General features: G+C 60.2%; 52 protein-coding genes and 1 riboswitch (2 of these 53 only partly in view). Of the genes, 31 read left to right on the top strand and 21 right to left on the bottom strand.

The window, feature by feature from the left end; all coding sequences use genetic code 11:
* Together IG168_RS01720 and IG168_RS01715 are read left to right on the top strand one after the other, a co-directional pair.
* Nucleotides 1-674 carry the 3' end of a TonB-dependent receptor plug domain-containing protein gene (locus IG168_RS01720; protein WP_193161404.1) on the top strand. 1,930 nt of this gene lie to the left of the window's left edge, so the window shows 674 of its 2,604 coding nt (coding positions 1,931-2,604); its start codon lies beyond the left edge, outside the window; it ends in the stop codon at nucleotides 672-674.
* Nucleotides 675-935: 261 nt separating this feature from the next.
* Nucleotides 936-1,451: a hypothetical protein gene (locus IG168_RS01715; protein WP_193161403.1), complete on the top strand. Its 516-nt coding sequence runs from the start codon at nucleotides 936-938 to the stop codon at nucleotides 1,449-1,451.
* Between the two features lie 70 nt (nucleotides 1,452-1,521).
* Here the strand turns inward: IG168_RS01715 and IG168_RS01710 are convergent, their stop codons facing one another.
* The 4 genes from IG168_RS01710 to can all read right to left on the bottom strand — a co-directional run bounded on the left by IG168_RS01710 (nucleotide 1,522) and on the right by can (nucleotide 5,527).
* On the bottom strand, nucleotides 1,522-2,298 hold the full coding sequence (locus IG168_RS01710; RefSeq protein ID WP_193161402.1) for a glycerophosphodiester phosphodiesterase: 777 nt from the start codon (nucleotides 2,296-2,298) through the stop codon (nucleotides 1,522-1,524).
* Nucleotides 2,299-2,468: 170 nt separating this feature from the next.
* Entirely contained in the window at nucleotides 2,469-2,981 is a 513-nt protein-coding gene (locus tag IG168_RS01705) for a flavin reductase family protein (protein ID WP_193161401.1), read from the bottom strand.
* 100 nt (nucleotides 2,982-3,081) lie between these two features.
* A complete protein-coding gene (locus IG168_RS01700) occupies nucleotides 3,082-4,758 on the bottom strand; it encodes an FAD-dependent oxidoreductase (protein WP_193161400.1) in 1,677 nt (558 codons plus the stop codon).
* 112 nt (nucleotides 4,759-4,870) lie between these two features.
* A complete protein-coding gene (gene can / locus IG168_RS01695) occupies nucleotides 4,871-5,527 on the bottom strand; it encodes a carbonate dehydratase (RefSeq protein ID WP_193161399.1) in 657 nt (218 codons plus the stop codon).
* A gap of 237 nt (nucleotides 5,528-5,764) precedes the next feature.
* Between can and IG168_RS01690 the strand changes: the two genes are divergently transcribed.
* The 7 genes from IG168_RS01690 (at nucleotide 5,765) to IG168_RS01660 (ending at nucleotide 12,477) form a co-directional block, all read left to right on the top strand.
* The gene (locus tag IG168_RS01690; RefSeq protein WP_193161398.1) at nucleotides 5,765-5,962 is read left to right on the top strand and encodes a hypothetical protein; all 198 of its coding nucleotides are present in this window, start codon (nucleotides 5,765-5,767) and stop codon (nucleotides 5,960-5,962) included.
* Nucleotides 5,963-6,063: 101 nt separating this feature from the next.
* The gene (locus IG168_RS01685) at nucleotides 6,064-6,561 is read left to right on the top strand and encodes a GNAT family N-acetyltransferase (RefSeq protein WP_193161397.1); all 498 of its coding nucleotides are present in this window, start codon (nucleotides 6,064-6,066) and stop codon (nucleotides 6,559-6,561) included.
* A 198-nt stretch (nucleotides 6,562-6,759) separates the two neighbouring features.
* A complete protein-coding gene (locus IG168_RS01680) occupies nucleotides 6,760-7,482 on the top strand; it encodes a hypothetical protein (RefSeq protein ID WP_193161396.1) in 723 nt (240 codons plus the stop codon).
* A 120-nt stretch (nucleotides 7,483-7,602) separates the two neighbouring features.
* The gene (locus tag IG168_RS01675) at nucleotides 7,603-8,754 is read left to right on the top strand and encodes a phospholipase A (RefSeq protein WP_226876406.1); all 1,152 of its coding nucleotides are present in this window, start codon (nucleotides 7,603-7,605) and stop codon (nucleotides 8,752-8,754) included.
* Nucleotides 8,755-9,005: 251 nt separating this feature from the next.
* Nucleotides 9,006-9,410, top strand: a complete 405-nt coding sequence (locus IG168_RS01670) for an NUDIX hydrolase (protein ID WP_193161395.1) — start codon at nucleotides 9,006-9,008, stop codon at nucleotides 9,408-9,410.
* A 292-nt stretch (nucleotides 9,411-9,702) separates the two neighbouring features.
* A complete protein-coding gene (locus tag IG168_RS01665) occupies nucleotides 9,703-11,697 on the top strand; it encodes an aminotransferase class I/II-fold pyridoxal phosphate-dependent enzyme (RefSeq protein WP_226876405.1) in 1,995 nt (664 codons plus the stop codon).
* A 36-nt stretch (nucleotides 11,698-11,733) separates the two neighbouring features.
* The gene (locus IG168_RS01660; protein WP_193161393.1) at nucleotides 11,734-12,477 is read left to right on the top strand and encodes an SDR family NAD(P)-dependent oxidoreductase; all 744 of its coding nucleotides are present in this window, start codon (nucleotides 11,734-11,736) and stop codon (nucleotides 12,475-12,477) included.
* 71 nt (nucleotides 12,478-12,548) lie between these two features.
* On the opposite strand, the gene IG168_RS01655 is transcribed toward IG168_RS01660, so the two are convergent.
* Nucleotides 12,549-13,973, bottom strand: coding sequence for a M23/M56 family metallopeptidase (locus IG168_RS01655; RefSeq protein WP_193161392.1), 1,425 nt, complete (start codon nucleotides 13,971-13,973; stop codon nucleotides 12,549-12,551).
* Entirely contained in the window at nucleotides 13,966-14,379 is a 414-nt protein-coding gene (locus tag IG168_RS01650; protein WP_193161391.1) for a BlaI/MecI/CopY family transcriptional regulator, read from the bottom strand. Before IG168_RS01650 ends, IG168_RS01655 begins: the two co-directional genes overlap by 8 nt.
* Before the next feature lie 234 nt (nucleotides 14,380-14,613).
* Here IG168_RS01650 and IG168_RS01645 point away from each other — a divergent pair, with 234 nt between their 5' ends.
* From IG168_RS01645 to IG168_RS01635, 3 genes are all read left to right on the top strand, one after another.
* Nucleotides 14,614-15,390 carry an ATP-binding protein gene (locus IG168_RS01645; RefSeq protein WP_193161390.1) on the top strand — a complete coding sequence of 259 codons (777 nt, stop codon included), beginning with the start codon at nucleotides 14,614-14,616 and terminating at the stop codon, nucleotides 15,388-15,390.
* Nucleotides 15,391-15,613: 223 nt separating this feature from the next.
* Nucleotides 15,614-15,759: riboswitch (FMN riboswitch) on the top strand.
* 126 nt (nucleotides 15,760-15,885) lie between these two features.
* Nucleotides 15,886-16,539, top strand: coding sequence for a 3,4-dihydroxy-2-butanone-4-phosphate synthase (gene ribB, locus IG168_RS01640; RefSeq protein WP_193161389.1), 654 nt, complete (start codon nucleotides 15,886-15,888; stop codon nucleotides 16,537-16,539).
* Nucleotides 16,540-16,679: 140 nt separating this feature from the next.
* Nucleotides 16,680-17,045, top strand: a complete 366-nt coding sequence (locus IG168_RS01635; protein WP_193161388.1) for a SirB2 family protein — start codon at nucleotides 16,680-16,682, stop codon at nucleotides 17,043-17,045.
* A gap of 67 nt (nucleotides 17,046-17,112) precedes the next feature.
* On the opposite strand, the gene IG168_RS01630 is transcribed toward IG168_RS01635, so the two are convergent.
* A complete protein-coding gene (locus IG168_RS01630) occupies nucleotides 17,113-18,771 on the bottom strand; it encodes an acyl-CoA dehydrogenase family protein (protein ID WP_193161387.1) in 1,659 nt (552 codons plus the stop codon).
* Nucleotides 18,772-19,037: 266 nt separating this feature from the next.
* Between IG168_RS01630 and IG168_RS01625 the strand changes: the two genes are divergently transcribed.
* Entirely contained in the window at nucleotides 19,038-20,156 is a 1,119-nt protein-coding gene (locus tag IG168_RS01625) for a glycoside hydrolase family 18 protein (protein WP_193161386.1), read from the top strand.
* A 40-nt stretch (nucleotides 20,157-20,196) separates the two neighbouring features.
* Here IG168_RS01625 and holA read toward each other — a convergent pair whose 3' ends face one another.
* From holA to leuS, 4 genes are read right to left on the bottom strand one after another with little or no spacing between them, the layout of a single operon-like run.
* A complete protein-coding gene (holA, locus tag IG168_RS01620; RefSeq protein ID WP_193161385.1) occupies nucleotides 20,197-21,198 on the bottom strand; it encodes a DNA polymerase III subunit delta in 1,002 nt (333 codons plus the stop codon).
* A 12-nt stretch (nucleotides 21,199-21,210) separates the two neighbouring features.
* Nucleotides 21,211-21,738 carry an LPS-assembly lipoprotein LptE gene (locus IG168_RS01615; RefSeq protein ID WP_193161384.1) on the bottom strand — a complete coding sequence of 176 codons (528 nt, stop codon included), beginning with the start codon at nucleotides 21,736-21,738 and terminating at the stop codon, nucleotides 21,211-21,213.
* Entirely contained in the window at nucleotides 21,735-22,214 is a 480-nt protein-coding gene (locus IG168_RS01610; protein ID WP_193161383.1) for a hypothetical protein, read from the bottom strand. Before IG168_RS01610 ends, IG168_RS01615 begins: the two co-directional genes overlap by 4 nt.
* A gap of 52 nt (nucleotides 22,215-22,266) precedes the next feature.
* Nucleotides 22,267-24,864 carry a leucine--tRNA ligase gene (gene leuS, locus IG168_RS01605; RefSeq protein ID WP_193161382.1) on the bottom strand — a complete coding sequence of 866 codons (2,598 nt, stop codon included), beginning with the start codon at nucleotides 24,862-24,864 and terminating at the stop codon, nucleotides 22,267-22,269.
* 172 nt (nucleotides 24,865-25,036) lie between these two features.
* Here leuS and IG168_RS01600 point away from each other — a divergent pair, with 172 nt between their 5' ends.
* From IG168_RS01600 to IG168_RS20560, 3 genes are all read left to right on the top strand, one after another.
* Complete coding sequence (locus tag IG168_RS01600; RefSeq protein ID WP_193161381.1) at nucleotides 25,037-25,486, top strand: zinc ribbon-containing protein; 450 nt, start codon at nucleotides 25,037-25,039, stop codon at nucleotides 25,484-25,486.
* Nucleotides 25,486-26,286, top strand: coding sequence for a YdcF family protein (locus IG168_RS01595; protein ID WP_226876404.1), 801 nt, complete (start codon nucleotides 25,486-25,488; stop codon nucleotides 26,284-26,286). Before IG168_RS01600 ends, IG168_RS01595 begins: the two co-directional genes overlap by 1 nt.
* A 305-nt stretch (nucleotides 26,287-26,591) precedes the next feature.
* A complete protein-coding gene (locus IG168_RS20560; RefSeq protein WP_226876403.1) occupies nucleotides 26,592-26,825 on the top strand; it encodes a hypothetical protein in 234 nt (77 codons plus the stop codon).
* Between the two features lie 22 nt (nucleotides 26,826-26,847).
* On the opposite strand, the gene IG168_RS01585 is transcribed toward IG168_RS20560, so the two are convergent.
* From IG168_RS01585 to miaB, 6 genes are all read right to left on the bottom strand, one after another.
* Complete coding sequence (locus IG168_RS01585; RefSeq protein ID WP_193161379.1) at nucleotides 26,848-27,765, bottom strand: TIGR01777 family oxidoreductase; 918 nt, start codon at nucleotides 27,763-27,765, stop codon at nucleotides 26,848-26,850.
* Between the two features lie 158 nt (nucleotides 27,766-27,923).
* Nucleotides 27,924-29,495, bottom strand: coding sequence for an apolipoprotein N-acyltransferase (gene lnt, locus IG168_RS01580; protein WP_193161378.1), 1,572 nt, complete (start codon nucleotides 29,493-29,495; stop codon nucleotides 27,924-27,926).
* A gap of 55 nt (nucleotides 29,496-29,550) precedes the next feature.
* Nucleotides 29,551-30,447 (bottom strand): HlyC/CorC family transporter, encoded by an 897-nt coding sequence (locus tag IG168_RS01575; protein ID WP_193161377.1) that lies wholly within the window; start codon nucleotides 30,445-30,447, stop codon nucleotides 29,551-29,553.
* Nucleotides 30,448-30,508: 61 nt separating this feature from the next.
* The gene (gene ybeY, locus IG168_RS01570) at nucleotides 30,509-30,979 is read right to left on the bottom strand and encodes an rRNA maturation RNase YbeY (protein ID WP_193161376.1); all 471 of its coding nucleotides are present in this window, start codon (nucleotides 30,977-30,979) and stop codon (nucleotides 30,509-30,511) included.
* A gap of 27 nt (nucleotides 30,980-31,006) precedes the next feature.
* Nucleotides 31,007-32,032, bottom strand: coding sequence for a PhoH family protein (locus IG168_RS01565; RefSeq protein ID WP_193161375.1), 1,026 nt, complete (start codon nucleotides 32,030-32,032; stop codon nucleotides 31,007-31,009).
* Between the two features lie 207 nt (nucleotides 32,033-32,239).
* Nucleotides 32,240-33,631, bottom strand: a complete 1,392-nt coding sequence (gene miaB, locus IG168_RS01560; protein WP_193161374.1) for a tRNA (N6-isopentenyl adenosine(37)-C2)-methylthiotransferase MiaB — start codon at nucleotides 33,629-33,631, stop codon at nucleotides 32,240-32,242.
* Nucleotides 33,632-33,879: 248 nt separating this feature from the next.
* On the opposite strand from miaB, the gene IG168_RS01555 reads away from it, so the two are divergent.
* The 5 genes from IG168_RS01555 to IG168_RS01535 all read left to right on the top strand — a co-directional run bounded on the left by IG168_RS01555 (nucleotide 33,880) and on the right by IG168_RS01535 (nucleotide 39,331).
* Nucleotides 33,880-34,212 (top strand): DUF1820 family protein, encoded by a 333-nt coding sequence (locus tag IG168_RS01555; protein WP_193161373.1) that lies wholly within the window; start codon nucleotides 33,880-33,882, stop codon nucleotides 34,210-34,212.
* Between the two features lie 332 nt (nucleotides 34,213-34,544).
* Complete coding sequence (locus IG168_RS01550; RefSeq protein ID WP_193161372.1) at nucleotides 34,545-35,918, top strand: hypothetical protein; 1,374 nt, start codon at nucleotides 34,545-34,547, stop codon at nucleotides 35,916-35,918.
* Entirely contained in the window at nucleotides 35,918-36,703 is a 786-nt protein-coding gene (locus IG168_RS01545) for a hypothetical protein (protein ID WP_193161371.1), read from the top strand. Before IG168_RS01550 ends, IG168_RS01545 begins: the two co-directional genes overlap by 1 nt.
* Nucleotides 36,704-36,869: 166 nt before the next feature.
* On the top strand, nucleotides 36,870-37,661 hold the full coding sequence (locus tag IG168_RS01540; RefSeq protein ID WP_193161370.1) for a UDP-2,3-diacylglucosamine diphosphatase: 792 nt from the start codon (nucleotides 36,870-36,872) through the stop codon (nucleotides 37,659-37,661).
* Nucleotides 37,658-39,331, top strand: coding sequence for a lysophospholipid acyltransferase family protein (locus IG168_RS01535; protein WP_193161369.1), 1,674 nt, complete (start codon nucleotides 37,658-37,660; stop codon nucleotides 39,329-39,331). Before IG168_RS01540 ends, IG168_RS01535 begins: the two co-directional genes overlap by 4 nt.
* A gap of 90 nt (nucleotides 39,332-39,421) precedes the next feature.
* On the opposite strand, the gene IG168_RS01530 is transcribed toward IG168_RS01535, so the two are convergent.
* From IG168_RS01530 to IG168_RS01520, 3 genes are all read right to left on the bottom strand, one after another.
* Entirely contained in the window at nucleotides 39,422-40,696 is a 1,275-nt protein-coding gene (locus tag IG168_RS01530) for an aminotransferase class I/II-fold pyridoxal phosphate-dependent enzyme (RefSeq protein ID WP_193161368.1), read from the bottom strand.
* A gap of 110 nt (nucleotides 40,697-40,806) precedes the next feature.
* Nucleotides 40,807-41,739 carry a DUF6279 family lipoprotein gene (locus tag IG168_RS01525; RefSeq protein WP_193161367.1) on the bottom strand — a complete coding sequence of 311 codons (933 nt, stop codon included), beginning with the start codon at nucleotides 41,737-41,739 and terminating at the stop codon, nucleotides 40,807-40,809.
* Between the two features lie 54 nt (nucleotides 41,740-41,793).
* On the bottom strand, nucleotides 41,794-43,116 hold the full coding sequence (locus IG168_RS01520) for a substrate-binding domain-containing protein (RefSeq protein WP_193161366.1): 1,323 nt from the start codon (nucleotides 43,114-43,116) through the stop codon (nucleotides 41,794-41,796).
* Between the two features lie 571 nt (nucleotides 43,117-43,687).
* Between IG168_RS01520 and nagK the strand changes: the two genes are divergently transcribed.
* Genes nagK through IG168_RS01500 form a run of 4 tightly spaced genes read left to right on the top strand, consistent with a single transcriptional unit; the run spans nucleotide 43,688 to nucleotide 48,231 of the window.
* Nucleotides 43,688-44,632, top strand: a complete 945-nt coding sequence (gene nagK / locus IG168_RS01515) for an N-acetylglucosamine kinase (RefSeq protein WP_193161365.1) — start codon at nucleotides 43,688-43,690, stop codon at nucleotides 44,630-44,632.
* A 33-nt stretch (nucleotides 44,633-44,665) separates the two neighbouring features.
* The gene (nagB-II, locus tag IG168_RS01510; protein WP_226876402.1) at nucleotides 44,666-45,709 is read left to right on the top strand and encodes a glucosamine-6-phosphate deaminase NagB-II; all 1,044 of its coding nucleotides are present in this window, start codon (nucleotides 44,666-44,668) and stop codon (nucleotides 45,707-45,709) included.
* A 21-nt stretch (nucleotides 45,710-45,730) separates the two neighbouring features.
* Nucleotides 45,731-46,858 carry an N-acetylglucosamine-6-phosphate deacetylase gene (gene nagA, locus IG168_RS01505; RefSeq protein WP_193161364.1) on the top strand — a complete coding sequence of 376 codons (1,128 nt, stop codon included), beginning with the start codon at nucleotides 45,731-45,733 and terminating at the stop codon, nucleotides 46,856-46,858.
* A 38-nt stretch (nucleotides 46,859-46,896) separates the two neighbouring features.
* Nucleotides 46,897-48,231, top strand: coding sequence for a sugar MFS transporter (locus IG168_RS01500; protein WP_193161363.1), 1,335 nt, complete (start codon nucleotides 46,897-46,899; stop codon nucleotides 48,229-48,231).
* A gap of 158 nt (nucleotides 48,232-48,389) precedes the next feature.
* On the opposite strand, the gene IG168_RS01495 is transcribed toward IG168_RS01500, so the two are convergent.
* Nucleotides 48,390-49,454 carry a LacI family DNA-binding transcriptional regulator gene (locus tag IG168_RS01495; protein ID WP_193161362.1) on the bottom strand — a complete coding sequence of 355 codons (1,065 nt, stop codon included), beginning with the start codon at nucleotides 49,452-49,454 and terminating at the stop codon, nucleotides 48,390-48,392.
* Nucleotides 49,455-49,788: 334 nt separating this feature from the next.
* Here IG168_RS01495 and pgi point away from each other — a divergent pair, with 334 nt between their 5' ends.
* From pgi to gap, 6 genes are all read left to right on the top strand, one after another.
* Nucleotides 49,789-51,453, top strand: a complete 1,665-nt coding sequence (gene pgi / locus IG168_RS01490) for a glucose-6-phosphate isomerase (protein WP_193161361.1) — start codon at nucleotides 49,789-49,791, stop codon at nucleotides 51,451-51,453.
* Between the two features lie 19 nt (nucleotides 51,454-51,472).
* On the top strand, nucleotides 51,473-53,290 hold the full coding sequence (gene edd, locus IG168_RS01485; protein WP_226876401.1) for a phosphogluconate dehydratase: 1,818 nt from the start codon (nucleotides 51,473-51,475) through the stop codon (nucleotides 53,288-53,290).
* A gap of 49 nt (nucleotides 53,291-53,339) precedes the next feature.
* On the top strand, nucleotides 53,340-54,800 hold the full coding sequence (zwf, locus tag IG168_RS01480; RefSeq protein WP_193161360.1) for a glucose-6-phosphate dehydrogenase: 1,461 nt from the start codon (nucleotides 53,340-53,342) through the stop codon (nucleotides 54,798-54,800).
* Between the two features lie 45 nt (nucleotides 54,801-54,845).
* Nucleotides 54,846-55,559 (top strand): 6-phosphogluconolactonase, encoded by a 714-nt coding sequence (gene pgl / locus IG168_RS01475; RefSeq protein WP_319024637.1) that lies wholly within the window; start codon nucleotides 54,846-54,848, stop codon nucleotides 55,557-55,559.
* 41 nt (nucleotides 55,560-55,600) lie between these two features.
* The gene (locus IG168_RS01470) at nucleotides 55,601-56,233 is read left to right on the top strand and encodes a bifunctional 4-hydroxy-2-oxoglutarate aldolase/2-dehydro-3-deoxy-phosphogluconate aldolase (RefSeq protein WP_193161359.1); all 633 of its coding nucleotides are present in this window, start codon (nucleotides 55,601-55,603) and stop codon (nucleotides 56,231-56,233) included.
* 90 nt (nucleotides 56,234-56,323) lie between these two features.
* On the top strand, nucleotides 56,324-57,131 hold the 5' portion of the coding sequence (gap, locus tag IG168_RS01465) for a type I glyceraldehyde-3-phosphate dehydrogenase (RefSeq protein WP_193161358.1). 227 nt of this gene lie beyond the right edge of the window; the window shows 808 of its 1,035 coding nt (coding positions 1-808); its start codon is at nucleotides 56,324-56,326; its stop codon lies beyond the right edge, outside the window.

Here is a 57,131-nt window from a genome sequence, read left to right as displayed (position 1 = left end):
TGACCATCGACTACTACAACATCAATATCGAGAACCGTCTGGCGCTGCGCAACAACACCATCGGTGCAGACGAAGTGGCACTATTGACTGGTGCCGGCGTGGCGAATGCCGATCTGTTGATGGACAGCAGCGTCAACTACTTCACCAATGCGTTCGATTCCGAAGTCAGCGGTATTGATCTCGCTGTCACCAGCGATTTCGAGCTGGCCGGAGGGCTGTTGACGGTAGACCTGCGCCACAATTACAACCAGCAGGACGTGACCAAGGTGGCGCCGAATACCATCAACGCCACGCGCGTATTCGATTTCGAAAACCAGGTGCCCAACCAGCGCAGCACCCTGACTTTCGATTACGATACTGGCGGCATACTGGCCGGCTACCTGCGCTTCAATCGCTACGGTGATTGGCAGTCCACCGGCGGCCAGTTGGAGCTGGATGGCAACGATACGTCCAATGCCACCAGCTATAGCGGCAAGGTGCTGACCGATCTGGAAGCGCGCTTCACCTTCTCGGAAAATTACACCGTTGCCCTGGGTGGTGAGAATATTTTCGATGTGGAGGCGGATGAAGAGGGGAATGGCATCCTGCAGTTCCTGGGTGTGCGCCAGTCCCTGACGTCGCCGTTCGGATTTAATGGCGGTTTCTGGTATCTGCGGGCGAGCGCGCAATTCTGATTGCCGATTGTCCCTGAGTTGTAAAAAAAACCGGCGCCACAGGCGCCGTTTTTTTTGTGCGCAGAATCGGAAAATGCGCCGCAAATCGCTTTTCGCCGAGTGCTCATCGATGAAATTCCGCTATCGATACCGCAGTGTTTGCCGGTATCAGCAGCGATTGACGCAATCGCTGGAAATTGCCTATAAAGGCCTTCCAATAAATTGGAAAAGTAACGGTTGCCATGGTGGTCCGCGGCGTAAAAAAGTCTAAGGAGAGACGCAATGCTGAGTGAAGATCAGGCCGAATTTTGCATTCGGTCATTTCGCAATGCTCTGAATGCCCATATCGGTGCAGGGAAGAATCCAAATGGGCGCAATGCCTGTGTACTGAATATCACCCGTCACGACGGTACAGAGCTGTTTCTCTACGCCTATTCCAGTGCGCGTTCGCTGTCGGCTGGAGAGCATGCGAACCTGGCGGCGGCAGGCTTTCCGCTCGTGCCCGATGTGAGTCCCGCGCTGCGGGTCTACGCCTGCGGTGGCATGGGCCAGTATCACACGGAGCCGCGGCTGATCAATTTCCTCTATGCATCGCCGGGCTATATCGAGAACGTTAAAACAGCGCTAATCATTTCTGAGATTGATTGCTGTACGACCTGTATGCGTTACACCATCGACCTGTTCGTACGCGCGAATCCGAACGTGAATGTGTTTACCGATGAATACGGAAAGGTACCGGGCCGCAATCAGCGCCCGCGCTTTGTCTATCAGGGCCCGGCGCCGCTAACCTGGAGTTGACGGGAGCACTTAGAGTGCTAAAAAAACCGGCGCAATTTGCGCCGGTTTTTTTGGGCTTGTTGAAAGACGCTCAGGGGGCTTGCGGCAGGTCTGAATCGCTCTCCTGCACATGCTGATGCAGCAGCACACTGGCAGTCTTGGCGGCGTTGTAGTCCATCACCAGTTGTGGTTCGTCGGTAAAAACGCCATCGGCACCCATGGCCGCGACAAGGTGCAGGTCGTCAGAGTGGTTGACGGTGAACACATAGTTCCTGAGTCCGCGGCGCTTGCCGTCGGCGATCAGGTCCGCATCCACAAAATCCAGGCTCAGGTGCAACGAGTAGGCCTTTAGCGGTTCGGCGCAGGCCGCCAGGTCGAGCGGAATGCCTGCGAGCAAGGCGCCGCGACGTACTTCCGGTACCAGCTGCAGGCACTCGTAGATCTGTCGGTGATCGAACGAGGAGACCAGGTACTGCTCGAACCCGGAGCCGCTGTCGCGCACATAGGATTCCAGTTCCCGCGCTACCAGAGCAGCGCAGTTGGGACCCTTAAGTTCGATATTGAGCTGCACATTGTTGCCCACCAGTTCCAGCACTTCGCGCAGCGTCGGTACGTGTCCGCCGCAGGGCAGCAGTCTGGCGCGCAGCGCCTCGGGACACATGTCGGTGAGGAGTTCGCTGCCGGCTATCAGGCGGCCGAGGCGGCGGTCGTGCTGGACCAGTAATTGCCCGCCGACATTCCAGATATCGATCTCGATACCGTCCACATCGAATTCGAGCGCATGCTCGATGGCCTGAAGGGTGTTTTCGGAGGCTCGCTGACGGTAGCCGCGATGGGCGAAACAGAAGAGGGAGCCGGGTGTTTGCATCTTGACCGACCTTGCGGGAGTGCCGTGGCGCGCCCGTCTGCTTGAGTTGGGACTGGTTTCCAGCTTCAGTTACCGGAACGGTTAGTCGACAGTATCTAGACGAAGTATGACGCGGGTATGACAGTGCGACCAGTGATTTTGTCGCATGGGTTCCGGCCCTGCCCAGGGGATCAATCCCCCGCCAGGGCCCGGTAGCGACCGCGGTGAAACAGCAGCGGCTCGCCGCCGTTGGCGGTGAATTCCAGGACTTCGCCCAGCAGGATGGTGTGGTCACCGCCATCGATACACTGCGCCAGACGGCAGTGGAAATACGCGGCGCAGTCATCCAGTTGGGGAATGTCGTTGGAGCCGGCTTGCCAGTGCACCTGGCCGAACTTGTCTGCACCGCGGCCGGCAAACAGGTTGGAAATGTGTTGCTGGTCCGCTTTCAGCACGTGTACGGCGAAGTGCTCCTGAGCGGTAAAGGCTGTGTAGCCGAGGGACTGCTTGTCGATACTCCACAGCACCAGTGCCGGATCCAGCGAGACGGAATTAAAGCTGTTGACAGTCATACCCACGGGCTGGCCGGCGGCATCGCGGGTGGTGACCACGGTGACGCCGGTGGCGAACTGGCCCAGGGTGTCGCGCAGGGCGCGGCTCTGCTGGGCGGCGGGGGAAAGTGCCTGGGTGCTGTCTGTACTCATACCGTCGTTTAATTTTTGTGCAAATTTCAAGCTGGCGGCCATTCTACGGTAAAAGCGCCGACATTGCGCGTTTTACCGCAGTTCTCCCGGCAGTGGGGGCTCAGTCGCTGGTGGCAGCGCTATCCATCAGTGGCGCGCACTCGGCGGCCAGGGTATCCCGGGCGGCGATGGCGGCGCCGGTCAGGGCAAAGCCCAGCAACTGACCGCTGGCACCGCGAAACTCTGCCCGCACACCGTCGGTGGCGGATTCGATATGCCACTCGCCCTCGGCGCCGGCCCTCGGCGGGCACACGGTGGTCGGGCGCAGGGTGGTTTTGACGGCGACCGGGATGGCGCCATAGTTGACCGACGTCGGCTCGCCGGTCAGGGTTTTGGCCAGGACGCGGGCGCAGGCTATCAGTGGTGCCACGAAATAGAGTTGGTGGCCATCCACCTCGGCGCAGTCGCCGAGTGCATAGATGTTGGCGTCGCTGCTCTGCAGCTGCCGGTTCACGGCGATGCCCCGGTTGATCTGCAGTCCGGCGGCCTCGGCCAGGCCGGTATTCGCCTGCAGTCCCAGGGCGGCGAGCGCGATGTCCGCCTCGAGGCTTTCACCGCTGGACAGTTCGGCGCTAACCCCCTGACCTTTGCGGGTGAGTCGGGTAACCCGACTGTTGCCGTGGAAGCGCACCCCGGCGCTCTCCAGTGTGCGCTGCAGGTCGCGTCCGGCCGCTTCCGGCAGCAGGCTGGCCAGCGGCCAGTCGAGCGGATCAACCACATCGACCGTAAAGCCGGCCTGGATCAGATCATTGGCGAATTCGCAGCCGATCAGTCCGCCCCCCATCAGGAGTACCCGGCGGCGGCCGACCAACGCGGTGCGGAAGCGGTGGTAGTCGTTGAGGCTGTTGACCCGGTACAGGCGCGCGTGACCGTCGCCGTCGATGTTGGGGAGGGGCTGGCAGCCGGCACCGGTGGCGAGTACCAGCTTGCCATAATGCAGTGTGGCACTGTGGCTGCCGTTGTCCGGGATCAGTGTCAGGGCTCTGGTGGGGGCATCGATACCGGTGACCCGGGTATGCACCAGTATTTCCGCATTCAGCTCCTTCGCCATCTCCTCGGCAGTGGCACCAGAAAGCTGTTGCGGGGTTTTGCCGTGGGCAAGCGAGGCGGACAGTAGTGGCTTGGAATAGTAGGTGCCGTCGTCGCCAGTGATCATGACCAGCGGTGTGGTTTTGTCGAGCTTGCGGAATTCGCGGGCCAGGTTGTAACCGGCGAGGCCGGTACCGATGATCACCAGCGGCTCCACTTCGGTATTTACAGTGCTCGACGGCGCGGTTTCACCGGCCGCCGGTTCCGGTGCTTTGACCAACACCATATCGAACTCGTCCTTGCCGACGCCGCACTGTGGGCAACACCAGTCCTCGGGAATATCCTCCCATCGGGTGCCCGGTGCGATGCCGTCCTCCGGCCAGCCCTTGGATTCGTCGTAGACCCAGCCGCACACCATGCACTCCCAGATGCGGTTACCGGTGGCAGTTTCGATCGGCTGTGCTGAGGTCGCCGGGGTGCTGCCGGCGGCGACCGGGGCGCGAACCGTCGGTGATTCAGCGGTAGCTGCGGCGGGGGCCACCGCGAGCATATCGAAATCTTCTTTGGCGGCGCCGCACTCGGGGCAGCTCCAGTCGTCGGGGATATCTTCCCAGCGGGTACCGGGCGCTATACCGTCTTCCGGCCAGCCTTTTGCCTCATCGTATATCCAGCCACAGATCTGGCATTCCCAAACGCGGTATTCCGCCATGTGCTCCCCCGAAAATCTATAGAAAACCCGGCCGCAGCCGGGTCATTATTCACTGGATGGGGAGTGTAAAAAAAATAGCGGTGGAAGTCTGCTAGAAGCTGTCGCTGGGGCGCTATTCGGCATCGCGCTGGGCGATGTTGGTGAGCGCGCTGTGATAGATCTCGGCGATTTCCTGCGGGCCGGTAATGGAAATGCCCAGATCGTGCACCAGCCCGTCCTTGAGGCCGTAGACCCAGCCGTTGACAGAGAGCTGCTGTCCCGAGCGCCAGGCGTCGCGCACGATGGTGGTCTGGCACACGTGAATGACCTGCTCGAGGACATTGAGCTCGCACAGCAAATCGATACGCTCTTTTTGCTGGAACAGGTCGATCAGGGTGTGGTGTTTGTCACGCACATCCTGGATATGGCGCAGCCAGTTGTCGATCAGACCCAGCTGCTGGTTTTCCAGTGCCGCCTGCACACCACCGCAACCGTAATGGCCGCAGACGATGATGTGCCGGACCTTGAGAATTTCCACCGCGTATTGCAATACCGACAGACAGTTGAGATCCGTGTGTACCACCACATTGGCCACATTGCGGTGGACGAACAGCTCACCGGGCAACAGGCCGACGATCTCATTGGCCGGTACGCGGCTGTCGGCGCAGCCAATCCACAAATAAGCCGGAGATTGCTGTTCCGACAGCTGGAGGAAGAAATTCGGCTGTTCCTTGCGGGTCGCAAGGGACCACTGCCGGTTGTTCTTTAATAAATGATCTAGCGGGCGCAATGGCATTCCCAAAATGACTGACTGTCCATGGTGGAGCATAGCGGCTTTACCCGGTCCGGCCAAGCTTCAGGCACTGGTGATGAAGACGGACCTACTCGCGGTCTAGAACCATCGGCGCTGAAGCCGGGGTAGCCCCGCGCGATCACTGAAAGCGTCACCGCGATCTGGTAACCTGCGGCGCACAATTCCGATGCCGGACGCGGGGTGGTCGGCATCCTCAAATGATGAGTGGAATCCATGGCTAGAAGAACCCGCCGGCCTTCGCGCCGCCGCCGCACCTATCGCAGCAGCCCGCTTCATCGCCACCGGGCGCGCGTGGCCTGGCTGCGGGCCCAGCGCACGCGTGTGCGCAATTACTTGCGGCGCTTCGGCACCATCGGCAACGGCGGCAAGGGTGATATTGGTAACAATGGGGAGATCGGTGGCGAAAACTGATTGCGTGCTTGCCGCCCGACAATTTCCCGACGATGCCCCTTTCCCGCATACACGCAATTCGAGATAGTTACTTGTCGATATAGTTATTTTCTGGAGTCGAGATGAACGAAATCACAGCCGCACTGACAACGGTGATTGCCGATTATCGCGATGCCCGCCACGGACGGGATATTGTCGCGCTGATGGAGGAATATTCGCGCGATCCTTTTGGCGGCGGTGAGCCCCTGTCGGAAACCTGTCGCGCTCAGCTGGTGAGTAAGCTGGCAGAGTTTCCCGGTGCCTTCAGCGTGCTGGCCTACCGCGGCGAGGAGGCCCTGGGGCTGGTGAACTGCTTTATGGGGTTTTCCACTTTCGTCTGCCAGCCGCTGGTCAATATTCACGATGTGGTTGTCAGTGCGAAGGCCCGCGGCGCCGGTGTCTGCGGTGCCATGCTCGACCTGGTCGCACGCGAAGCGAAGAGCCGCGGATGTTGCAAGCTGACAATGGAAGTATTGGAAAAAAACCTGCCCGCACAGGTCGCCTATCGCAAGTCCGGTTTCAAGCCCTACACCCTCGATGAGGAAATGGGCCAGGCCCATTTCTGGCAGCGTTACCTGTAAGTGAAAATCAGCGGGGGTGCCGGAATATTCCCGCTGTTTTTTCTGCGAAAATCCTTTCTGTTCCACGGTTTATCCTGGCGTCATTGCGAGCGCAGGTAAGCCTTCCCTGTGCAATACTTTCTGCAGCGTTGGATTTGATGTTTAGCGTCAAGTCGTGCATCAAAATTGTGCGTGGGCGAGACAGGGAGGAATTTGGCCATGCGATTGAGCTCCACTTTGGCGCAGGGGCGTTACTACTACTGCTGTGATGGTCGAGAAATGCCGGTACAGGATCACTGGCAGCTCGGTAACGACGATGATGGCCGCCGTATCCTTTTGAGTCAGCGTCTGGTCGGCGAGCGCGGATTTGGCATGGAGGTGGGCGCACTACTCAGTGATGGATTGGTCAGTGAGTGTCGCGTCTGCTGGCGCGATGAAGTGGATGAAGTCCACGCGCATTACCGCCTGCTGGCCGCAGAAAACCGTGCACCGCAGATCGGCGACAGTATTGAGGCTCACTGGAGCGGTCCCAATGGGCCGCAGGAGTCCAATATCGAAGGTCGCGGGCGCCTGTTGTTTCCGCTGATGCGGATTTTCATGGGGCCGTTGCTGCTCAAACTACAACAGTATCCGGGTGGGCTCGAAGTCATCTCGCCGGATATCGTCGACCCTTCCCAGCGTGGCAAACTGCTTGCCCCGCGCATCAGCTACCGCAGCGCGCGTCTGATGGCCGGCGACTCCGCCACCCAGGGGGCACACGACCTGGGCGCAGAGGTGACCGGATTCATTTACCAGGGCGATGAAGCCGAGCGGGACGCCCACTGTTATGTGGATGGCCGCGGGCTGTTGGTCGGATACGACTGGCCTTCCAGTACTGGTCGCCTCTGGCAAGTCAGATTGCGCGATCTGGAATGGTCCCCACAGCTTTCGGGACTCGTCTAGGTTCGACGGGCCCCCGCACTGCCTCATCCCCTGTCAGCTGGTGAACTCTCCCTGAGCAATTCAGCGCCTTCCGGTGTAAGCTTGCGACGCGTTTGATGTATCCAGTCAGGGGGAAGACCTTTGTTGCGCCGCAATTCCTTTCGTTACTCCGGTTTTGTACTCAATTTGCTGCTTGCTGCGGCACCGTGCCTCGCGGAAGAGGTGGCCCCGGAATCCCCCGAGCAAGTAGAGACGGTTCAGGAGGAGTCCGACGGGGACGGCACCATTCCTGGCGTCAATCCGGAGCTCACGCTGGAGCAGCAGGAGGAAATCTGTCTCCGGGAGCAGCTGCTGGTGGCCCCAGCCAGTATCACCCTCGAGGAAATGCGCCGCTTCTGTGTCGACCAGGTCCGCGTGCCCCCTTCGGAGCGGGAGCCGCGACCAGTATTCGGCACAGTGTCCCAGCCGCCAGAAGAACCGCTCGCAGCGGACGAGCCGCAGATCAGTGAGCGAGCGCAGGCAATCCGCGATGCGGCCAACAATCCCTTTACTCTCGCTTCCCACAAGACCAATTACCTGCTGCCGGTGGTCTACAACCCGTCGCCGAACAAGGCTGGACTGGAGGATTTTAACGCCGTCGGGGAGCCCGTTGCCCTGGATCCCGTCGAAGTTCAGTTCCAGTTATCGGTGCAGGTGCCCGTATGGCGCGGGTTTCTCGGCAAGGCATCCTTCATGAGCGTGGCCTACACCAACCGCAGCTTCTGGCAGGCGTATAACTCCGATGACTCGTCGCCGTTCCGCGAGACCAATCACGAGCCGGAACTGATCATGACCTGGCTCAACGACTGGACCCTGTTCGGCTTTAACAATGTGGCCAACCAGCTGGCGATCAACCACCAGTCCAATGGCCGCAGCGAACCCCTGTCCCGCAGCTGGAATCGCATCTATAGCAACTTCATTTTCGAGCGCGACAACTACTTTTTCTCCTTCAAGCCCTGGTATCGTATCCCCGAGAGCGAGGAGGAAGACGACAACCCGGATATCGAGGACTACCTCGGTCACTTCGAGTTCACCGGCGGATACCGCGGAGCGGGCCACAAACTCTCGATAATGCTGCGCAACAACCTGCAGTCAAAGAATCGCGGTGCGGTAGAGTTGCGCTGGGGCTTCCCCATCGGCAACCGGGTGCGCGGCTACGTGAAATACTTCAACGGCTACGGCGAGAGCCTGATTGACTACGATGAATCGGTGCAGACATTGGGAATCGGATTTGAGCTGGCGCAGGGATTTTAGGGAAACTCTGAATAAGTCCGTGATGCCTCTGGCTTTCAGGGCGGCTCACATTCAAGGCGCGCCTTCGCAGGAATGTCGAGACCTTTCAAGAAGTCGCAACGCGGGCAAGCCCCTACGGGCGGCCCCTGAAGGCCGCAGCTGCCGCGTTGCAGCTCTTGCAAAGGGCTGCTGCCATTCGCGGCGAACTGCGCCTGACATCTGCAGCCTTCAGGGGCCGCAGAGACATAACGGACTTAAGCAGAGGTTCCCCCGTGGGATTTGAAGACACCTACCGCCTCAGTGCCCACGCGGTGATCACTAACGAGGTCGGTGAGGTATTGCAACTGCGCGCCACCTACGCGGATCGGAACTGGGGATTGCCTGGTGGCGCACTCGACGCCGGCGAGACGGTGCACGAGGCGCTGCTGCGGGAGTGTCGCGAGGAGCTCGGCCGGGACGTGCGCATCGAGTATCTGAGCGGTATCTATTATCACCGGGTCTACAATTCCCACGTTTTCATCTTTCGTGCCCACTTCACCGATTCGCGGGAAATCACGCTCTCCGACGAACACTCCGAGCTGGCCTATTTCCCACCTTCCGAGCTGTCGCCGGTGCAGCGACAGCGCGTCAACGACTGCCTGCATTTCGATGGCCGAGTGCGGAGCGCAAAGTTCTGATTTGGCCCCTCTAAACGGCAGCAGATTTCGCCAAGCTGTCGCCTTTTGGCAATTATCGCTAAATCCCGACTGTTCGCGGAAATCCCCGCGCGCCTCCTTTAGTATCTGCCGCAACCTCTGGATGAGTAACGGGGTTCGGCGGCCATTACTCCGGCGTATCTGTCCGCGCCGTCGCACCTCTTCGTTATTCCAAAATTGTAAATAAAATCAAAAAGTTAACTGGACGAGACAGCAGCCGCCGGCGCGGGCCGGGCTATGCTGATGGATAAGAACTATGGGTTTGGATTTGAAGATGCCTGATCTGGGCAACCTGAGCGAGAGAGTGCAATCGCTGACGTGTCGCGTGGCCCTGATCAGCGATGATCGCGAACTGGCCGACAACTGGGTCGGCGCCCTCAATACCACTGCCGCACAGCACGAAAACCCGTTTGGGTTAAGTTTCGAGACGGTGACCACCGATACGGTCGAACGTCTGGCGCTGGACGAGGATGAGCTGCAGGCGCTGATCGTGGATGCGGGCAGCGACGCCGGTGGATTGGCGGCGGCCGAGGCGCTGGTAGACCGGCTGCACGCCTTGCGCGGGCAGTTGAATGTGTTCCTGGTAGCCCAGGGCTGTGATATTTCGGTATCGGTGCGTCAGCGTTTCGACGAGCTGTTCGACCGCCGCGAGTGCAACTTCAACCAGATGTTCCGCCTGGTGCAGGCGTTTATCGCACGCCGCGCTTCCACTCCCTTTGCCGACACCCTGAAAGAATATGTTTTCTCTGCCCGTGACGCCTGGCACACCCCGGGTCATTCCGGTGGCGACAGCCTGCGCAACAGCCCCTGGGTGGGGGATTTCTATCGCTTCATGGGCGAGCATGTCTTCAATACCGACCTGTCCGTTTCGGTGCAGGTGCTCGACAGCCTGCTGGAACCGCACTCGGTAATTCAGGAGGCCCAGGATCTGGCCGCGCAGACATTCGGCGCTGAGCACACCTTCTTCCTGACCAACGGAACCTCCACTGCCAACAAGGTGGTGATCCAGCAGATTCTCGGTGGCGGTGGCAAGATCATCGTCGACCAGGCTTGCCATAAGTCAGTGCATCACGCCATCGTTTTGAACCGCTGTGAGCCGGTTTACCTGAAGTCGGTACTGCATCCGGAATTCGGCATCTACGGCCCGGTAAAGCGCGCGGATATCGAGCAGGCCCTGGATGAGCACGGCGATGCGCGCCTGCTGGTGATCACCTCCTGCACCTACGACGGCCTGCGCTACGACCTGAAACCGATCATCGACTACGCCCACGAACGCGGCGTCAAGGTACTGGTGGACGAGGCCTGGTATGCCCACGGCTATTTCCACCCGCAACTGCGTCCCACGGCGCTGGAATGCGGCGCCGACTATGTCACCCAGAGTACCCACAAGATGCTGTCGGCCTTTTCCCAGGCCAGCATGATCCATGTGCAGGACCCGGATTTCGACGACCATCGCTTCCGCGAAAACCTGAACATGCACGCCTCCACCAGCCCGCAGTACGCGATGATTGCCAGCCTCGATGTAGCCCGCAAACAGGTGGCAATGGAGGGCTACGCACGGCTCAATCAGTGCCTCAAGATGGTGGAGACTCTACGCAAGGCTGTGGACGATACCGGCGTCTTCCGTGCGCTGACTCGCGATGACCTGATTGCCGAGCCCCTTGCCGACGACAATATCCGCCTGGACCCGACCAAGGTCACCATCGATATCTCCGCCAGCGGTTACTCCGGCGGCGAGATGCAGATCAAGTTGTTCGAGCAGTACGGCATCCAGGTGGAGAAGACCACCTACAACACTGTCAGTGTGCTGGTGACCCTCGGTAGCACCGAGAGCAAATTGCTGCGCCTGATCCACGCTTTCAAGCAGCTGGCTCGCAGTGCGCGCAAGCGCCTGCATGTACCTTCGCCGCGGCGCCTGCCGGAATTCACCCGGCTGACCTGCCTGCCGGCGGATGCCTACTTCGCCGAAACCGAAGAGCTGCCGCTGATGGACAATGGCACGCTGGCGGAGAAGAACCTGATCGGCCGCATCAGCGCCGACGAGATCGTCCCCTATCCGCCGGGCATTCCGGTGCTGGTGCCGGGGCAGGAAATCTCGGCGCAGATTGTCCAGTATTTACAGCAGTTGTTGCAGGGGCAGAATGCCACCGAAATCCACGGACTGATTTTCCGCTCCGATGAGCCGCTGTTGCGTGTCGTGCGCGAAAACGGCCCGTCGTCCAGTGCGCCAAAGAAGTCGCCAAAGGCATCGCGTAAAAACGGCTCCTGACTTCAGCGCGCCGACGCAATCCGGCAGGGAGGCTGGATGAGTTTTGCCAATCCCGAAAGTGTCCTTGTCGCCGGCGCCAGTGGCGGCCTCGCCCGCGCCCTTGGCGCGGAGCTGGTCCGCCGCAATCCGCAAGTGCAATTGCTGACCGTCAGCCGCGGCGCAAAGGAAGGCTTTGTCGGGCACTCGGGAAGTCATGAGCACCTGACCACGGCATTGGACGAAACCGCTTCGGTCGACGCAGCGCGAGAATTTATCGCCGCTCAGGAACGGCTGCCGGACTGGGTCATCAACTGTTGCGGCCTGCTGCATACCGACACTCACGGCCCGGAAAAATCCCTCGAACAGTGCGACGACGACTGGCTGCTGCAGTCGATGCAAATCAATGTCCTCACACATCTGCATCTGGCCCGGGCGCTCTCACCGCTGTTGCAGCGGCGCAGCCCAATGCTGTGGGTATCGCTGTCGGCCAAGGTCGGCAGCATCGAGGACAATCGCCTCGGCGGCTGGTACAGCTACCGCATGAGCAAGGCGGCGCTGAATATGCTGGTCAAAAACCTGTCGATCGAGTGGGGCAGGCGGGTCCCCGGGAGCTGTGTCGTGGCGATTCATCCCGGCACGACAGACACAGAACTGTCGAAGCCCTTTCAGGCCAATATTCCCGCGGACAAACTCTATACGCCGGCGCAAAGTGCCGGGCGCATTGTCGATGTGTTGGAGAAACTGGACGCGGAGGACAGCGGCCAGCTGCTGTTCTGGGATGGCAGTGTGTTGCCCTGGTAAAGCGATAGGGGATGAACCGCCTTTGGGGTTCGGTTCGATCGGAAAAGGCGCCCTGGGGGCGCCTTGTTTTTCTATGGTTTAGCCAGTACCGGCACCTGGCTGGCCGGGTCGACGACCTTGCCGTCCCGATGGATCTCCCAGTGCAGGTGGGGGCCGGTGGCCTTGCCGGTGGCGCCGACCAGGCCGAGGATCTGGCCCTGTTCGACTTTGTCGCCTTTGTGCACCAGGCGTTTGTCCAGATGGGCATAAAGCGTTTCCACACCGTGCCCGTGGTCGATGACCACCACTTCGCCGCTGGCTCCTTCGGTGCCGGAGAAAGTGACTACCCCATCCTTGGGTACCTGCACTTGGGTACCTCGCGGCGCCGCCAGGTCGATGCCCTTGTGCAGGCGCTTCTCCTTATAGCCCGCGTCCTTGATGGGCCAGGGTCTGGTGCCGAATTTGGAGGTGACCCTGGCCTCGGGCAGCGGGTTGATAAAGGCGTCCGCGACCTTGTCGGCCAGGGCCAGCTGGGGCTGCAGGCCCAGCATCAGGACGCCGCCGGCCAGGCTCAGCGACCACAGCGCTCTATTGGAACCCTTGCGGGCGCTCAGTTTGCCGTTCAAAATATGACGGATTCTCAAGGTAAATCTCCTTTTGCTTTGCGTTGAGAATGCCGCGACAGGATCATTGCCGTGAGCTGTCGCGGTTTGGCGAAGGGTCTTCAGCATTGCGTCTGCATAGGCCCTTCGCCGTTTCGGGTTTTCTTTTCTGAGTACCTGCTCATCACAGCCCTGCTCGAGGGCATCCACCGCCTTTTTCGCCAGCGCTTTCAATGGCCAGTTGAACCACAGCAGCGCCGCCATCCATTGCAGGCCCTGCATCGCCAGGGGATCGCGCCGCGCCAGGTGCTCCAGTTCGTGGCGCACCACCAGGCGAATCTGTTCCAGGGACAGGTTATCGAGGGTCCACTGGCTGAGCGCCAGGGTAGGCGTCGGCAGGGCTGTGGCAAAGGGAGAGATTCGCGCTTCCACCAGCACCAGCTTCATTCTTTTTGGGGCGTCCAGTACGCCCAGATGTCGGGCCAGCTCGCCGTTTACCGGCAGGGACTTGCCCCGTCTCACCAGGCGGGTCAGCCGCAACTGACCCAGTAACAGGCGGGCCACACCGATAACCGCGCCCAGCGCCCAGATCGAACCCCAGATCACCAGTCCCCATTGCCAGGGGAAGGCAGTGCCGTCCGTAGGCGCTGTGAGTTCAACGACGTCGGAACCAGCCTGGGGCGGCGCCATCAACGCCGGCAAGCTCAGCGCGATCGCCGGAGCCTTGTCTGCGGCGGGAAGGAAACCGAGGCAGAAACTGGTGAAGGTCAACACGACCGCTGCCAACCAGGGCTCGCGCCAACCGTTCAACCAGTCCAGGCGACCGGCCAGTAGCACCAGCATGCCCAGCAATGTGGCTCCGGCAGCGAGGGAGATCAGGCTGGACAGGGCCAGCTGGGCAAGCCATTCAATCATCTTCGCCTCCGTTTTTATCTTCCTTTTCGCCTTCCTTTGTTTTTCCGCTCTGGGCCAGCAGTGCTTCCAAGTCCTTCAGTTCGGCTTCGCTGAGCAGTTCGCTGCCGGCAAAAAAGGACGCTGGCACCGGCCCCTTGATCTCAAGTACCCGCTCGGCGAAATCCCGTGCATAGGCGGCCAGAGTCTCAACCTTGTCTGCCCCGGCTTCGAATACCTTGAGCCCATGTACTTCGAAGGCCTGCAGCAGGCCTTTGTCCTGCATGCGGTCCAGTGTCTTGCGAGTGGAGGAATAGGACCAACCCAGTTGGTCTTCAATCCGCTGATGGATCTCGCGGGCGCTGAGGGGCGATTGCTGCCAGAGGGCCTTGAGGATGGCGAGCTCCGACGCCGAGGGTTGCGGTTTCATGATGAACTGCCTTGTGACGTATGGGATTAATGTACGACACATGTCGCAACCGTGCAACTATTGTCGCCTCCGGGCTTTAACTCCCATATTCCGGGCCGATGAACCGCTGCTGTGGGGCAGGAGGCGGAGGTCTGGTGCCAGCCCTCTGGGGGGGGCAGCCAGGGGCTGCACTTGGCGGCGCAGCGATGTTGAAATAACCTGCGTTGTTCAATTGGCGCAGGGAAAAACGAGCTGATGCAAACGCCCGACTGGAAAATCTTTCACGCCGCACTCTGGCGCGCCCGTCGTGCGCAGTTAAAGCCGGTCACGCGGCTGGATCCGGTCAGCCTGGAGCAGCTTGTCGGCATCGACCACCAGAAGCAGCAGCTGATGGATAATACTCGCCGCTTCTTGCGCGGCGAGCCGGCCAATCACGCGCTGCTGTGGGGCGCGCGCGGCACCGGTAAGTCCAGCCTGATCAAGGCGCTGTTAAATGAATTCGCCGAGGACGGATTGCGTTGCGTCGAGGTTAACTTGCAAGACCTCGACGACCTGCCGGAAGTCGTGGATCTCCTCGACAATGAATCCGCGCGCCACTACCGCTTTATCCTGTTTTGCGACGATCTCTCTTTTGAACAGGGTGATCCGCGCTATAAGAATCTCAAGACGGTACTGGCCGGCTCGCTCGAGCTGCCGCCGGACAACGTGTTGCTCTACGCGACATCCAACCGGCGCCACCTGTTGCCGGAAGACGCGCGCGACAATGCGCAGACCCGGGTGGTGGGCAATGAACTGCACCATGGTGATTCCGTCGAGGAAACCCTGTCCCTGGCCGACCGCTTTGGCCTGTGGCTGAGTTTCTATCCCGCCGACTGGAACACCTATCTGCAGATAGTGGATAGCTATTTCGCGGATTTCCGCGGTGATCGCTCCGAGTTGCACGCGGCTGCGAAACAGTTTGCGATGTTGCGCGCAAACCATAGCGGCCGCACCGCGGAGCAGTTTTTTCTGAGTTTCAGCACAGCGAAGTGATACACGTTTCCGCTTGATGATCTGGAAGCGCAGCGGAAGTCGGGGGGTTGATCGCCGCCACTAACTAAATGGATAGTCGAGTGACTGCTTGGTTCCCGCGTATGCCAAGTGACCGCCGGGGCAGTTGATCACCGAGTTCGTGCCTTTTGCTTCCGCCCGGTTTTTGCGTCATATGCGTCTCGGGAGTAGACTGCCGGCGCGGACTATCCGCGATTAACTTTAAATTTATTCTCAGGGCGGGGTGGAATTCCCCACCGGCGGTATTTTCAGATTTCTGAGAGAGCCCGCGAGCGCCTGCCGATGGCAGGGTCAGCAGATCTGGTGAGAAGCCAGAGCCGACGGTTAGAGTCCGGATGGGAGAGAATAAACCGGCAAGTGATCTTTCTTTTTCACTGTCGTACAGGTGACGGCTTCCTTTTGCTCGCGCGGAGCAAAGGTGTCGGTGCGCCTGCGCTCCTGCATGCCCTGATTCAGGTAACTTGAAAGGTATTTACCATGAATCAGTCATTACTATCCCAATTTGGCGATGCCAATTCCCGTGTCGAAAAAGCCCTGGCTGCACTGCGCAGTGGCGGCGGCGTACTGTTGGTGGACGACGAAGATCGCGAGAACGAAGGCGACCTGATCTTCTCCACCGACTTCCTTACCGAGCAGCAGATGGCCCTGCTGATTCGCGAGTGCAGTGGCATTGTTTGCCTGTGCCTGCCCGATGAAAAAATCCGTGCACTGGAATTGGCGCCGATGGTAGCGGACAACTCCAGCCGCTACGGTACGGCATTTACCGTTTCCATCGAGGCGGCACAGGGCGTTTCGACGGGCGTTTCCGCCGCCGATCGGGTAGCAACCGTCAAGGCTGCGGCGGCATCTGGGGCACGCCCGGAAGATTTGCACCGTCCCGGACATATCTTCCCCCTGCGCGCCCAGGCGGACGGCGTGCTTGCCCGCCGCGGCCATACCGAAGGCACCGTCGACCTGATGAAACTGGCCGAACTTTCGCCTTCCGGCGTGCTATGCGAACTGACCAACCCCGATGGCACCATGGCGCGATTGCCGGAAATAGTCGCGTTTGCCCGGCAACACGATATGACGGTGCTCTCCATCGAAGATATCGTTTGCTATCGCGAGGCGATGACCAGAATAGCGGTGTGATAGTTTCGCTGCCTACGCTTATATGATTGTCTGCAATTGGCGTTGGCGGCGATGCTTTTTCCTGTTTTTGCCAATTGCAGTTGTCGGCGATTGTAGTAGAAGCAGTTTCTGAAATTAGCGGCGGATAGGAACACTGTTGGATGGCGAATATTCTGTTACTCAAATACCTGCATATCACTCTGGCGCTGACCTCTATCAGTTTTTTTGTGCTGCGTTTTCTCGGCCGGCAGGCGGAGGCGCAGTTCGCACGGATTAGCTGGGTCAGGGTTGCGCCGCACTTGATCGATTCACTGCTATTGCTGTCGGGTATCAGCCTCGCGGTGCTCTATCGCATATCGCCGCTGCAGACTCACTGGCTGCTGTTCAAGCTGATACTGATTCTCGGCTATATCGTCGCCGGTAGCCGGGCCATGAAGGCGGAAGACGCGCGTAGCAGAGTGTTTTTTGGCGTGTTGGCACTGGGCCTGGTGGGCGGCGTGGTATTGATGGCCGTGGCCAAGTACTGAATCTGAAGGAGCGGGGAAGTCGCCTGGCTTTGCCAGGCGACTGACTAGAGTAGCCGACCACTATATATCACATGGAGAGTGGGTTACCGCGCTCGATCAGGGTTTTGATATCCAGTCCAGTGGGCAAGGTGCCGGTATTGTGGGCGCCGCTGCTGCCGAGGCGCGAAGCGATAAAGGCCTCGGCCACGGCACTGTTGCCGGACTGCATCAACAAATGGGCCTGCATCGCCAGCGCCATCTGGTCGACCAGGTGACGCGCCCGGTATTCGACCTGGTCCAGCTCAGCGAGCTGATCTTTCAGGACCTTCACTGCGCGATCGTAGCGCAGGTCGGCACCGGTGCTTTTTTCCAGTTCGCTGTACCAGGCCAGCAATACTTCCGGGGTCTTGGCAATCGCGCGCAGTACGTCGAGTGCCTGGATATTGCCGGAACCTTCCCAGATTGCATTGATCGGCGCGTCGCGGTAGAGGCGTGCGGTAATGAAATTTTCGATCACGCCGTTGCCACCCAGGCATTCCATGGCCTCGTAGGCGTGGTGGGGGGTACGCTTGCAGATCCAGTATTTGCCCACGGCAGTGCCGAGACGCATCAGTAGCTGCTGATGTTTGTCGTCCAGATGGTCGAAGGCCTGTGCCATGCGCATGGTCATGGCCACCGAGCCCTCCACTTCGAGCTGCAGGTCGGCGAGCACGTTCTGCATCAGCGGCTGTTCGATCAGGATTTTGCCGAAAGCGCTGCGCTGACTGGCATTGTAAATCGCCTGTACCACGGCCTGGCGCTGGCCGCCGGACGAGCCGATCATGCAATCGAAACGGGTCACCGCTACCATCTCGATGATCGCGTTGACGCCGCGGCCCTCCTCACCCACCAGCCAACCCAGCGCGCCGCGCAGTTCAATCTCTGACGATGCATTGGACACATTGCCGGCCTTGTTTTTCAGGCGCTGAACCTGGATCGGGTTTTTGCTGCCGTCCGGGCGCCAGCGCGGTACCAGGAAACAGGAAAGCCCGCCCGGCGCCTGGGCCAGTACCAGGAAGGCATCGCACATTGGGGCCGAGGTAAACCATTTGTGTCCCACCAGTTCATAGGTGTCGTCGCCGGTCGGCGTCGCAGAGGTGGTATTGGCACGCACATCGGAACCGCCCTGTTTCTCGGTCATGCCCATGCCGATGGTGACGGTACTTTTTTCCGTGTGTGGGCGGTTGCTGGGGTCGTAGGCGCGATCGGTGATTTTCGGCAGCCACTCTTCGGCCAGTTGCGGATTCAGGCGAATGGATGGCACTGAGGCGAAGGTCATGGTGATCGGGCAGCCGTGGCCGGCTTCCACCTGGGAATGCAGATAGTACTTGGCAGCTCGTACCACATGGGCGCCGGGCTTCGGATTGGTCCAGGGCGAACTGTGCAGGCCTTCACTCAGTGCCAGCTGCATCAGCTGGTGGTAGGACGGGTGGTAGCGGACCAGGTCCACGCGGTTGCCGATGCGGTCGTGACTATCGAAGGTCGGTTTGAACTCGTTGGCGTCATAGCCGCGTTCGATCCATTCCCGGCGGCCGCAGACTTCACCGTAGCGTTGCAGGTCATCCTCGCCCCAGTGGCCGCCGTTGTGCTGCACGGCATCGCGCAGCGCGGCGTCGCCGGCGTAGAGGTTGTGGCCGGTCAGCGCCTTGGCCTGGTTGAACACTGCGTGGGTGTGGGCGAGTTCAGACGGGGTATTGTTATCGGGCATGGCGGTTCTCTCTCACGACTTGGTAGGCGCTGTCTCTGGAGCAAAGGGTAGTCCCAATCGCGGGGCTGGCGAACATGCTACTGGCTTCACGGCCGCCGGTCTTGATCATAAGTGACGGCGATCATTGCGGCGTCGCCCAAATACACGCTATTGGCAATTGGCATTAATTTGCCTCCTATTTTCTTTGCTGACAGCGTTGTCATTTTGTTTCCGGTGCCGGTAATATCTGCCGCAGATAAGAAGAGACTGCGATAGCGGAGGCAGCAATGACATTGGGGAAATACTGGCTGGCGGGTGCGCTGGCGTGGCTGATGGCCGCTAGCGGATCGGTCGCGGCGTTGACACGGGAAGATCAACAGGCACCGCAACTGGCGGTGCTCGGTTACTACACCGGCGACGGCCGTGACCTGGGCCGGTACGATTTCGACAAGCTCACCCACGTGATCTTCAGCTTCGTGCACCTGGACGGCAATCGCATGGCTTTCGACAGCGACGAGGCCGTCGCCGCCTATCGCCGCCTGGTAGCGCTGAAGAATCGGCATCCGCAGCTGAAAGTCATGTTCGCGCTCGGCGGCTGGGGCGGCTGTGAGACTTGCTCACCGGTGTTTGCCAGCGCTGAGAACCGTCGGGAATTCGCACGTTCTGTGCTGGCAACCCTGAAACAGTACGGCGGTGACGGCATCGATCTGGACTGGGAGTACCCGACGATCGCCGGCCATCCCGGTCACCCTTACAGCGCGGCGGACCGCGACCATTTCACCGCGCTGGTGGAAGCGTTGCGCGAGAGGCTCGGCCAGGACTACCTGTTGACGTTTGCTGCCGGGGGATTTGAGGAGTATCTGCACAAGGCCGTGGACTGGCGCGCGCTGGCGCCGCTGGTGGACCACATCAACCTGATGTCCTACGACCTGGTCAACGGCTTCAGCACCGTGACCGGACACCACAGCTCGCTGTACTCGACGGCCGAGCAGAGGGACTCCACCGATAACGCCGTGCGCTACCTGCTGGGGCAGGGCGTACCTGCGCGCAAGATAGTCATCGGTGCAGCGTTTTATTCGCGGGTGTGGAAAGACGTGGCAGCGGCCGATGGCGGCCGGTACCAGGCCGGTGTCCATGTGGCGGGGCTGCCGTACCGGGAGATACCAGAGCAATATGACGCTGCGCACGGTTACCAGCTGCAGTGGGATGCAGAGGCGCAGGCGCCATTCGCCTATAACGCGGCGCAACACCGCTACGCCACTTTTGACAACCGCCGTTCGGTAACGCTGAAAACCCGCTATGCCAAAGAGCACGGACTCGGCGGCATCATGTTCTGGCAGCTGCCGGGAGACGGCGACGATAATGGTTTGGTGGACGCGATTTATGCGGAGAAAGTCGCCCGGTAAAGAGGCTGGCCGGCGCGGCCACGCCGCACCGGAAACCGGGTCAGATACTGCGCTTGCCGGACAGGTTCAGTGTCAGCTCGAGCAGGCCGGTCCAGGGATCCTGGTCCTTGCCGCCCTTGATGGCGCTGTCCACGGCGCGGGCGCGTAATAACAGGCTTTCCAGCTGGCGCGGGCGCAGGCGCGACAGTGCCGCCTGCACCAGTGGCTGGCGTTTCTGGATGCGCACCAGGCGCGCGAGCTGCTGCCCCTGATCGAGCTTTTCACCGATTTCGAGCAGGCTGCGGATTTCCCGCGCCAGGGCCCAGAGCACCACCGGCGCCTCCACACCTTCGGCGCGCAGGCCGTGCAGGGTTTTGACCGCCGCATCGGCATCGGCGGCGAGTGCCCTGTCGATCAGCCCGAAGACATCGTAGCGGGCGGAACTGGCCACTGCATCGCTCATGGTGGCGGCGGTAATCAGGTTGTCGGTACTGAGCAGTTTGAGTTTTTCGATTTCCTGGCTGGCGGCGAGCAGGTTGCCTTCCACCCGCGAGGCCAGGATCTGGATCGCTTCCGGTTCCGCGTCGAGCCCGGCGGCGCGCAGGCGCTGGTGAATCCAGCGCGGCATTTCCTGGGCGTCCACCGGCCACACCTGGATCAGCGCGCCTTTCTGGTCCAGTGCTTTTACCCACTTGCTGTTGAGCTGCGAGCGATCGAGTTTGGGCAGCACCAGTAGTAGCACCAGATCGTCACCGGCCAGCGCCGCGAACTCCTGCAGCGCCTTGCTGCCCTTGTCGCCGGGCTTGCCACCGGGCAGGCGCACTTCGATGACTTTCTTTTCCGCGAACAGCGACATGCTGCCGGCGGAGGCGATCAACTGGCCCCAATCAAAATTGTTTTCCGCGTGCAGGAGTTCGCGTTCGCTGAAGCCAGCGTTGCGCGCGGCGGCGCGGATACTGTCGCAGCACTCCTGCACCAGCAGGGGCTCGTCGCCGGAAACGATATAGATCGGCAGCAGCCCCTTGTTCAGGCTCTGGGGCAATTGCCTCGGATTAATTCGCATGCGCTCGGCGCCCTAGTAGCTTTTATCTTCTGCCGGTGCATTGACGTCGATGCGGCGCAGGCGGTCGATGATGCGGCCGATCAGCTCGCGGCGCATTTCCTCGCGCAGCAGCCGCTCTTCCTCGCCTTTACTGACGACTTCGTTGTCATTCCATTCCAGCGTGCGGTAGACGTCTGCTTCGGCATTGTTCAACAGCACGTTGCCAGCGCGGTCTTCCACGCTGTAGGTGGCGCTGGTGATCAGTTCGTATTCCGATGCGCGCCCCTTGGCATCGACAGAGACGATGCGCTTGCGCTCCACCTCTTTATGAATAGTCAGCGCGTAGTCCGCCTCCAACGGCGATTCCGCCATGGGGATACCGCCGTTCTGCAGTAGCCGGGTCATTTCGGCGGCGACGTCGCTGCGCGGATCCTCGGTGGCGATATACAGTTTGCTGCCTGGCGGGAAGTTTTTCGGTGCACCGCGCAGGTGCCAGCCACAACCGCCGAGGATTGTAGTGATGAGAATACCGATAAGGGCTTGGCTGAATATTTTTTTCATTGTTTTCGCGAATAGAATTGGTAATTGAGTTTTTGCGGCCGAGTGCCGCCGGTAACTGCCTGCAGCCCCGGCGCATCGCCAAAGATCAGTTTGTCGTCAGCGATGGTGACGATCTGGGCGATCTGCTGGCCCTTGCCGGGCAGCTGTATGCCGCCACTTTCCAGGATGCGGACGTCGATATCCATTTCCCGCGCGGATGCGCCACGCGCGGTGGAAACGGAGTTGCCGAGGCGGTATTTCCCGCGGGACACGACTTCGACGCCCGTGGACTGTTTACAGGCAGCATCGGCGTAGAAAACCGACTTTGCCGCGTAGGCGCCATCGGCGGAGAAGTTACTGGTAATCTGCAGGTAATTACCCGAGGCTTTTTTACACAGGCTCAGCCACTGGCCGGGCAACGCCTTTTCCAGCGTTGCGGCCTCGGTCTGGCTGGCGGACAGTAGGCCCGCCGCCAGGATTGTCATCAGGTATTTCACTGCCAGATTCCCCCCGAAAGTTGCACTTCTCCGGCGACGGCACCGGGGCACATCACTTGGCAACAATGTTGACCAGCTTGCCCGGAACCACAATCACTTTGCGCACTGTGGCGTCGCCGATAAATTTTTGGACGTTGTCGTTGGACAACGCCATCTTCTCCAGGGTTTCCTTGTCGGCCTCTGCCGGGGCTTCCAGCTTCGCGCGCACCTTGCCATTGACCTGCACCACCAGGGTGATGCTGGAGCGCACCAGGGCGTTTTCATCCACCAGCGGCCACTGGGCATCCACCAGCGATGTGTCGTTACCCAGTGCTTGCCACAGCTGGTGGCAGATATGCGGGGTGACCGGAGCCAGCAGCAGTATCGCGGCCTGCAGGGCCTCTCGCTCCACCGCCAGGCCCTGTTCACTGTCGCGCTCGGCCAGCTTGCCCACTTCGTTCAGCAGCTCCATCACCGCGGCGATGGCGGTATTGAAAGTCTGGCGGCGGCCGTAGTCGTCGCCGACTTTCTGGATGGTCTCGTGGGTTTTGCGGCGCAGTTGCTGCTGCTTGTCGGTCAGCGCCTTTTCGTCGAACTGCGGGCCGCCGTCGCCGGCGGCATTGTGGGCGTGCACGGTTTTCCACAGCTTGCGCAGGAAGCGGCTGGCGCCCTCGACGCCGGCATCGTGCCACTCGAGGGTCTGCTCGGGCGGCGCGGCGAACATGGTGAACAGGCGCACGGTATCGGCACCGTACTGTTCTACCGCGGCGTGCGGGTCGATACCGTTGTTCTTGGACTTGGACATCTTCACCACTCCGCCGGCGATGACTTCTTCGCCGCTGGCGCGCTCGACCGCTTTGATCGGCTTGCCCTTGTCATCGCGTTCGACGTCGACATCGGACGGGTTGATCCAGGTCTTGTGGCCTTTCTCTTCCTTGTAGAAAGATTCCGCCAGCACCATGCCCTGGCACAGCAGCTGCTTGAACGGCTCGTCACTATCGACCAGGCCCTCGTCGCGCATCAGCTTGTGGAAGAAGCGCGCGTACAGCAGGTGCAGGATGGCGTGTTCGATACCGCCAACATACTGGTCCACCGGCAGCCAGTAGTTGGCGCGCTCCGGATCCAGCATGCCCTGTTCGAAATCGGGGCAGGTGTAGCGGGCGTAGTACCAGCTGGACTCCATGAAGGTGTCGAAAGTATCGGTTTCGCGCTCCACCGGCTCGCCGTTCAGCGTGTCTTTGCGCCACTCGGGATCGGCTTTGATCGGCGACTGCACGCCGTCCAGCTCCACATTTTCCGGCAGCAGGATCGGCAGCTTGTCCGCGGGCACCGGGATCTCGCCGCCGTCGGGCAGGTTGAACATCGGAATCGGTGCGCCCCAGTAGCGCTGGCGGGATACACCCCAGTCGCGCAGGCGGTAGTTGGTAGTCACGCGGCCCTTGCCGGCGGACTCCAGTGCGGCGGCGATGGCGTCGAAGGCGGCCTGGAAGTCGAGACCGTCGAAACCGCCGGAATTCACCAGTACACCTTTCTCGGTAAAGGCTTCCTTGTCCAGGTCGATCGCTTCGCCATTGGCCGGGGCTACCACCTGCTCGATCGGCAGGTTGTACTTGCGCGCGAATTCCCAGTCGCGCTGGTCGTGGGCGGGCACCGCCATCACCGCGCCGGAACCGTAATCCATCAGCACGTAGTTGGCGACCCATACCGGCACTTCTTCGCCGGTGATCGGGTGGATGGCCACCAGGCCGGTGTCCATGCCTTTCTTGTCCATGGTGGCCATATCGGCCTCGGACAGGGACTGCTTCTTGCACTCGGCGATGAACGCCTTCAGTTCCGGGTTGCTCTCGGCCAGTTCCAGAGCGATCGGGTGCTCGGCGGCCAGGGACACGTAGGTCACACCCATCAGGGTGTCCGGACGGGTGGTGTAGACGTCAAAGTGGTCTACGCCGGCGATGGTTTTCGGCAGGGCGAAAGAGAGTTCCACACCCTTGCTCTTGCCGATCCAGTTGCGCTGCATGGTGCGCACCTGCTCCGGCCAGTGGGGCAGCTTGTCCAGGTCGGACAGCAGCTCTTCCGCGTAATCGGTAATCTTGATGAACCACTGCGCCAGTTCGCGGCGCTCCACGGTGGTGCCGCAACGCCAGCAGCAGCCGTCCTCGACCTGCTCGTTGGCCAGCACGGTGGCGTCGTGGGGGCACCAGTTCACGGCGGAGTTCTTCTTGTATACCAGGCCCTTTTCGTACAGGCGGGTGAAGAACCACTGTTCCCAGCGGTAGTAGGAGGGCTGGCAAGTGGCCAGCTCGCGCGACCAGTCGAAACCGAAGCCCAGGGCTTTCAGCTGACCCTTCATGTAGTCGATATTGGCGTAGGTCCACTTGGCCGGTGCCGTTTTGTTCTGGATCGCGGCGTTTTCCGCTGGCAGGCCGAAGGCATCCCAGCCCATCGGATGCAGCACATTCTTGCCCTGCATACGCTGGTAGCGGGTGATCACATCGGTGATGGTGTAGTTGCGCACATGACCCATATGCAGCTTGCCGCTGGGGTAGGGGAACATGGACAGGCAGTAGAATTTTTCCTTGCTGGCGTCCTCGGTCACTTCAAAGCTCTTCTGTTCTTCCCAGAACTGCTGGGCTGAGGCTTCGACTGCGGAGGGGTTGTACTGCTCTTCCATCGGTTGGGAACCTATACTCTGTGATCTGAATTAGCGGGGAAAACCGTGTAATTACCCTGTAGATGCGGCCCGCGGCTGCGATCCTGCGCACTCGGCGAAGTTGATCTGCATCAGGGATCTATAAACAAGCATCGGTTAGGATGCGTAAACGCGGAATTATATGAGGGATGCCATGACGAAGGAACCGAAGTTGCCACCGGAAGAGGATCTGGCGGAAGAGTTGCGCAAAGATCTGGAGGATCTGGTCGAGGGGGAGTTGGCGGTGGAAGACCTGACGGCCAATAAAGTGGCCTTTCTTCGCGCCTGGCTAAAGGATGACCTGCACCGCGCCGCAGACTACCTGCGCGGACTCGGCGGCGAAGTGCAGACCCTGGAGGAGCGGACTGGCGACTGGTTGCTGGACGCGGCCGATCCCACCGAGACCGCCTGGCCCAACCTGATGCGCTGTATCAAGACCGGGCAGCCCTGGGCGCTGGCGGGAGAGAAGGTCAAGGCCGGTGAGGAACTGCAGTGCCTAGGCTGCGGCTACCGGGCGCTGCCGCCGGCGGATACCCAGATCACTCCCTGCCACCGATGCGGCTACGGCTGTTTCCGGCAGATCGAGGGCGGCCTGGAAGACTGATGGAGTGGCACACGACCCTGACGGCGCTGGTCATGCCACCGCTATTGCCGCTACTGGGCCTCTCGCTGGCGTTTGCGCTGTGGTGTTTCCCCGCTTCATCCCTGTTCGCCAAACTGTCACTCCCGGTGGCTATCCTCTCTTTCGCCGTCCTGTGGGTCAGCGCGACGCCGGTGTTTTCCGCCTGGATGGGGCAGCGGCTTGCCGGCGCCAATGTGCGGGATGCGGATGTGGTACCGCAGGCGGTGGTTATACTGGGTGGCGGTCGTTACCGGAATGAGAAGAGCGGTAACGAAAGGTTGTCCGCGACCAGCCTCGAGCGGATTGTCTGGGCGGCGCAGAAGGCGCCGGGCCATCTGCCATTGCTGGTTGCCGGCGGGCGGGTGTATGCCGAGGAGCGGGCCCCGGAGGCGGCGCTGATGGCCGACCTGCTGCAGGAAAGTTTCGGCAGGTCAGTGACTTGGCGCGAGAATTGCAGCCGTACCACGGCGGAGAACGCCGTCAATGCGTCCGCGCTGCTGCACGACTCCGGTGTCGAGAGTGTGGTGCTGGTCACCCACTGGTGGCACATGCCCCGGGCGGCAGAACTGTTCGCCCGCGCCGGCTTGCAGGTTCGGCCACTGCCGGTGGGCAGTGTCGATGAATTGCTGCCGCGGGCCCAGAGTGGCCTGCTGCGCTGGTTGCCCAGCGCAGCGGCGATGTTGCGCACTCAGGTGTACTGGCGCGAGCTGCTGGCGCGGGCCTGGTACTACTGGCGGCCTTTGCCGCCAGCGCGGAACCATTGCCCGATTGACGGCTCATAAAAACTGTTGGCCGCAACCCGCTTTATAATCCGGGTCACAATGCGACCTTGTCCCGCTCCATTGCGGAGCATAAGATGGCGGCCGCCACGGCGGTGTCCTGCTGCAGATTGTCGATTTGGAGTAGCGGCTGTGGACAAAATAAGAAAAAACGAGGTACTAACGAGATGACGGGTATCCCTGCATCCTTTTCCCCTATTCAATTGCACAACCGTCTGAACCGCCCTGTGTGGATCGGTTTCCGGCGCGCGGTACAGAGCGGCCGAGAGATGGTCTTCCTGTGTGCGGGAACAGAGGGAACCGCTCAAGTGAGCAAGAATTTCGAGACGTTTGCCGGACAGATAGTGCGTGAATTCCGTATCAATCCGGCGGATGTGGATTTTGTCGAACTGCGTTTCGAGGGCGACGAGCGCCACTGGTACCGCTGGCATGCCCAGTGGGTGGGGTCGGCGCCGATGGAGTGCCGGGTCGAGCCGGTGACGGGCGAGTCCGGTCGTCGTTATCTCGCCGAGGTTCTGGAGCGCACCGTACAGGCGGCGTAATCCGGAGGGTGGGAAGGCTGAATCAGGCGCGCGCCTTGCGCGCTTGACCATTCTTCTGCAGCAGGTCGGCCAGGGCGGCTTCCAGGGTTGGAAACTGGAAGCTGTAGCCACTGTCCAGGGCGGTGCGTGGTTCCATTTTCTGACTCGCCAGCAGCAGCTCTTCCGCCATTTCCCCAAACATTATCTTCAGCACCCACGCCGGTGTCCGCATCAGGCTCGGGCGGTGTAGCTGTTTGCCCAATAGCCGGGCAAAGCTGTTGTTGGTGACGGCTTCCGGGGCACAGGCATTGAACGGTACGCACAGGTGCCGGTCGATGGCGTGCAGCATCAGCCCCACGATATCCTGCTCGTGAATCCAGCTCATCCACTGCTCGCCGGATCCCATAGGGCCGCCGACGCCCAGCCGGAAGGCCGGGAGCATCTGCGTCAGGGCGCCGCCCCGGGTTGAGAGGACAATGGCTGTGCGCATGATGCCGACACAGATGCCGGCTTGCTGAAGGGGTAGGGTGGCCGCTTCCCAGTCGCGGCAGAGCTGCGCGGCAAAGCCGCCGCCGGGCGCACTGTTTTCGCGCAGCAGGTCGCCACCGCGATCGCCGTAATAGCCCACGGCGGAGCCGGACAGGAAGTAGCGCGGGCGCTGCGCCTGGGACAGCGACCAGCGCACCAGCTTTTCCGTGGTTTCCAGGCGGGAGCTGCGGATCTCTTCGCGGCGTTTGTCTGACCAGCGGTGGCTAATCGGTTCGCCGGCCAGGTTGACCACGACATCCACAGGCGCTTTGACATCTGTCAGGTTGCGGCAGCCCTGCGCCGCTTCACCGCACAGCTTGTGCACCTTGTCCGGCCGCCGGCTGAGGACTGTCAGGGTGTCGCCCCGCGCCAGCCACTGCAGGCAAAACAGTCGGCCGATAAGACCTGTGCCGCCGCTGATTAAACAATGCATAGATGAAGGCATCCTTGCCGTCGATTCATTATCCCTCGAGCATAGCAGTCAAACCCAGATATGACGGGCCCTAGCGGCGGTTGACGCTTTTTTAGTGCTGTTTGGGTGGGAGCCCGCAAGCTGCAGCCGGCTGTGGCGCCGGCTTTGCCTTTGTGGGGTCAATCAGTGATTTCGCCGGCGAGTCTGGTCTCGGGGTTTACTCGCCGCTGTCGCTGTAACAGCAGTGCGATCGCCAGCATCGGCAGGGCCAGGGCAAAGACCAGTGAAATACCTGCCAGCATGAACGGCGTGCTGCCGCGCATGGCGGTCACCTTGCCGGTGAGCGTGGCGCGCTCGAACTGGGGGAGTTGTTCCACAATGTGGCCGTGCGGGTCGACGATGGCGGTCACGCCGGTGTTGGTGCCGCGCACCAGGTAGCGGCCGGTCTCCAGCGCGCGCATCTGGGCCATCTGCATGTGCTGGAGCGGGCCGATGGAGTCGCCGAACCAGGCGTCGTTGCTGATGGTCAGCAATACCTGCGCATTGAGGGCGCTGTCGGCGACCAGGCGCGGGTAGACGATTTCATAGCAGATCAGCGGTGCCCAGCTGACGCCCCCGGCGTGCAGTGGTTGCTGGTCTTCCGGCCCGGAGCGGATGAACGAGGTGGGCAGGTCGAAGAATTCGATGGTTCCGCGTATCCAGTCTTCCAGCGGCACGTATTCGCCGAAGGGCACCAGGTGGCGCTTGTGGTAGACCTGGGGGCTGCGCCCGAACACGGCGGCGGAATTGTGGATCACCGTGCGGGGAGGCTCGCCGGCGGCGGGTTTGCTGTCGTAGAGCACGCCGCTGATGAGGTCAATCTGAGTTTGCTCCGCGTTGCGCTGCAGGGCCTGCATCAGGTTGTTGGCGCGATGGTACAGCAGGGGCAGCGCTGCCTCCGGCCAGATAATCACGTCCACGCCCTGTTTGCTCAGCGCGCGGGTGGCAGTCTGGTAGCGATTGATGGTCTCGCCGCGAAACTCCGGCAGCCATTTTTTCTCCTGCGGGATATTCGCCTGTACCAGCCCGACGGTGATTGCATTGCCGTCAGGATGGGTCCAGGAAACCTGCTGTAGCAGGGCGCCCGCGGGCCACAGCAGCAGCGCGGTCAGCACCAGTGAGAAATTGGCCGGGTGTTGCAGCGGGGTCAGCTGCCGCTTCGCCAGCAGCGCAATCACGGCGCCGCTGAAAGCGAGAATCAGGCCGATACCGTAGACGCTGAGTACCGGCGCCCAGCCCGCCAGCCAGGTATTCAGGTGGGCGTAACCGGCGAACAACCAGGGAAATCCGGTGAAAATCCAGCTGCGCAGCCATTCGTTCAGGAACCAGAGTGCGGCAAAAGCGAGGGCAAAACTGAAAGGCTGGGGAGTAAAGCGGCCGAGGAAGTAAAACGGCAGGGCCAGCAATAGCGCCAGGATGCCGACAAAGGCACCGGTCAGCAGCAGGCCGAGGGCTACCGAGGAGCCGCCGAAGTGGGTGATGGACACGTACACCCAGGAACCGCCGGTGGCAAAAAGGCCGATACCATAGCAGAACGCCAGCCACAGGCTGCTGCGGCCGGGTAGTGTCTGGCCCTGAGCCGCGTGCAGAAACAGCCCGGCGAACAGGGACAGCGACAGCAGGCCGCAGCCCCAGAGATCGTACGGGGCGAAAGACAGTGTGAGCAGTCCGCCGGCGGCCGCGCTGGCGAGTGAGAAAAGTAACTTGCGCATAGAGGTTGGTATTCCGCGGTGCGCCGGGGCGCACCCTACTGTCTCTCGAGTTCCGTCAGCCGTCTTCCTGCGCTGATCTTTCCAGGCGGCTGACGCGCAACAGGTGAATCTGCCGGTTGTCTGCGTAAAGGACGCGGAACATGAAGTTCGCCAGGCGGGTCACTTCGTCGCGTCCCGGCAAATGGCCGAAGGACTGCATGATCAACCCGCCAACGGTGTCGAATTCTTCTTCGCTGAGCTCGCATTCGAAGTATTCGTTGAAATCTTCGATGGGGGTGAGCGCTTTGACGATAAAGTCATTGTCACCCACTTTGCGGATAAAGCTGTCCGCCTCTTCCTCGTCCGTCTCGTCTTCGATTTCGCCGACGATTTCCTCGAGGATGTCTTCAATGGTGACTACGCCGGATACACCGCCATATTCATCTATGACCACGGCCATGTGGTAGCGGTTCTCGCGGAACTCGCGCAACAGGATATTCAGGCGTTTGCTTTCCGGGATGATATTGGCCGGCCGGATGGTCTCTTCGAGGCTGAAATCCTCGATGCCTTTGAGCACCAGCGGCAGCAGGTCCTTGGCCAGTAGTACACCGCGGATATCATCGATACTTTCGCCGATGACCGGAAAGCGGGAGTGGCCGGATTCGATAATCTTCGGAAGGAATTCTTCGGGCTTGTCCTGCAGGCTAACGACGACCATCTGCGAGCGCGGAATCATGATTTCGCGCACCTGCTGACTGGAGACGTCCAGTGCGCCCTCGATGATGGACAGGGCCTCCGCGTCTACCAGCTGGTTTTCTGCGGCGTCCTTGATGATATCCAGCAGCTCATCGCGGGATTTCGGTTCGGTTGAAAAAGCGCCGAGGAGCTTTTCCAGCCAGTTCTTTTCTCCCGATCGGGGCTTGCCGGACGAGTGGCTACTTGGGGGTTCGTCTGTGGTCATGGATGTGGCCATGCTCCGGATTTCTCTCTTCTCTACTCTAGTTAATGACTGGTAGTGCCCTGTGGACGCCCAGTCAGTCCTGTTTCTCTGCGGGCTGATAGGGGTCGGCAATGCCCAGCCCGGCGAGCAATTCCGTTTCCAGGCTCTCCATCACCTCCGCATCGCTGTCGTCGATGTGGTCGTAACCCAGAAGGTGCAGTGTGCCATGGACCACCATATGTGCCCAGTGCGCGGCCGCCGGTTTGTGTTGTTGTTGCGCTTCCGAGGCGACAACCGGTGCGCAGATCACAAGATCACCCAAAAGTGGGAGATCCAGGTCCTCGGGGATTTCGGCGGGGAAGGACAGAACATTGGTTGGCTTGTCTTTGCCGCGATACTGGTGGTTCAGCTGCTGGCTTTCTTCTTCGTCGACAATCCGCACGGTCAGTTCCACGGTGTCGAGACGGTCGCGCACAGCGGCGAGCACCCAATGCCGGATCTGGTCATCGGTGGGCAAATCGGTGCAGCGGCTGGCCCGCTGCACATCGAGCAGTAGTTCTGTCATGGTGGCAGTCACACGAAGCGGCGGCGGTCAGGCCGCGTCTTCGCCCCGGCTGCGCGCCAGGGCTTCGCGCTCCGCTTCGTGGGCGTCGTAGGCCTCGACGATCCGCTGTACCAGCGGATGGCGGACCACGTCTTTGGCGCCGAAGTGGGTAAAGCTGATGCCGTTGACCTTGTCGAGAACCTCGATGGCGTGACGCAGCCCGGAAGCCTGCCCGCGGGGCAGGTCGATCTGGCTGGGGTCACCGGTGATCACCGCCGTGGAGCCGAACCCGATACGGGTCAGGAACATTTTCATTTGCTCGCGGGTGGTGTTCTGGCTTTCATCCAGGATCACGAAGGCGTTGTTCAGGGTGCGGCCACGCATGTACGCCAGCGGGGCAACCTCGATCACATTGCGCTCGATCAGCTTGCCGACAGTCTCGAACCCGAGCATCTCGAAGAGGGCGTCGTACAGTGGGCGCAGGTAGGGGTCAACCTTCTGGCTGAGGTCGCCGGGCAGGAAACCGAGTTTTTCGCCGGCTTCCACCGCGGGGCGCACCAGCAGGATACGTTCAACTTCGTCTTTCAGCAGCGCTTCCACGGCGCAGGCTACTGCCAGGTAGGTCTTGCCGGTACCGGCCGGCCCGATGCCGAAATTGATATCGTTGGTCTGAACTGCACGCACATACTTACGCTGATTCACGCCGCGCGGGCGCACCGAGCACTTTTTGGTGCGGATCAGGACTACCTGTTCCGTCTCTCCCTCACCGTTGTCGGCGTCTTTTGCCAGCAACTCCTCGACACCCGACTGCTGCAGGGCCAGGTGAATTTCATCCGGCGTCAGGTGGTCCTCGCTGCCGGTTTCCTTGTACAGGGAACTCAATATTTCACCAGCTGCGCGGGCAGACTTGGGCTCGCCGTAGAAGGCAAACTCATTGCCGCGATTGCGGATCTCGATATCCAATCGCTGTTCAATCTGGCGCAGGTGTTGATCGAATTGGCCACAGAGGTTGGCCAGGCGGCGGGCGTCGTTGGGCTCAAGGGTGATACTGTGAGCGAGAGTATGTGTTTCCAAATTGGTTTCCGTGCACCTTTATCAGGAAGTTTCACTGCTAGGGTATACCCATTCTCCCAGTAGGGGAAAGAGCGGTTTGTGACGAATAGGTTCTAAAGCAGGAAATATTTTATAACAGGTAGGTATTACAGGACGAGGAGTCATCTCTTCCCTCCCGAGCGCCGCAGCGGGGTTTAGCCCGCTGCGGCGGAGAGATCACGATGCCCGTCAATCCAGCGGGCCATCCAGTTCGGAGGCTACCAGGGTGCCGCGCAGGGAGTTTGGCAGCGCTTCCTCGATGACCACGTCGGCGAAGTTACCGATCAATGCCAGGTCGTCTGCGCGGAAGTTGACCACACGGTTGTTTTCGGTCCGCCCCTGCAGCTGGCCGGGATCCTTCTTCGATACGCCGGTTACCAGGACGCGCTCGGTGTTGCCTACCATGCGCCGGGCGATGGCCGCGGCCTGCTGGTTGATGCGGTTTTGCAGCAGTTGCAGGCGCTGCTTTTTCACGTCTTCCGGTGTGTCGTCCGGCAGGTCGGCGGCCGGGGTGCCCGGGCGCGGAGAGTAGATGAAGCTGAAGGAAATATCGAAACCCACTTCCTGAATCAGGTTCATGGTGGCTTCGAAGTCCCGCTCGGTCTCGCCGGGGAAGCCGACAATAAAGTCGGATGACAGGCAGATATCCGGGCGGATCTTCTTCAGGCGGCGGATTTTGGATTTGTACTCCAGGGCTGTGTGGCCGCGTTTCATCGCCATCAGGATGCGGTCGGAGCCGCTCTGAACCGGCAGGTGCAGATGGTTCACCAGTTCCGGCACTTCGGCGTAGACGTCGATCAGGGCATCGGAAAATTCCACCGGGTGGGAGGTGGTGTAGCGGATGCGGTCGATACCGTCGACGGCGGCCACATAGGTGATCAGCTCGGCGAAGTCGACGATCTGGCCGTCCTCCCCGGGAGCGCGGTAGGCGTTTACGTTCTGGCCCAGCAGGTTGACCTCGCGCACACCCTGGTCGGCCAGGTGGGCGACTTCTTCCAGCACATCGGCCACCGGGCGGCTGACCTCTTCGCCGCGGGTATAGGGCACAACGCAGAAAGTACAGTACTTGGAGCAGCCCTCCATAATGGACACGAACGCGCTGGCGCCTTCGGCCTCAGGTTGCGGCAGGCGGTCGAATTTCTCGATTTCCGGAAAGGTCACATCCACGACCACGGCACCGTTCTTCTGCTCGCGGGTCTCCATCATCTCAGGCAGGCGATGCAGGGTCTGCGGGCCGAAAATCAGATCCACGTAGGGCGCTCGCTTGGAGATCGCCTCGCCTTCCTGGCTGGCGACGCAGCCGCCGACGCCGATGACGAGATCGGGGTTTTTTTCCTTCAGGTGCTTCCAGCGGCCCAGTTGGTGGAACAATTTTTCCTGAGCTTTCTCACGGATAGAACAGGTGTTGACCAGCAGCACATCCGCGTCTTCCGGATCGTCGGTGGGCACCATAGCGTGGGACTCGCCGAGCAGGTCGCGCATGCGCGCGGAGTCATACTCGTTCATCTGGCAGCCGTGGGTCTTGATATAGAGCTTTTTCACCCGTGTCTGAGACGTGGTTTCGGACGGATCGGAAGACATAGCGAACCTGGTTAAAAACTGGTCAGTTAAAAAGGTGGGGCATTATAGCGACCCCGCTCCGGACTGCATAGACGGGCCTCTATTAGAGTGCTAACCTTCCGCGCTTTTTCGGGCCGACCCCGCCCGCTGTTAAGGCGGCACTTCGTGTGCGAGCCAGCGACCAGCCGGACACGACTGGTACTAAACTGCGGGGCAGCTCCGTACCGAGTCTAGAATCCACAGGGGAGTCCCCCTTTTCTGAGAGTCCTATGGCCAACCCTATTTACAAAGTCATCTTCCACAACCAGAACCAGGTGTACGAACTCTACGCCCGGGCCATCTATCAGAGCGATATGTATGGCTTCATCGAAGTGGAGGAATTTGTCTTTGGCGAGAAGTCACAGCTGGTGGTGGATCCCAGTGAAGAGAAACTGAAGACCGAGTTTGCGTCGGTGACCCGCTCTTATATTCCGATGCACAGTATCGTGCGCATCGATGAAGTAGAGAAAGAGGGCACGGGCAAGATTGTCGAGGTCAAGGGCGACAAGGTCGCCAAATTTCCCTTCCCCGCACCGATGCAACCGCCGGTCGATACCGAGTAAGTTTCCGCGGCGGCACGGTCCTGTGCCGCCCGACCACCCCGGTTGCCGGGGCTTCCACTGCTCTCCATCCCGCACCCGATCCGGGCAATTTGGCGCTCGGTTGTTTCTGTTCCTTTCCTCGTCATTCCCCGTGTGGCGCGAAATTGCACTGTCATAGACGCCAAATTCCTCGTTTAGGTAACGCTTTATCGCATCACCGTCACACTGCTGGCAGGACAGCTATTCTCAAAGTTAAGGGAAATTTTTGTTTTCCCGGAAATGCCGTGGGCAGTCCGGAGAAAGCGAAACAGAACCGATGCCTAAAATGTAGTGGATGTCTTTTAGGTGATGTCATGACGTCAATACCGGCAACCAGAGCGGCGATTTCCGCTCTGAAACTCGAAGAGCGCGTCGAGCGCGACGTAAAAGCAGGCATACCCGAGATCGATCGCGACAGTCATACCGAAAGTGAAGAGAGCCTTCGGTCTTATGTTGTCCGGGAGATAATCGGCAAGGTGCACGAAAACCGGCAAACGGAACTCGATGAACAGGTCGAAGCGAGGAACGAGGTCGGTATCCGCCAGATTTACCAGGATATAAGAAACACCGAAACGGTCATTGGTAAAAGAGTCGCGAGCCGCTTCTCGGTACTGGCGCAGGATCTCAAGAGGACCGCCAGGGAGTTGTCCTCAACGCGGGCTGATCTCGAGATATTCAAGCACAGGAATGGCCTCACCAGGGATGCCGTGTTCAGAAGCTCCAAGGTTCTCCACTATTCCGTAATATTTTTAATCGTCATTTTTGAAACGGCCCTGAATTCCTTCTTCCTATCGAAGGGCAGCGAACTCGGTCTCGTGGGGGGATTCTTTCAGGCATTCATCCTCTCGCTGGTCAATCTCGGTCTCGCGGCCTTTGCCGCCATCGCGCTGCGGAATTGCTTCCACCGCAATGTGCTGCGCAAGCTGGCCTCGTTCTCCGTACTGGCGGGCATCGGTGCGCTCGCCGTTGCATTCGTCCTCGGCGTCGGCCACTACCGGGAAGCGCTGGAACTGAACCCGTTTATTGCCTCCAAGCTGGCGATGATGAACCTGTGGGGCGATCCGCTGGGAATCCACGATTTCAACTCCTGGACCATGGTCATCGTCAGTGCCATCGCACTGATACTGCTGACGGCCAAGTTTTTTGTCGTCGACGACCGCTATCCGGGATATACGGAAATTACCCGCAGAGCCAAAGACCTGCAGTCGCGCTGGAACGGCATCTGCGCCGATGCCATCGACGAAATCAATGAGGTGGCGGAGAGGACTCAGCAGGAACTATCGGAAAAGGAAAAGGAGATTCGCTCCCAGTTCATCCAGTTCAAGGGGAGCATCGAGCGGAGCGAAGAGATCCGCTGTCACTATGAAGAGGATATCGTTAAAGCGCAGGGACTGCTGGATGAGCTGATTCGCTACTACCAGTCCCACTCCGCGCGCATGATGAACCGGCGCGCGGCCTATTTCGGCGAGCTCCTCAGGTTCGAACTGGACAAGCTGCCGAAGCTGAATACAACCGGCCTCGAGCAGCACAAGAAAGACCTTTCCGTCTTTGACGAGATCCTGCAGGTTCTGGACGAGACCTACGCCGAGTCCATCGGTGCGATCAACCGCAAGTGCGAGGCGGTGCAGGGCGAGCTGAGCGCCCTCGTCGGCAGTATCGAGCGGGACAACGGCCTGGGCGGCATGTAATGAGGAAAGTGCGCGGCGGCCTGTCGGCCGAGGATAAACGGGGGGTTGTCATCTTCGCGACCGGAATAGCAATTCTGGTTGCACTGGCTATTTTTGTGTTCCAGGTGATCCGGTCTCCGGAAAAGGATTACGACCGGGTGACACTGTGCAACGAGCATCTGCACAGGCACGCGCATCAGTTGCTGATCATCGATGTGTCCGACGCGCTGTCTGCCCATCAGGAACATTTCCTGCGCACGCATATTTCGGATCTGCTTGAGGCGGCCAGGGTGAATGACCGATTTTCAATATTTGTGCTCGACGAAAAGTACAACGGTCTATCCGATCCGGTCATTGATCTGTGCAAGCCGAAATCCGCGGAAGACGTCGATATGCTGACTTCCAACCGGACTTTCGTGCAGGAGCTTTACCGCGAGCGTTTCGAGGTGCCGTTGGAAAAGGCCATTGCCTCGGCGGTGACTTCCGGTGATCAGCAGGTCTCGCCCATTTACGAGGCGCTGTCGGATGTGGTCGCCCTGAAGCGGATCGATCCACGCGCCGATGAGGTCGACCTGACGATTGTCAGTGACATGATTCAGAACTCCCGCGCGGGGTCCGTATTCAGTAGCGGTGCGGCGGCCATCGACCGGCTGCCGTCGATCGACCTGCGCCGGGCCAAGACCCGTGTGTTCTGGCTGGACCGGGAGAAATACCGGAAATACCAGACCCCGGAACTGGAGACCAGCTGGGTGGATTATCTCGGCAGTGTCTCCCGGTTTGAGCAGATCGAGAAGGTGCGGAATTAGCGGGAGAGTCTCCCACTCCGGTATCCGTGCAAAGAAATGGCTACTCTGTATCTAGCCGGCAGTGCCGGCGGCTCTTTCTCGGCTGCAATAAATACTTCATAAAAACGGCCACTTTTTGTAAAAAAACTCAAGCAAGGTATCGCAAACTGCCACTTGGAACCTTGCCATGAGCAACCGCTACCGAGCACTGTGGATTTCTGATGTTCACCTGGGCAGCCGTGACAGCGAGCCACAACGGCTGGCGGATTTTCTCGCCCAGAACCGCGCCGATACCGTTTATCTGGTCGGCGACATCTTCGATATGAAAGCACTGGCACAGGGCCGCGGCAGCTGGTGCCAGTCGTCGTCACTGCTGCTGGAGATGCTGGCGGAGCTCAGCAGCAAGACCCCCGAAGTCATCTATATCCCCGGTAATCATGACGCGCCGATGCGCAGCTGGGCCGGCAAGCGCCTCGGCAATATTCGCGTGGAGCGCGACTGGGTACATACCGCTGCGGATGGCCGGCGTTACTGGGTGACCCACGGCGACCAGTTCGAGCACCAGATCGATATCAACCCCATCAGCTATCACATTGGCGACCGGAGCTACTACCTGATGTTGCGCCTGAATCGCTGGATCAATTACTGGCGCGGGCGCTTTGACAAGCCCTGGTGGTCGCTGGCGAACCACGTCAAAAGCCGAGTGCAGGCGGCGCGCCGCCTGATGCGCAGCTTTGAGGAAATCGCCATTCGTGAAACCGGCCGCCGCGGCCTGGACGGCGTTATCTGTGGCCACATACACCGGGCCGCCGTGCGCCACAGCGATGTGAGCGGGCGGGGCGTGATTTATGCAAACTGCGGCGACTGGGTGGATTCCATGAGTGCAGTGGTGGAAAAACACGACGGCAGCCTGGAACTGCTCCACTGGCACCGCGCACCAAAGATTGCGCGCATCATGACTGAGGCGGTAGCGGCATGATTCAACTGGATAGCCTGCTGCAGGGGAACGACTGGTACAGCGCCGCACCGCAAAAACCGACGCGCAAGCTGGTTTCGGCAACATTGAAGAAAATCTGTTGCGAGCAGCAACTACAGGAATTCGGTCGGCGTTACCCGCACCTGGGCGGCCTGGATTTTATCCGCCAGGTATTCGCCTACTTTGATTTTCACTACGATCTCAACCCGCTGGAGCTGGAGCGCATTCCGCAAACCGGACCGCTGGTTATCGTCTCCAATCATCCGCTGGGCAGCCTCGACGGACTAGCACTGATCGATATGGTGGCGCGGGTGCGCCGGGATGTGAAAGCGGTCGCGAGCCAGTTGTTGTGGAATATCGGGCCACTGCGCGATTACTTGCTGCCGGTGGACAATTTCAACGGGCGCACACGCCGTGGCGATGTCGAGGGCATTTACGGACACCTGCACACCGGCGGCGCCATCATCGTATTTCCCGCGGGGGAGGTGTCCCGGCTAACGCCCCAGGGCGTGCGCGACGGGCGCTGGAATCCGGGCTTTGCCCGTTTTGCGGAAAAAACCGGTGCGCCGATACTGCCGGTGCAGGTACGCGGGCGCAATTCGCTGTGGTTTTACGGCCTGTCCATGGTCAACAAGCCACTATCGACCCTGTGGCTGATCCGGGAGATGTTCAAACAGGCAAAGCGCAGTATCGATATCCGCATTGGCAGCCCGGTCGAAGCGGAGCACTTCAGCCAGTGGCCCTTGACGCCGCGTGCCCAGGCGCGTCTGTGGCGCAACCACGTCTACCGCTTACACAAATCGCCACGGCCGCTGGGCCCGGAATTGATCGCCGCGGCGGAGTCGACGGAAGACGTCGCGCGGGTCATGGGCAGTTGCGCGACACTGGTGGAGCAGGGCGAGTATGCGGTCAAACTGTACCGGCAGCGGCCGGACTGCCCGGTGATGCGCGAGCTGTCGCGCAGCCGCGAAATCGCCTTCCGCGCCGTTGGTGAGGGCACTGGGCTGAGTCGCGATTGGGATGCCTTCGACGCCCACTACGATCACCTGCTGTTGTGGGACAGTAACCGCGCGCGCATTGCCGGTGCCTATCGCCTGGCGAAAACCGAGGGGCTGGATCCGGAACAGATCTACAGCAGTACTTTGTTCAACTACCCGCGCCCGCCACAACAGAGTCTGCCGGGATCGGCGGAACTCGGGCGCAGCTTCCTGTTGCCCGAATACTGGCGCGGCCGCGGTCTGGACCTGCTCTGGTGCGGTATCGGTCAGTGGATTGCACGCAACGAGGTGCGCTATCTGTTCGGACCGGTATCCATGCCGGGTAATTTTTCTGCCCGGGCAAAGTCTGCGATCGTGCGGTATTTCCTCCATCACTTTGCCACCGACAATCCACTCGGCGACGCGCGCCTGCCGTTCGCGGAGGCCCGCGACGATCTGCCGGCCCTGATTGGGGAAGCCGGCGCGGACATGGTGCAGCTGAAGCAGATCCTGAAGGAAGAGGGGGTGATGTTGCCCCCACTCTTCAAGAAGTACACGGCGGTGACCAAGCCCGGTGGAACCAGTTTCCACGCATTCAATGTGGATCCGGATTTCTGCGATTCCGTGGATGGGCTGGTCGTGGTCGACCTGGAGCAGGTGGATCCGAAGTTTGCCCGGCGCTACCTCGGCGCCTGAACAGCCCGTCTCGATCATGAGCGGCCAGCGGCCGCTCATGCACTCCTGCCGAATATTGAAGATGCCCGGGCGTTCTTCCCCGGGCAGGGCTTACAGCGATTCCAGTTGCTTGCGCACACTCGCCAGTTTCACGCACAGCACAAATACCGACATGGCCGTATCCAGTTCTTCCAGTGGCGGGAAGCTCGGGGCGATGCGGATATTGCGGTCCTCGGGATCCTTGCCGTAGGGGAAAGTGGCACCGGCCGGGGTCAATTTGACGCCGGCGTCGGCGGCCAGCTTGACGACTGCGGCGGCGCAGCCCGGGCGTGTACTGAACGAGACGAAATAGCCGCCCCTGGGCTCTTCCCACTCACCCAGATCCGAGTCGCCGAAGGCCTGATTCAGTTGGTTGAGTACACACTCGAACTTCGGTTTGAGGATCTGCGCGTGCTTCTGCATATGGGCTTTCAGCATGGTGAACTCAGCAAAGAAGCGCGAGTGGCGCAACTGGTTCACCTTATCCGGGCCGATGGTCATGGCCTGCATTTGCTTTTTCAGCGAAGCGAGGTTGGCGGCGCTGGCACTGACAAACGCCACGCCGGCGCCCGCGTGGGTGACCTTGGAGGTTGAGGCGAACTGCAGCACGGAATCCGCAGTGTCATTTTCCAGAGTGGCAGAGCGGATGCTGGGCAAATTGACCTGGTGCTCCAGGTCGTGGATTGCGTAGGCGTTGTCCCAGAAAATGCGGAAACCCGGGTTGGCAATCTGGGCCAGGCACGCGAGCCGATCGACGGTTTCCTTGCTGTAGGTCACGCCAGTCGGGTTGGAAAATTTGGGCACACACCAGATGCCGATGATCTCCTGGTCGTCGCGCACCAGTGCTTCCGCGACATCCATGTCCGGACCGTGCTCGGTCATCGGAACATTGACCATGCCGATCCCCAGCTGTTCGCAGATAGAGAAATGGCGGTCGTAGCCGGGTACCGGACAGAGGAATTTAGGCGCCTGCATTTCCCGCCAGGGCGTGTTGCCGGCGAAACCGAACAGGTAACCGGTGAGCACCGCGTGATACATCATGGTCAGCGAGCTGTTGCCGCCGGCCATGACCTCTTCGCTGGGGACCTGCAGTATGTCGGCGCCCAGATTGCGGGCACAGGCGAGGCCGTCGATACCGCCGTAGTTACGGGTGTCCGTGCCGTCCGCCGCGCGGTAATCACCATTCAGGATCCCGTCCAGCTTGTCCGACAGGTGGAGCTGATCCGCTGACGGCTTGCCACGGGTAATATCCAGGTTCAGTTCGTGCTGGCAAATGCGCTGGTACTGCGCACTCAGTTCTTTTTCCCACTCTTGCAACTGGTCGCGTCTGGCGGAGTCGATATGCACGGTTCATCCTCGGTTGGCCATTGGGAGCGGCGAGCTTAGCAGCCACAGGCGGGCCTCGTCAGCTCCCATGTGGTGATTCCGAGGGAAATTTATGCTGGGCTTCCCCGCAGTCAGTCTCGTACCAGTGCGCGGAAGTCGGCCGCGTATTCCCGCAGGGTGGTACTCAGGTGGTGGCGTTGCTCGTCGGTGGTCGAGGCGAGGATCTGATGGCTTAGCTCGCGCATCTGAAGATGGCGCTGTTCCTGCATGCGGCGGTAGTCGTCGGACCAGAGCTGCTCCGGATTCACCATCAGTTCGCGCAGCTGCTTCAGATAGCCATCGGGTTTGCGCCGCAGTATATCGATGAACTTGGCCTGCCAGGCTTGTCGCTGCCGGTCGCGCAGCAGTGGGTTGTAGGCGACCTGATTGACCCAGGCGGCGACCAGGTTTTCCTGTTCGTCAGTGAGGGAGCCCAGCCAGCGCTCACTCTGCTTGCGTATCTGTTTACGGCGGCGCTTCTGGATTTTCTCCGGTGACTTCTGCCATTTTTCCAGGGATTCCCGGCGCTTCTCGTCCAGGTTCTGTGCCAGCTCTTCAACCTGCTCCGCGTCCAGCTGTGCAGCCAGCGGAAGCAGTGAGTCGTAGAATTGTGTACTGGTAGTCTCCCAGAATTCCTTTACCTGTGTTTCGATCGGCTCAAGTTTTACTGTGTCCAGCTGCCCCTGATCGACGCGGTCAGCCAGTTGCTCTAGATAGTCGGCGTAGCGGGGCAGCTGGGTCTGTCGGTGCCAGCGGTGAAAGTTGTTCAGTGCTGCTTTCAGCTGTTGTTTCTGCGCACCGTTGAAATCAACGTAGTCGTCGATCTGCCAGCGGAGCCAGAGATCCAGCTGGTTGTAGGCAAATTGCACGCTGGAGCAGCTCGCCAGAAGTAGCGTGATAAATAGCGCCAGCAGCGGGAAATATCTGCGCCGCTGAGGCGCTGCTGTAGGCTCCTGAAGATGCACCATGCGACCCCTTTCTGCGAAGACCAGCCCGCCACCGAGCAGGCGGGTGGAGTTACACAAGCATAGTTGCCGCCAGTGGTGTGTTCCGCGAATCTGGCAGGGGATTGACTGGCCCTAGTCAATCCAGACTTCCACGCGGCTGTTCTTGATCGGTGCATGTTCGCTGCTACCGGTCAGTGGCGCGAAGGCACCGAGCGCGAGAATGTTGCAGTCTCCCAGCTGATGGTCCCGCAACAGGGCACCCCGTACTTTCAGGGCGCGGAAGCGGGATATCAGGTCGGCAACATTGTCGTTGGTTTTCTGGTCGGAGAAGCCCACCAGGGTCAGGTTCAGCTTGCGGTCGGATTCTTCCATGTAGTGCTGCAATCGGCGCAGATCCTTCAGGGCGCGGCTGTCCAGCTCGGTACTGCCGTCAGTGAAGCGGAAGGAGATACTCAGACGCTCGCCCTCGCTCATTAATGTGCGGTACGCGTCTGGTGCGTTGGGGTAGGGGGGCATCTTCAGCGCGACCGGCGTCAGGTTGATAAAGCCGCTGGCGCCGACCAGTTCCTGGCCCTCTGGTGACTCGACAAAATGGAGGAAGCTGTCCACCTGGGATTTGTACTCGCTGGGCTTCTTGTACAGGTACAGGCGCCGGGTGAGCGGGAAGTCTTCTGTGGCGATAATGCCGCGATCCGGCACCACCGCGGCGAGGTCGCCGGCCTTGATCGCCACTTTTTTCACGCCGTCGGCATCGGCAAACGGCAGGTAGCCGATGGCGCCGGGCTGCCGCATCACCAGTTCGTGGGTTTCTGCGTTGCCGGACACTTCATAGATGCCGCGGGCAACCCTGCCGCCAGCCGCGAAAACTTCGGCATCGAAGGTCGCGCGGGTGCCGGATTCCTTATCCCTCTGCAGTGGCCGGATCGGCAGGTCGGCACCGCCGAGCTCACGCCAGTTGCGAATCTCACCGCTATAGATCTGCCGCAACTGCGCAATGGTTAATTGTGATACCGGGTTGCTGGGGTGGACGGCGACAATCAGGGCATCGAGGCCGATGACATGTTCGGCTTCCGCACCGGCCAGATTGCCAAAGCGGGCGAGCGTTTCTATTTCGGACGACTTGATCTTTCGGGATGCCATACCGATGTCGGCAGTGTCCTGATTCAGGGCCTTGAAGCCGGTGCTGGAGCCCAGTGCGACAATGGGCACTACGACGTTCTGGCCCTGCAGCGTGGCACTGATCCAGTGGCGTTCGCCCTCGGTGCGCTCGCTGATGTTGCTGGCGTGCAATGAGTCCAGATAGCCAGTGACCAGCTTCGGCGCCAATTCGGCGCCAATTGTATTGGAGCCAGTCAGGCGAAACAGCGTGCGACTTTCTTCCGCGTGCAAAGGTGTAACCAGCCATTGGCTGTACAGCAATGTGGCCAGCAGTATGCGCTTTGCCAAACCCCCCATATTCCTGTTCCTTCAGTTATAACGATGATTTAAGACGCGCCCCTCGATTTGCCTTGAGGTACTTCGCAGCTTGCGGCTATTGTCGCATTGTCTTCGCGTCACTGGGCAAGAGACATCGCAGGCTGCGCTCATTGAGGGCGTCCGGCGTCCGGCGTCCGGCGTCCTCGGGAGCGGAGGCTTTATCGCAGAATTTTGTGACGCAGTCATTGCAAATTGTTGCCGATTAGCTCACAAAGTGTCGGCGCTTGCGACACCTTTTTAGTGTACCGCCGCCTAACTGTGGTCGGGTGAGCGGGGTCGCTGTTGTCTCCGCTGGGCGGCAATGGCCGGAGCCGATATACTGCGGTGTCGCCACATGGAGTTCGGCTAAACTTTGAACAGTGTGCTGCCGGTTTGTGTACCCAATTGGCTTTTTTTTCGAAAATGGGATGACAACGCTGTCATTTTTCTTGTAGTATCCCTCGTATATTGGCACTGACGCCGCGCGCGTAGGCCGCGCTTTCCGGGGGAAACGATGTTGGGAAGCCCGGTGAAGACACATAACAATACAAAATCTTAGAGGCCGATTCAGATGGTTGCTTTGAGAGACAGGGACATACTTTTTATTGGTATCGACGGCGGTGGCAGCAAGTGCCGTGCGTCTATCGTGGACGCTGACAATCGCCTGCTCGGCACCGGCGTCTCCGGTCCCGCCAACCCGCTGCACGGCTACGCCCAGACAATCGACTCTATCGTGCGCTCCGCCGCACTCGCCCTGGCTGACGCGAACCTGCCCCCGGAAACCCTGGGAGAGCTGGTTGCCGGTGTCGGCCTGGCCGGCGTGAATATGCCGCGCCTCTACAACGAAATGGCCTCCTGGGCGCACCCCTTCAAGAGAATGTACCTGACCACCGACCAGCATTCCGCCTGTCTCGGCGCCCATCGCGGTGACGGTGCAGTGATCATTGCCGGAACCGGATCCGTCGGTTACGCCTGGGTCAATGGCGAGAGTACGCTGTTGGGAGGTCACGGTTTTCCGCACGGCGACAAGGGCAGTGGTGCCTGGATGGGCATGGAAGGTGTCAAGTACCTGCTGATGGCGCTCGACGGACTGGCCGAAGATTCCAGGCTGAAGAGCGAGCTGCTGAAAATGCTGGAAAGCAGCACTGCCAATGAGGTGTTTGAAAAAATCGGTGGCAAGTCCTCCAGTCACTACGCCCGCCTGGCAGTTCCGGTGATCGAGTGCGCAGAAGCCGGCGATCCGGTGGCCGTGGCCATCGTGCGTGACGGCGCGGCCTATATCAGTGACCTGGCCGACAAGCTGTTAGAGCTGAAGCCGCCGCGCTTGTCCATGATTGGCGGGCTGGCGCCGCGACTGCGCCAGTGGTTGGCGCCGCATGTGGTTGAGCGTCTGGCAGAACCGCTGGATGCGCCGGAAATCGGCTGTGTCTACTTCGCCCAGCAGTGTCTGGTGGAAGAGGGGCACGGCGCGGAAACCTCAGCGGAAAAATCTGAGACTAGCGCCCTGTTTGGGTAATCCCGATCGACTCCCGACCGAATTAGGAATTTTATGACTGCAGCAACTTCCGCCGAGGCAACACAGGTAGACAGCGCTATGGCCACCACCGTGATGGAAACCGAGGCCCGCGAAGCGCCGGATCGCATCGCCGAACAATTGCAGAGCAACGCCGCGAGCATGGCGGCACTGGGTGAGCGCCTGCGCCGCGAGCCACCAAGATTTGTCATGATCGTCGGTCGCGGTTCCTCCGACCACGCCGGCGTATTTGCCAAGTACCTGATTGAAATTGAAACCGGCACGCCGACATTTGCCGCTGCGCCCTCCGTTTCCAGCGTCTACGGGCGCAAGCTCAAGCTTGAAGGCGCGCTGGTGATCGTGATTTCCCAGTCCGGCCGCAGCCCGGACATCCTCGCCCAGGCCAGAATGGCGAAAGAGGCGGGGGCCTACACGGTGGCGCTGGTCAACGATGAAACCGCGCCGATCAAGGACATCGTCGATCAGGTGCTGCCACTGAAGGCGGGCCCGGAAAAAGCCGTAGCAGCGACGAAAAGTTACCTGGCGACCCTGTCAGCGATCTTGCAGCTGGTGGCCAACTGGACTGAAAACGCCGAGTTGCTGGCGGCGGTCGACGCGCTGCCGGAAACACTCCGCGATGCGGTCGATTCTGATGTGCAGCTGCGCCCGGAAGACCTGGCTGCGGTGAAGAATCTGGTAGTGCTGGGGCGTGGTCCCGGCTACGGCATTACCCGGGAGCTGGCGTTGAAGTTGAAGGAGGTCTGCAATATCCACGCGGAGTCTTTCTCCAGTGCCGAGTTCCTGCACGGTCCCGTCACTCTGGTGGAACAGCAGCTCACGGTAGTGAATGTGCCCATTGAAGATGAGTCCTTCCAGGCGCACAGCGAGCAGATCGCCGACATTGTCCGCCGCGGCGGTACCCTGGTGAATCTGCATGTGCCGAGCAAGGGTGTGCATCCGCGCGTGGCGCCACTGGCGCTGTTGCAGCGTTTTTACATTGATGTGGCCCATGTGGCGGTGAGTCGCGGTATCAATCCGGACGAGCCGGCGGGTCTGAAGAAAGTGACCCAGACTGTTTGATTGTCGAAGCTGGAGATACCCGTGACGCGCACATTTTTGGCGGAACAGCTTTTCGACGGTGAACAGCTTCACCGCAATATTCCGCTGACAGTCAGTGAAGACGGCCGGATCGAATCCATCGGCGGCTCCGCCCCGGAAGGCGCCGAGCGTCTGGCCGGACTGCTGGCGCCGGGACTGGTGGATGTGCAGGTCAATGGTGGTGGCGGTGTGCTGTTCAACAATGATCCGAGTGTTAGCGCGCTCGGAAAAATGAGCGCCGCGCACGCGCGGTACGGCACTACCGGCTTTTTGCCCACGCTGATCACCGATCGCGTGGATGTCATGTGCCAGGCCGCGGATGCGGTCGCCGCGGCACTGCGGGAAGGTGTGCCGGGCGTGATCGGTGTGCATTTCGAGGGGCCGCACCTGAGCAGGCCGAAGAAGGGCACGCACGAGGAGCGTTTCATCCGGCCACTCAGCGACGAGGAGCTGGCCATTTATGCGCGCGACGACCTGGGCGTGAAGGCGGTGACGCTGGCGCCGGAAAATGTCGCTGTAGAAGATATTCGCAAGCTGGTGTCGCTGGGTGTCAAAGTTTGCCTGGGTCACTCCAATGCCGACGGCGCGACCGCCGCGGCGGCGGTGGCTGCCGGAGCGACCGGCTTTACGCACCTGTATAACGCCATGTCGCCACTGCAGTCCCGCGAACCGGGCATGGTTGGCACGGCCCTGATCAGCGACGGTGCCTGGTGTGGCCTGATTGCCGATGGACACCACGTCTGTGCCGAAGCGATGACACTGGCGCTGAAGGCCAAGCCGCGCGGCAAGATTATGCTGGTGACCGATGCCATGTCCCTGGTGGGCAGCGACGAGACCAGCTTTCCGCTGTTCGACCGGGTGGTGACCCGCGACGGTGATCGTTTGACCTCGACCACCGGTGAACTGGCGGGGTCGCACCTGGATATGATCGGTGCGGTGCGCAACATCCGCGACTGGTGTGGGGTGGAGCTGACGGAAGCGCTGCGCATGGCGGCGTTGTACCCGGCCCACTTTCTAGGGCTGGCCGCCGGGCGTATCGAGGCTGGGGCAAGCGCAGACCTGATTTTGCTGGACGATAAATTACAGGTTCAGAAAACCTGGATAGGTGGTAGGGAAGTATTTTCCAACTAGATGATTAGAAATCACGATAACGATAAAAAGGTGCTCCTATGAATACCGCAGTAGCTGCCCAGAGTGAGGCGAAAAGTAACCTGCTGCCGATGGCGATTATCGGCATGCTGTTCTTTATTTTTGGATTCGTTACCTGGCTGAACGGCGCTCTCATCCCGTTCCTGCAGACAATATGTGACCTGACTGCCTTCCAGGCCATGCTGGTAGCTTCTGCTTTCTACATCGCCTATACAGTGATGGCGCTGCCCATGGCTGCGATCATCGAGCGCACTGGCTATAAAAATGGCATGGCGCTCGGTCTGGCACTGGTGGGGGGGGGCGCCCTGATATTCATTCCGGCCGCCTATAGCCGCATGTTCAGCATATTTCTGCTGGCGCAATTCGTCGTGGGGTCCGGCCTGACCATTCTGCAGACTGCCTCGAATCCCTATGTGGTGAAACTGGGTTCCAGTGAGACGGCCGCGGTGCGTATCTGCGTCATGGGCCTCTTGAACAAAGGTGCCGGCATCGTGGCGCCCTGGGTGTTCGCCATCCTCGTGATGGCGGGAATCACCGGTATTTCCGAATCCGAACTCGCCGCTCTCTCTGCAACTGCCAGGGATGCCAAGTTGAACGAGCTGGCGGGCCAGCTGGTCGATCCCTATGTCGGTATGGCAATCCTGGCGGGACTGCTGGCCATCGCCATGACCTTCGCGCCGCTGCCGGATATCGAGGATGAGGCAATTGTCGGCCAGGACAGTGGAGCCGCGACGCTTTCCGGGCTGATGCAGTATCCACAGCTGGTACTGGGTGCGATTGCCTTGTTCTTTTATGTCGGTGTTGAAGTGATCGCCGGCGACGCCATCGGCCTGCTCGGCAAGCAGGCGGGCATGGATACTGCAGCCGCTTCCGTGTTGACCTCCTATACGATGATTTTCATGGTGCTGGGCTATATCTACGGCACTATCGCCATTCCGCGTTTTATCAGCCAGCAGAAGGCTCTGATGGTTTCGGCGGTACTCGGGATTGTATTTACCCTGTTCGTAATGACCGGCTCTTTTGAGAGTACAGCGCTGTCCGCATCGACGCTGTCGCTGTTGTTCGGATTGCCGGAAATTCCCAATGCCGTCTTCTTTGTCGCAATGTTGGGATTTGCCAACGCCATGTGTTGGCCGGCAATCTGGCCGCTGGCGCTGGAAGGTCTCGGCAAGTTTACCTCCAAGGGGGCGGCACTGCTGATTATGGGTATTTCCGGTGGCGCTATCCTGCCGCCGCTGTACGGCCACTTTGCCGATACTGGCGATGGCAAACTCGCCTACCTGATCGCGATCCCCGCCTACCTGTTTATCCTGTTCTATGCGCTCAAGGGCCACAGGATGCGCAGTTGGAAGTAATGAATTTGAAGCTTGTAATTTGATTGTCTTGTTATTTTTCTCTTTGGTTCTCGTCATCTTGCCCTCCATGTGAGGGCTTTTTTTCGTCTGCTGGAAAGAGAAAAAGAGGGGGATGCTCGGCGGGAAGGGCATGGCGCGCAGAGCGCGCCGTGATGGAGTCAGCTTTTGCCGGTTGCCGTTTCGGGCGCGGGACCGCTGGAATCGCGGATAACCAGGGTGGGGGTAAACTCCCGTTTAATACCTGCCTCTTTGTTGGCAGAGGCGCTTTCGGCCGCGCCCTTGCCGCGCGCCTTGCTCAGGACCAATGCCGCTGCGCACTTGGCGATCTCGTTGTTGGGCTGGTGGGCCGTAGTCAGTTTGGGCCAGGTCTGGCGCGAGAACGGGCTGTCCTCGAAGCCGACAATCGACAACTGTTCGGGGATCGCGATATGCATCAGACGTGCAGCGAACAGGGCGCCCGCTGCCATTTCATCGTTACTGGCAAAAATGGCGGTGGGCGGGTTGTCGGACTGCAGCAGTGTCTTTGCACCTTGCACGCCGGAATCAAAGGAATACTCGCCTTTCAGGATCAGGTTTTCGTCGATCGCTACGCCGGCGGTTTCCAGTGCGCTGCGATAGCCGGCCAGCCGGCCGTGGGTTGAGACGTGCTCTTCTCCACCACACAGAAAGCCGATGCGCCGGTGACCGAGTTGTAGCAAGTGCTGGGTAATATCGAAAGCGGCGGCGCTGTCATCCACTTGGATGCAATTGTCCTCGTCGTCGAGGGCGGCTTCGCTGGAAACGATCCGCACATAGTCGACATCCAGGGCTTTCACCGTGTCGATGAATGACTGGGTCTCTGAGAAAGGTGGGGTCAGCACCAGGCCGGCGATTTTTGAATGCTCGACCAGGTTGCGCAGCTCCTCGTGCACATTGGCAGATTTGGCATTGGTCGGATGAATCAACAGTTCGTAGCCGCGCGCCTTGCAGGCCTCGAGTATGCCGTTTTGCATATCGATGACGTAATAGGCATTTGGGTTGTCGTAAATAAACGCGATGGTATACGAGCGGGTGCCGGCCAGGTTGCGGGCGGCGAGATTGGGTTGGTAATTGAGTGCCTCCACCGCATCCATGACTTTCTTTTTCGTCGCCGGGCGAACCGAGGGCTCGTTGTTGATAACGCGTGAGACGGTCTTGATCGAGACGCCGGCCCGTGCGGCGACATCGTTAATGGTGACTTTCATGTGGGGCGCTTGTCCTTATTTTGGAAACCTCCGCGCTGCAGGCGGAGTCATGTCGGCCAATGCGCATTTTACCAGCAAAAGCGGTGGCATTTCGCGCTGCAAGATGTTTGCTGCGCGCGGAGTCACTGCCCAACCTTGTTTGATCATTTTGCGAGCGCTTTGTGAAGCAATACTACAAATCAAATTGACAGCGCTATCTCCGTGTGGGACTCTCGTCGGATATGACAACGCTGTCATTTTGCTGCAGAGGCATGCGGAGAGGGGCGGCGCCAACAAGAACAATAACTGGTATTGGCCTACCTGTTGCCGATACCCGCATTAATGGGGGCTTACCATGGATATCACCCAACTTCCCAGCTGGCAGCAATTAGAGACTCTGGCGCAGCACATGCGCCGCCGGCACCTGCGCGATCTCTTTGCGGCCGATCCCGAACGGGGGCGTCGTTTCTCGCTGGAGTTGCCTGAATTCCTGTTCGATTACTCAAAAAACCTGGTCGATGACGAGGTTCTTGTAAAATTATTACAGCTGGCCCGGGATGCCGACCTGGGGACCTGGCGGCGCGATATGTTTGCCGGTGCGCCGATCAATCGCACCGAGGGGCGCCCGGTTCTCCATGCTGCACTGCGCGGTGGATTGCCCGATTCGGTTGAGCTGCATGGAGGCGCGGTGCAGTCGCAGGTGGAAAGTGAGCTGGGACGCTTGAAAGAGTTTGTAAATTTACTACATAATGGCGGCGTGACAGGATGCACGGGCAAAGCCATTACCGATGTGGTCAATCTCGGTGTCGGCGGTTCGCACTTGGGGCCGCAGATGGTAATCGAGGCATTGCGCGCCCACCGGCGCGGCGATATTCGGGTGCATTTCGTCTCGAATGTAGACGGTGCACAGCTGGCAGATGTGCTGGAGCAGCTCGACACCGAGACCACCATGTTTGTGGTCTCGTCTAAGACATTTACCACGACAGAAACCCTGACCAACGCGCGCAGTGCGCTGCGCTGGTTCGGCGACATGATGTCGCAAGAGCAGATACTGCATAGCCACTTTGTGGCGGTTACTGCCAATCCTGAAAAAGCGCGCGAGTTCGGCATAACGCCGCAGCGCGTTTTTCAGTTTTGGGACTGGGTCGGCGGGCGCTATTCGCTGTGGTCCGCAATCGGCCTGCCTATCGCGATCGCCATCGGCTTTAACGGTTTTCGCGCGCTGCTCGATGGCGCTGCCGGAATGGATCGCCACTTCCGGGAGGCGCCGCTGGAGGAAAACGCGCCGGTGCTGATGGCTCTGCTGAGCCTGTGGTACTGCACTTTCATGGGGTACCCGGCTCACGCTGTCCTGCCTTATGAGCAGGCCCTGCATATGCTGCCAGCCTACCTGCAACAGGCAGATATGGAGAGCAACGGCAAATCTACTACCAGGGCAGGGGAGGAGGCGACCTACGCAACCGGGCCACTAATATGGGGCATGCTCGGTATCAATGGTCAGCACGCCTTTTACCAGTACCTGCACCAGAGCCCGGAGGTGGTACCGGCCGACTTTATCGGCAGCGTGACGCCGGGACACGATCTGCCCGGGCACCATGAAATTCTGCTGGCGAACATGCTGGCACAGAGCCAGGCACTGATGAATGGGGTCAGCGTCGGGCAGGTGGCCAGCGAGCTGGCGGCCAAGGGGTTGAGCGAGGACGAAGTGGCGGCACTAGCGCCCTACAAAGTGCATCGCGGTAATAAACCGAGCAACACGATTCTGTTGCGGGAGCTGAACCCCGGCTCTCTGGGGGCATTGATAGCGCTGTATGAGCACAAAATTTTTGTACAGGGCGTCATATTGCAAATTTATTCTTTCGATCAGTGGGGCGTCGAATTGGGTAAAGGGCTCGCCGCGGCACTACAACCTCAGTTGGAGAGTGGCGATGCGCACGACCAGGATACATCCACCTCCCAATTGATCGATTTTTACCAGCGGGTCAGGAGCGGCACTCCGGTGCACGGCGCCGCCGGCTGAACAATAGAGCTAAAGGATTATGGTACACAGCAAGGTTCAAGCGGTTACCGAGCGTATTATCGAGCGCAGTGTCGACACGCGGGCGCAATACCTGGCGCAGATCGAGCGCGCACATTTTGAAGGTCGTGCCAGTAGCCGGCTTTCCTGCGGCAACCTGGCCCATGCGATCGCGGCTTCCAGTGATGAAGATAAAAATCTCATCGCTTCCGGGCGCGGCCCCAACCTGGCGATCATAAACGCCTACAACGACATGTTGTCGGCGCACCAGCCCTACGGTGCCTATCCACAGATCCTGAAAGAGGCCGCCGCGCGCAACGGCGCCACTGCCCAGGTGGCCGGCGGTGTGCCGGCCATGTGTGACGGCGTCACCCAGGGCCGCGCGGGGATGGAATTGAGCCTGTTTTCCCGCGACGTGATTGCCATGGCCACGGCGATTGCGCTCTCCCACGATGTTTTCGAGGGCGGCCTGTACCTCGGTATCTGCGACAAAATCGTTCCGGGACTGGTGATTGGTGCTCTGGCATTCGGTCACCTGCCCGCGGTATTTGTTCCGGCGGGCCCAATGCCCACCGGGCTCGCCAATGCGGAGAAGGTGCGGGTCCGCCAGCTCTACGCAGAAGGCAAGGTTGGCCGGAAGGAGCTGCTGGAAGCGGAAAGCGCCTCTTACCACAGCCCGGGTACCTGCACTTTTTACGGCACCGCCAACAGCAATCAGATGCTGGTGGAAATCATGGGTTTGCAGCTTCCGGGCAGTTCTTTCGTTAACCCGGGTACCGAGCTGCGCGACGCGCTCAATGAAGCTGCAGTCAGGCAGCTGGTGCAGATCACCGAACCCAGCCAGCACACGCCCATTGCCAAAATCCTGACGGAGAAGACGTTCGTAAACGGCATCGTTGGCCTGCTCGCCACCGGCGGTTCCACCAATCACACCCTGCACCTGGTGGCCATGGCCCGCGCCGCGGGTATCCAGATCACCTGGCAGGATATGGCCGACCTGTCCGAAGTGGTGCCGCTGCTGTGTCACGTGTATCCGAACGGTACCGCCGACATCAACCAGTTTGCCGCAGCCGGCGGTATGCAGTTCCTGATTCGCGAATTGTTGAGCGGCGGTTTGCTGCACGACGACGTACATACAGTCCTCGGCAACTCCGGCCTCAAGCCATACTGCCACGACCCCTTCCTGAACGAAGACAAGTCCGGCGTGGTGTGGCGCCCGACGCTGGAGGAGAGCGGTAACCCGGACATTATCCGCCCGGTGACAGATCCCTTCTCCAGCCACGGCGGCCTGCAGTTGCTGGACGGCAACATTGGCAAAAGTGTGATCAAGGTTTCCGCGTTGAAAGCGGACCACCTGCACGTGAAGGCGCCAGCAGTGGTGTTCAATACGCAGGATGAGTTGCTGGAGCGATTCAAGGCAGGTCAGCTGGAAAAGGATTTTATTGCCGTGGTGCGGTTCCAGGGGCCACAGGCCAACGGTATGCCGGAACTGCACAAGCTGACGCCGACGCTTGGTGTGCTGCAGGACCGCGGCTTCAAGGTGGCACTGGTCACCGATGGGCGTATGTCCGGGGCTTCCGGCAAGGTGCCGGCGGCCATCCACATGTCACCGGAGGCGGTGGACGGTGGCGCTATTGCCAAGATCCGCGACGGCGACATGATCGAGCTGGACTCGAACGCCGGCGTATTGCGCGTACTTGTCGATGATGCCGAACTGGCCGCGCGGGAACCTGCGGAATTCGACTTGTCCGAGAGTGCCCGGGGTATGGGGCGTGAGTTGTTTGCCAACATGCGCGCCCTCGCCAGTGGAGCCGAGAGCGGTGCGAGTATTCTTTTTTAGACAAAACGGATTTGCGCGAAAACAGCGCAGCAAAAAAGAGCAGAATTAAATGGCTAATCCTTTCGATATGGTGTTGTTTGGTGGCGGCGGTGACCTGGCGCTGCGCAAACTGATCCCAGCTCTCTACCGCGCCTTCATGGAAGGCAGTCTGGCAGAGGGGAGCAGGATCCTGCCGGTGTGTCGCCGCCGGGAAGATGCGGAAAAATACCTGCAGACTGCCCAGGATGCCCTGAAAATCCACCTGCGCGACGGCGAGTACAGCGACGAAGTGTGGACAGATTTCTCCCCGCTGTTGCGCGCAGTGTCCCTGGATATTGCGGAACCCGATGAGCAGTGGGATGGCTTGGCCGATATCCTCGACAGTGAAGTCGATCGGGTACGGATTTTTTACCTGGCAATTCCGCCCGCGGTGTTTGGGCCCTGCTGTGAAAATCTGTCGATCAAGGGGTTGATCCATGACAACTCACGTGTCGTGGTGGAAAAGCCGCTTGGTTACAACGCCCAGACTTCCGACGAAATCAACAGCAAGATCGCGACCTATTTTCCGGAAAATAACATTTTCCGAATCGACCACTACCTGGGTAAGGAAACGGTCCAGAACCTGCTGGCGTTGCGTTTCAGCAATGTGCTGTTTGAGCACCTGTGGGATGCCCAGACCATCGATCATATCCAGATCAGTATTTCGGAAACTGTCGGTCTCGAGGGCAGGGCAGGTTTCTATGACGAGACCGGCGCACTGCGCGATATGGTGCAGAACCACCTGTTGCAGCTGCTGTGTCTGATCGCAATGGAATCGCCTAACAAAATGACGGCGAAAAATATTCGCGCGGAAAAGATCAAGGTGCTTGAGGCGCTGCGCCCGCTAGTGGGCGAGACCGTCGATGAAAACACGGTGCGCGGCCAGTATGTAGCGGGCGGCCTGGGTACCCAGCTGGTGCCCGGTTATCTGGAGGAGCTCGACGAATCGAGCAGTACTACGGAAACCTTCGTTGCGATTCGTGCGCACATCGACAACTGGCGTTGGGCGGGGGTGCCCTTCTACTTGCGCACCGGCAAGCGCATGGAGAAGCGCTGTGCGGAGATTGTGATCCAGTACAAGAAAGTTTCCCACAGCGTCTACGAAGAAGCAGCCGGTGAGGTGATACCCAACCGGCTGGTCATCCGCCTGCAGCCCGAAGAGAGCATCAAGTTGGTGCTGATGGCCAAGAAGATGGACAGCCTGACCATGGAGCTGCAACCGGCGGAACTGAACCTGACCCTGTCCGATACCTACGACAGCTTCAGGAGTGACGCCTACAAGCGCCTGATGCTGGACGCGGCGGCCAACAACTCGGCGCTGTTTATTCACCGCGAAGAGGTGGCGACAGCCTGGGCGTGGGTGGATCCGATCATCGATCACTGGCGCGAGACCGGCAACCAACCGCATTTGTATCGCGCGGGCACCTGGGGGCCGCAGGCTTCCAGCGAACTGCTGGCGCGGGATGGGCGCCACTGGTTCAACGCCAAGTAGGCCGACCCACGAGACAACCGAAAGTTACCAATCGAGCCAATCGCCATGATGGTAGAAGAAAAATTTTATTCCGATCGCGAGCGCCTGGTGCAGGCCCTGACCCACGACTGCGCCTGTGCCCTGCAAAAAGGGATTAAGGAGCACGGCCAGGCATCCTTCCTGGTTTCCGGTGGCAGTACGCCGGAGCCCGTGTACCGCGAGCTGTCGAAACGCCCCCTGCCGTGGCAGCAGATCAACGTCGCGCTGGTGGATGAGCGCTGGGTAGAGCCCGGAGCCAGTGGCAGCAACCAGACATTTATCGAGAAAAGCCTGCTGCAGAATTACGCCGCCGAGGCGCCCTTTCTTGGAATGAAGAATGCCCATGCGACGGCCGCGGCGGGGCAGGCCGATTGCGAGCGTGCATACGCTGAGCTGCTCCGGCCTTTCGATGTCTGTGTGCTCGGTATGGGCAACGACGGGCACACCGCCTCCCTGTTTCCCCATGCGGAGGGGCTGGAGGCCGCGCTCGACCCTAAATCTCCCCAGTTGTGCAGAGCCATTACCGCCCAGCAGAGCGAAGTGACCGGTAGCCATACCGAACGCATGACGCTCTCCCTGTCGGCAATCCTGCAGGCGCGGGATATCAAACTGCTGATTACCGGAGAGGAAAAGCTGCGCGTCTATCGCGAGGCGCTGCTGGGCAGCGACGAACTGGCGATGCCGGTGCGCAGCATTCTCAAGCAGGGACTGAACTCGGTCTCCGTTTACTGGGCCCCCTGAGCCCTTGAACTCGAAGGTCTGAATTTAACGGGAAAGGATTTATGCAACAGAAGCTCGCAGAAGTATTGGCCCAGGCCGGTGTAGTACCGGTACTGGTAATCGACAAAGTTGAAGATGCGCTGCCGCTGGCACAGGCACTGGTGGAGGGCGGATTGAATGTGCTCGAAATCACCCTGCGCACGCCATCTGCATTGGCGGCGGTAGCCGAGATCGCCAAGCACCTGCCGGATGCGCATGTGGGTACCGGCACCGTGCTGAATGCCGATGACCTGCGCCGCTCGGTCGATGCCGGCGCGAGTTTCATGGTCAGCCCCGGTGCCACCGAGGCACTGCTGGACGCCGCGGATAAGGTTGATGTGCCGCTGCTGCCCGGTGCGGCTGGTCCGTCCGAAGTCATGCGCCTGTTGGAGCGCGGCTATCACTATCAGAAGTTTTTCCCGGCCCAAGCCGCCGGTGGCGTGCCCATGCTGAAATCCATCGGTGGCCCGCTGCCGGGCGTGAAGTTCTGCCCCACTGGCGGTATCGGTCCGGGCAACGCTGCGGAATACCTGGCCCTACCCAATGTGGTCTGCGTTGGTGGTTCCTGGATGGCTGGGCCGAAACTGGTTCAGGACAAGGATTGGGCGGAGATTACCCGTCTGGCCAAAGAAGCGAAGGCGCTGCAATCCAGCTGATGTGAAGAGTTGCCGAGACCAATCGCGCGAACCAGAGCGCGTCGGGTAGTGAATTAGCAAGGAACAAATTTAGGAATAGAGGCTAGCGAGATGAAAATTAAAATTGCCATCAATGGCTATGGCCGCATCGGCCGCAATGTTACCCGCGCAATCTATGAGTCCGGCTACGGCGATCGTGTGCAACTTGTCGCGATCAATGATCTGGCGCCGGTAGAGTCCAATGCGCACCTCACCCGTTTCGATACTATTCACGGTCGCTTCGCTACCGATGTGGCCGTCGACGGTGATACGCTGGTGATCGGCGGCGATCGCGTGCGCGTCTGCCAGGAGCGTGACCCGGCACAGCTGCCGTGGAAAGAACTGGGTGTGGACCTAGTGCTCGAGTGCACTGGTCGCTTCACCACCAAAGACACCGCCTCCGCCCACTTGCAGGCGGGTGCCAAGGCGGTGTTGATTTCAGCTCCTTCCAAGGACGCCGACCTCACCGTGGTCTACGGTGTGAATCACGACAAACTGACAGCAGATCACAAGATTGTTTCTAACGCTTCTTGCACCACCAATTGCCTTGCGCCTGTGGCCAAGGCGCTGCACCGCGAGTTGGGTGTTGAGCGCGGTTTTATGACTACGGTGCACGCCTACACCAACGACCAGAATACCCAGGATGCCGTGCACGCGGATATCTATCGCGCCCGTGCGGCAGCCGACAACATGATTCCTACCAAAACCGGAGCGGCGGCTGCGGTTGGCCTGGTTTTGCCGGAACTGAAAGGACTGCTCGACGGTATGGCCGTACGGGTCCCGGTCAACAACGTTTCTCTGGTGGACTGCCAGTTTATTGCCGGCCGTGAGACGACAGCGGAAGAAGTCAACGCGATTATGCAGCGGGCCGCTCAGTCCA

The organism is Microbulbifer hainanensis (genome assembly GCF_014904735.1).
In the GTDB taxonomy this organism is placed as follows: Bacteria; Pseudomonadota; Gammaproteobacteria; order Pseudomonadales; family Cellvibrionaceae; genus Microbulbifer; species Microbulbifer hainanensis.
The sequence above is the reverse complement of the archived record's forward strand: the minus strand, read 5'-3'. Positions and strand labels throughout refer to the sequence as shown.

Coding starts and splice junctions, on each gene's coding strand:
- IG168_RS01645 (WP_193161390.1), top strand. CDS start 14,614: ATGCAAACGCCCGACTGGAAAATCTTTCACGCCGCACTCTGGCGCGCC.
- IG168_RS01500 (WP_193161363.1), top strand. CDS start 46,897: ATGAATACCGCAGTAGCTGCCCAGAGTGAGGCGAAAAGTAACCTGCTG.
- IG168_RS01545 (WP_193161371.1), top strand. CDS start 35,918: ATGAGGAAAGTGCGCGGCGGCCTGTCGGCCGAGGATAAACGGGGGGTT.
- IG168_RS01715 (WP_193161403.1), top strand. CDS start 936: ATGCTGAGTGAAGATCAGGCCGAATTTTGCATTCGGTCATTTCGCAAT.
- IG168_RS01630 (WP_193161387.1), bottom strand. CDS start 18,771: ATGCCCGATAACAATACCCCGTCTGAACTCGCCCACACCCACGCAGTG.
- ribB (WP_193161389.1), top strand. CDS start 15,886: ATGAATCAGTCATTACTATCCCAATTTGGCGATGCCAATTCCCGTGTC.
- IG168_RS01585 (WP_193161379.1), bottom strand. CDS start 27,765: ATGCATTGTTTAATCAGCGGCGGCACAGGTCTTATCGGCCGACTGTTT.
- leuS (WP_193161382.1), bottom strand. CDS start 24,864: ATGGAAGAGCAGTACAACCCCTCCGCAGTCGAAGCCTCAGCCCAGCAG.
- IG168_RS01635 (WP_193161388.1), top strand. CDS start 16,680: ATGGCGAATATTCTGTTACTCAAATACCTGCATATCACTCTGGCGCTG.
- IG168_RS01685 (WP_193161397.1), top strand. CDS start 6,064: ATGAACGAAATCACAGCCGCACTGACAACGGTGATTGCCGATTATCGC.
- IG168_RS01665 (WP_226876405.1), top strand. CDS start 9,703: ATGCCTGATCTGGGCAACCTGAGCGAGAGAGTGCAATCGCTGACGTGT.
- holA (WP_193161385.1), bottom strand. CDS start 21,198: ATGCGAATTAATCCGAGGCAATTGCCCCAGAGCCTGAACAAGGGGCTG.
- IG168_RS01555 (WP_193161373.1), top strand. CDS start 33,880: ATGGCCAACCCTATTTACAAAGTCATCTTCCACAACCAGAACCAGGTG.
- IG168_RS01655 (WP_193161392.1), bottom strand. CDS start 13,973: ATGATTGAATGGCTTGCCCAGCTGGCCCTGTCCAGCCTGATCTCCCTC.
- IG168_RS01625 (WP_193161386.1), top strand. CDS start 19,038: ATGACATTGGGGAAATACTGGCTGGCGGGTGCGCTGGCGTGGCTGATG.
- pgl (WP_319024637.1), top strand. CDS start 54,846: ATGATGGTAGAAGAAAAATTTTATTCCGATCGCGAGCGCCTGGTGCAG.
- pgi (WP_193161361.1), top strand. CDS start 49,789: ATGGATATCACCCAACTTCCCAGCTGGCAGCAATTAGAGACTCTGGCG.
- nagK (WP_193161365.1), top strand. CDS start 43,688: ATGGTTGCTTTGAGAGACAGGGACATACTTTTTATTGGTATCGACGGC.
- IG168_RS01595 (WP_226876404.1), top strand. CDS start 25,486: ATGGAGTGGCACACGACCCTGACGGCGCTGGTCATGCCACCGCTATTG.
- IG168_RS01550 (WP_193161372.1), top strand. CDS start 34,545: ATGACGTCAATACCGGCAACCAGAGCGGCGATTTCCGCTCTGAAACTC.
- IG168_RS01575 (WP_193161377.1), bottom strand. CDS start 30,447: ATGGCCACATCCATGACCACAGACGAACCCCCAAGTAGCCACTCGTCC.
- IG168_RS01650 (WP_193161391.1), bottom strand. CDS start 14,379: ATGAAACCGCAACCCTCGGCGTCGGAGCTCGCCATCCTCAAGGCCCTC.
- IG168_RS01705 (WP_193161401.1), bottom strand. CDS start 2,981: ATGAGTACAGACAGCACCCAGGCACTTTCCCCCGCCGCCCAGCAGAGC.
- IG168_RS01535 (WP_193161369.1), top strand. CDS start 37,658: ATGATTCAACTGGATAGCCTGCTGCAGGGGAACGACTGGTACAGCGCC.
- IG168_RS01470 (WP_193161359.1), top strand. CDS start 55,601: ATGCAACAGAAGCTCGCAGAAGTATTGGCCCAGGCCGGTGTAGTACCG.
- IG168_RS01540 (WP_193161370.1), top strand. CDS start 36,870: ATGAGCAACCGCTACCGAGCACTGTGGATTTCTGATGTTCACCTGGGC.
- zwf (WP_193161360.1), top strand. CDS start 53,340: ATGGCTAATCCTTTCGATATGGTGTTGTTTGGTGGCGGCGGTGACCTG.
- IG168_RS01690 (WP_193161398.1), top strand. CDS start 5,765: ATGGCTAGAAGAACCCGCCGGCCTTCGCGCCGCCGCCGCACCTATCGC.
- miaB (WP_193161374.1), bottom strand. CDS start 33,631: ATGTCTTCCGATCCGTCCGAAACCACGTCTCAGACACGGGTGAAAAAG.
- IG168_RS01520 (WP_193161366.1), bottom strand. CDS start 43,116: ATGGGGGGTTTGGCAAAGCGCATACTGCTGGCCACATTGCTGTACAGC.
- edd (WP_226876401.1), top strand. CDS start 51,473: ATGGTACACAGCAAGGTTCAAGCGGTTACCGAGCGTATTATCGAGCGC.
- IG168_RS01660 (WP_193161393.1), top strand. CDS start 11,734: ATGAGTTTTGCCAATCCCGAAAGTGTCCTTGTCGCCGGCGCCAGTGGC.
- nagB-II (WP_226876402.1), top strand. CDS start 44,666: ATGACTGCAGCAACTTCCGCCGAGGCAACACAGGTAGACAGCGCTATG.
- IG168_RS01495 (WP_193161362.1), bottom strand. CDS start 49,454: ATGAAAGTCACCATTAACGATGTCGCCGCACGGGCCGGCGTCTCGATC.
- ybeY (WP_193161376.1), bottom strand. CDS start 30,979: ATGACAGAACTACTGCTCGATGTGCAGCGGGCCAGCCGCTGCACCGAT.
- IG168_RS01680 (WP_193161396.1), top strand. CDS start 6,760: ATGCGATTGAGCTCCACTTTGGCGCAGGGGCGTTACTACTACTGCTGT.
- lnt (WP_193161378.1), bottom strand. CDS start 29,495: ATGCGCAAGTTACTTTTCTCACTCGCCAGCGCGGCCGCCGGCGGACTG.
- IG168_RS01710 (WP_193161402.1), bottom strand. CDS start 2,298: ATGCAAACACCCGGCTCCCTCTTCTGTTTCGCCCATCGCGGCTACCGT.
- IG168_RS01615 (WP_193161384.1), bottom strand. CDS start 21,738: ATGAAAAAAATATTCAGCCAAGCCCTTATCGGTATTCTCATCACTACA.
- IG168_RS01700 (WP_193161400.1), bottom strand. CDS start 4,758: ATGGCGGAATACCGCGTTTGGGAATGCCAGATCTGTGGCTGGATATAC.
- IG168_RS01600 (WP_193161381.1), top strand. CDS start 25,037: ATGACGAAGGAACCGAAGTTGCCACCGGAAGAGGATCTGGCGGAAGAG.